The sequence below is a fragment of the Pantoea wallisii genome (assembly GCF_002095485.1).
GTDB classification, from domain to species: domain Bacteria; phylum Pseudomonadota; class Gammaproteobacteria; order Enterobacterales; family Enterobacteriaceae; genus Pantoea; species Pantoea wallisii.
The window spans coordinates 1-48,907 of sequence record NZ_MLFS01000036.1 but is presented as its reverse complement, the minus strand read 5'-3'; the positions used below and the strand labels follow the sequence as shown (position 1 = coordinate 48,907).

At 57.8% G+C, this 48,907-nt stretch carries 38 protein-coding genes and 6 pseudogenes; 24 read left to right on the top strand and 20 right to left on the bottom strand.

All coding sequences use genetic code 11. The features are described from left to right. The 3 genes from HA48_RS13555 to fdhF all read right to left on the bottom strand — a co-directional run. A partial coding sequence (locus HA48_RS13555; protein WP_244182850.1) for a cytochrome ubiquinol oxidase subunit I occupies window positions 1-761 on the bottom strand: 761 nt, incomplete at its 3' end. A 13-nt stretch (window positions 762-774) separates the two neighbouring features. After that, window positions 775-1,260 carry a DUF1641 domain-containing protein gene (locus tag HA48_RS13550; RefSeq protein ID WP_128601783.1) on the bottom strand — a complete coding sequence of 162 codons (486 nt, stop codon included), beginning with the start codon at window positions 1,258-1,260 and terminating at the stop codon, window positions 775-777. Next, window positions 1,260-4,232, bottom strand: coding sequence for a formate dehydrogenase subunit alpha (gene fdhF / locus HA48_RS13545; RefSeq protein ID WP_128601782.1), 2,973 nt, complete (start codon window positions 4,230-4,232; stop codon window positions 1,260-1,262). Before fdhF ends, HA48_RS13550 begins: the two co-directional genes overlap by 1 nt. Before the next feature lie 302 nt (window positions 4,233-4,534). Here fdhF and HA48_RS13540 point away from each other — a divergent pair, with 302 nt between their 5' ends. Together HA48_RS13540 and HA48_RS13535 are read left to right on the top strand one after the other, a co-directional pair. Next, window positions 4,535-5,428, top strand: a complete 894-nt coding sequence (locus HA48_RS13540) for an SDR family oxidoreductase (protein ID WP_128601781.1) — start codon at window positions 4,535-4,537, stop codon at window positions 5,426-5,428. A 74-nt stretch (window positions 5,429-5,502) separates the two neighbouring features. Further along, complete coding sequence (locus HA48_RS13535; RefSeq protein ID WP_128601780.1) at window positions 5,503-7,317, top strand: glycoside hydrolase family 15 protein; 1,815 nt, start codon at window positions 5,503-5,505, stop codon at window positions 7,315-7,317. Window positions 7,318-7,424: 107 nt separating this feature from the next. Here the strand turns inward: HA48_RS13535 and HA48_RS13530 are convergent, their stop codons facing one another. After that, window positions 7,425-8,279, bottom strand: coding sequence for a DMT family transporter (locus HA48_RS13530; protein WP_128601779.1), 855 nt, complete (start codon window positions 8,277-8,279; stop codon window positions 7,425-7,427). Between the two features lie 215 nt (window positions 8,280-8,494). After that, window positions 8,495-9,400, bottom strand: coding sequence for a LysR family transcriptional regulator (locus HA48_RS13525; protein ID WP_128601778.1), 906 nt, complete (start codon window positions 9,398-9,400; stop codon window positions 8,495-8,497). Window positions 9,401-9,534: 134 nt separating this feature from the next. On the opposite strand from HA48_RS13525, the pseudogene HA48_RS13520 reads away from it, so the two are divergent. Next, a pseudogene (locus HA48_RS13520) lies at window positions 9,535-10,283 on the top strand (SDR family oxidoreductase). Window positions 10,284-10,339: 56 nt separating this feature from the next. Here HA48_RS13520 and HA48_RS13515 read toward each other — a convergent pair. Together HA48_RS13515 and HA48_RS13510 are read right to left on the bottom strand one after the other, a co-directional pair. After that, complete coding sequence (locus tag HA48_RS13515; RefSeq protein ID WP_279626741.1) at window positions 10,340-11,776, bottom strand: sugar porter family MFS transporter; 1,437 nt, start codon at window positions 11,774-11,776, stop codon at window positions 10,340-10,342. Window positions 11,777-11,878: 102 nt separating this feature from the next. Next, window positions 11,879-13,051, bottom strand: coding sequence for an ROK family protein (locus HA48_RS13510; RefSeq protein ID WP_128601777.1), 1,173 nt, complete (start codon window positions 13,049-13,051; stop codon window positions 11,879-11,881). 150 nt (window positions 13,052-13,201) lie between these two features. On the opposite strand from HA48_RS13510, the gene HA48_RS13505 reads away from it, so the two are divergent. The 4 genes from HA48_RS13505 to HA48_RS13490 are packed head-to-tail and all read left to right on the top strand — an operon-like array spanning window position 13,202 to window position 18,016. Next, complete coding sequence (locus HA48_RS13505) at window positions 13,202-14,521, top strand: MFS transporter (protein ID WP_128601776.1); 1,320 nt, start codon at window positions 13,202-13,204, stop codon at window positions 14,519-14,521. 10 nt (window positions 14,522-14,531) lie between these two features. After that, the gene (locus tag HA48_RS13500; protein ID WP_128601775.1) at window positions 14,532-16,154 is read left to right on the top strand and encodes a GMC family oxidoreductase; all 1,623 of its coding nucleotides are present in this window, start codon (window positions 14,532-14,534) and stop codon (window positions 16,152-16,154) included. Beyond that, window positions 16,147-17,226, top strand: a complete 1,080-nt coding sequence (locus tag HA48_RS13495; protein ID WP_128601774.1) for a M24 family metallopeptidase — start codon at window positions 16,147-16,149, stop codon at window positions 17,224-17,226. Before HA48_RS13500 ends, HA48_RS13495 begins: the two co-directional genes overlap by 8 nt. Before the next feature lie 10 nt (window positions 17,227-17,236). Next, entirely contained in the window at window positions 17,237-18,016 is a 780-nt protein-coding gene (locus tag HA48_RS13490) for an SDR family oxidoreductase (protein ID WP_128601773.1), read from the top strand. 37 nt (window positions 18,017-18,053) lie between these two features. Here the strand turns inward: HA48_RS13490 and HA48_RS13485 are convergent, their stop codons facing one another. Then, window positions 18,054-18,758, bottom strand: a complete 705-nt coding sequence (locus HA48_RS13485; RefSeq protein WP_128601772.1) for an OBAP family protein — start codon at window positions 18,756-18,758, stop codon at window positions 18,054-18,056. A 128-nt stretch (window positions 18,759-18,886) separates the two neighbouring features. Between HA48_RS13485 and gcvA the strand changes: the two genes are divergently transcribed. The 3 genes and pseudogenes from gcvA to HA48_RS13470 all read left to right on the top strand — a co-directional run bounded on the left by gcvA (window position 18,887) and on the right by HA48_RS13470 (window position 21,593). After that, entirely contained in the window at window positions 18,887-19,795 is a 909-nt protein-coding gene (gene gcvA / locus HA48_RS13480; protein WP_128601771.1) for a transcriptional regulator GcvA, read from the top strand. 68 nt (window positions 19,796-19,863) lie between these two features. Then, a pseudogene (locus HA48_RS13475) lies at window positions 19,864-20,690 on the top strand (EamA family transporter). 12 nt (window positions 20,691-20,702) lie between these two features. After that, complete coding sequence (locus HA48_RS13470; protein WP_128601770.1) at window positions 20,703-21,593, top strand: oxidoreductase; 891 nt, start codon at window positions 20,703-20,705, stop codon at window positions 21,591-21,593. A 36-nt stretch (window positions 21,594-21,629) separates the two neighbouring features. On the opposite strand, the gene HA48_RS13465 is transcribed toward HA48_RS13470, so the two are convergent. Next, a complete protein-coding gene (locus tag HA48_RS13465; RefSeq protein ID WP_128601769.1) occupies window positions 21,630-22,022 on the bottom strand; it encodes a VOC family protein in 393 nt (130 codons plus the stop codon). Between the two features lie 394 nt (window positions 22,023-22,416). On the opposite strand from HA48_RS13465, the gene proP reads away from it, so the two are divergent. Both proP and HA48_RS13455 read left to right on the top strand, forming a co-directional pair. Next, window positions 22,417-23,856: a glycine betaine/L-proline transporter ProP gene (gene proP, locus HA48_RS13460; RefSeq protein ID WP_128601768.1), complete on the top strand. Its 1,440-nt coding sequence runs from the start codon at window positions 22,417-22,419 to the stop codon at window positions 23,854-23,856. 178 nt (window positions 23,857-24,034) lie between these two features. After that, a pseudogene (locus HA48_RS13455) lies at window positions 24,035-25,314 on the top strand (MFS transporter). Window positions 25,315-25,587: 273 nt separating this feature from the next. Here HA48_RS13455 and HA48_RS13450 read toward each other — a convergent pair. After that, window positions 25,588-25,797, bottom strand: coding sequence for a CsbD family protein (locus HA48_RS13450; protein WP_128601767.1), 210 nt, complete (start codon window positions 25,795-25,797; stop codon window positions 25,588-25,590). A gap of 326 nt (window positions 25,798-26,123) precedes the next feature. Between HA48_RS13450 and treZ the strand changes: the two are divergent. The 3 genes and pseudogenes from treZ to glgX all read left to right on the top strand — a co-directional run bounded on the left by treZ (window position 26,124) and on the right by glgX (window position 32,535). Next, window positions 26,124-27,907, top strand: a pseudogene (gene treZ, locus HA48_RS13445) (malto-oligosyltrehalose trehalohydrolase). After that, window positions 27,904-30,399 (top strand): malto-oligosyltrehalose synthase, encoded by a 2,496-nt coding sequence (gene treY / locus HA48_RS13440; RefSeq protein ID WP_128601766.1) that lies wholly within the window; start codon window positions 27,904-27,906, stop codon window positions 30,397-30,399. Before treZ ends, treY begins: the two are co-directional and overlap by 4 nt. A gap of 61 nt (window positions 30,400-30,460) precedes the next feature. Then, window positions 30,461-32,535 (top strand): annotated as a pseudogene (gene glgX, locus HA48_RS13435) (glycogen debranching protein GlgX). A 107-nt stretch (window positions 32,536-32,642) separates the two neighbouring features. Here the strand turns inward: glgX and HA48_RS22810 are convergent. Together HA48_RS22810 and clcA are read right to left on the bottom strand one after the other, a co-directional pair. Continuing rightward, window positions 32,643-33,035 (bottom strand): heme-degrading domain-containing protein, encoded by a 393-nt coding sequence (locus HA48_RS22810; RefSeq protein ID WP_279626740.1) that lies wholly within the window; start codon window positions 33,033-33,035, stop codon window positions 32,643-32,645. 52 nt (window positions 33,036-33,087) lie between these two features. Beyond that, on the bottom strand, window positions 33,088-34,512 hold the full coding sequence (gene clcA, locus HA48_RS13425) for a H(+)/Cl(-) exchange transporter ClcA (protein ID WP_128601765.1): 1,425 nt from the start codon (window positions 34,510-34,512) through the stop codon (window positions 33,088-33,090). 277 nt (window positions 34,513-34,789) lie between these two features. Between clcA and glsB the strand changes: the two genes are divergently transcribed. The 3 genes from glsB (at window position 34,790) to HA48_RS13410 (ending at window position 38,195) form a co-directional block, all read left to right on the top strand. After that, window positions 34,790-35,713 (top strand): glutaminase B, encoded by a 924-nt coding sequence (gene glsB / locus HA48_RS13420; protein WP_128601764.1) that lies wholly within the window; start codon window positions 34,790-34,792, stop codon window positions 35,711-35,713. Between the two features lie 257 nt (window positions 35,714-35,970). Next, a complete protein-coding gene (locus HA48_RS13415) occupies window positions 35,971-36,375 on the top strand; it encodes a DUF2946 domain-containing protein (RefSeq protein ID WP_128601763.1) in 405 nt (134 codons plus the stop codon). Between the two features lie 80 nt (window positions 36,376-36,455). Next, a complete protein-coding gene (locus HA48_RS13410) occupies window positions 36,456-38,195 on the top strand; it encodes a DUF2534 family protein (protein WP_128601762.1) in 1,740 nt (579 codons plus the stop codon). Between the two features lie 42 nt (window positions 38,196-38,237). On the opposite strand, the gene ahr is transcribed toward HA48_RS13410, so the two are convergent. Together ahr and HA48_RS13400 are read right to left on the bottom strand one after the other, a co-directional pair. After that, window positions 38,238-39,254 (bottom strand): NADPH-dependent aldehyde reductase Ahr, encoded by a 1,017-nt coding sequence (gene ahr, locus HA48_RS13405; RefSeq protein ID WP_128601761.1) that lies wholly within the window; start codon window positions 39,252-39,254, stop codon window positions 38,238-38,240. A gap of 123 nt (window positions 39,255-39,377) precedes the next feature. Next, complete coding sequence (locus HA48_RS13400) at window positions 39,378-39,647, bottom strand: hypothetical protein (protein ID WP_128601760.1); 270 nt, start codon at window positions 39,645-39,647, stop codon at window positions 39,378-39,380. A gap of 290 nt (window positions 39,648-39,937) precedes the next feature. Here HA48_RS13400 and HA48_RS13395 point away from each other — a divergent pair, with 290 nt between their 5' ends. Continuing rightward, window positions 39,938-40,861, top strand: a complete 924-nt coding sequence (locus HA48_RS13395; protein ID WP_128601759.1) for an extracellular solute-binding protein — start codon at window positions 39,938-39,940, stop codon at window positions 40,859-40,861. After that, window positions 40,861-41,639 (top strand): annotated as a pseudogene (locus HA48_RS13390) (molybdate ABC transporter permease subunit). The gene HA48_RS13395 and the pseudogene HA48_RS13390 overlap by 1 nt, the downstream one beginning before the upstream one ends. A 20-nt stretch (window positions 41,640-41,659) precedes the next feature. On the opposite strand, the gene HA48_RS13385 reads toward HA48_RS13390, so the two are convergent. Then, entirely contained in the window at window positions 41,660-42,052 is a 393-nt protein-coding gene (locus HA48_RS13385; RefSeq protein WP_128601758.1) for a response regulator transcription factor, read from the bottom strand. 316 nt (window positions 42,053-42,368) lie between these two features. Further along, entirely contained in the window at window positions 42,369-43,265 is an 897-nt protein-coding gene (locus HA48_RS13380; RefSeq protein WP_128601757.1) for a LysR substrate-binding domain-containing protein, read from the bottom strand. Window positions 43,266-43,370: 105 nt separating this feature from the next. On the opposite strand from HA48_RS13380, the gene HA48_RS13375 reads away from it, so the two are divergent. Both HA48_RS13375 and HA48_RS22805 read left to right on the top strand, forming a co-directional pair. Then, window positions 43,371-44,075 carry an SDR family oxidoreductase gene (locus HA48_RS13375; RefSeq protein ID WP_128601756.1) on the top strand — a complete coding sequence of 235 codons (705 nt, stop codon included), beginning with the start codon at window positions 43,371-43,373 and terminating at the stop codon, window positions 44,073-44,075. Window positions 44,076-44,284: 209 nt separating this feature from the next. Beyond that, window positions 44,285-44,416, top strand: a complete 132-nt coding sequence (locus tag HA48_RS22805) for a hypothetical protein (RefSeq protein WP_279626739.1) — start codon at window positions 44,285-44,287, stop codon at window positions 44,414-44,416. Between the two features lie 245 nt (window positions 44,417-44,661). On the opposite strand, the gene corA is transcribed toward HA48_RS22805, so the two are convergent. The 3 genes from corA to HA48_RS13360 all read right to left on the bottom strand — a co-directional run bounded on the left by corA (window position 44,662) and on the right by HA48_RS13360 (window position 46,676). Beyond that, window positions 44,662-45,630: a magnesium/cobalt transporter CorA gene (gene corA / locus HA48_RS13370; protein WP_128601785.1), complete on the bottom strand. Its 969-nt coding sequence runs from the start codon at window positions 45,628-45,630 to the stop codon at window positions 44,662-44,664. 61 nt (window positions 45,631-45,691) lie between these two features. After that, window positions 45,692-46,012, bottom strand: a complete 321-nt coding sequence (locus HA48_RS13365) for an AzlD domain-containing protein (protein WP_128601755.1) — start codon at window positions 46,010-46,012, stop codon at window positions 45,692-45,694. Further along, on the bottom strand, window positions 46,002-46,676 hold the full coding sequence (locus HA48_RS13360) for an AzlC family ABC transporter permease (protein WP_128601784.1): 675 nt from the start codon (window positions 46,674-46,676) through the stop codon (window positions 46,002-46,004). The genes HA48_RS13365 and HA48_RS13360 overlap by 11 nt, the downstream gene beginning before the upstream one ends. 102 nt (window positions 46,677-46,778) lie before the next feature. On the opposite strand from HA48_RS13360, the gene HA48_RS13355 reads away from it, so the two are divergent. Both HA48_RS13355 and HA48_RS13350 read left to right on the top strand, forming a co-directional pair. Then, a complete protein-coding gene (locus HA48_RS13355) occupies window positions 46,779-47,327 on the top strand; it encodes a helix-turn-helix domain-containing protein (protein WP_128601754.1) in 549 nt (182 codons plus the stop codon). Between the two features lie 123 nt (window positions 47,328-47,450). Then, complete coding sequence (locus HA48_RS13350) at window positions 47,451-47,972, top strand: GNAT family N-acetyltransferase (protein ID WP_128601753.1); 522 nt, start codon at window positions 47,451-47,453, stop codon at window positions 47,970-47,972. Here HA48_RS13350 and HA48_RS13345 read toward each other — a convergent pair. Beyond that, a partial coding sequence (locus HA48_RS13345) for an ATP-binding cassette domain-containing protein (RefSeq protein ID WP_139807986.1) occupies window positions 47,969-48,907 on the bottom strand: 939 nt, incomplete at its 5' end. The genes HA48_RS13350 and HA48_RS13345 overlap by 4 nt on opposite strands.

The window sequence follows — 48,907 nt, the reverse complement described above, 5'->3', positions numbered from 1 at the left end:
CTGCCCTCAATCGCCGCCAGCTTGGCGGGCTGCCAGGCCAGGGTATTTTCCCCCTGCAGATCGCCCACCACCAGCTGCAGCGGCACAGCAATCAGCGATACCGTCAGCGCACAGCGCAGCATCAACCGGCTGGCGCCCTCTGCCGGATGCCGGCGCAGACGCCAGGCCGCAACGCCGCTCAGCAGGAAAGCCACGCTAATCCAGGATGCCAGCAACATGTGCGCCAGCCGCCAGCCAAAGGAGGGTGCCGCAAGCAGGCTGGCGCCACTGTCCGGAATAAACTGCCCCGCCTCGTTGATACTGAACCCGGCCGGCGTCTGCATCCATGAGTTGGCGGCCAGAATCCAGAAAGCACTCAGCACCGCGCCACACGCCACCAGGCAGGTCACGGCAAAGTGCACGCCCGGGCGTACCCGGTCAAAACCAAACAGCATCACGCCGGTCAGCGCGGACTCCAGAAAAAACGCCACCAGCACTTCATACAGCATCAGCGGACCGATAATACCGCCGGCCTTACTGGCGAAAACCGACCAGTGCGTGCCGAACTGAAACTCCATCACCACGCCGGAAACGGTGCCGATGGCAACGGTCAGGGCAAAGATCTTTATCCAGAAATGCAGCGCCTGGCGCGCCTCCGGAAGTTTGCCCCATAGCCAGCGCGCTTCAAACCAGACCAGAAAGGGTGCGAGGCCCAGCGTCAGGGCCGCCAGAGTAATGTGCATGCCCATAGTCAGGGCAAATTGCGCCCTGGCGATCAGCAATACCCACTCCGGGCTAGTCACGGCTCGGCTTACCGCTATAGCGGGTTATCGGCTTCTCTTCCTCGCTTTGCATCTCACGGGAGAAGGTCTCCAGCGCCGCCAGCAGCGGGCGAATGCCCTGCCACAGGGACTCATCATTAAGCAGTTTAAGGATGCCGCTAACGCCTGGCGCCGCTTTCTCCTGCTGTGCAGCATCGCTCGCAGGTTTCATCGCCAGCAGCGCATCGCGGAGCGCCAGCAGCAGATGATTGAAACGCTCCGGCGGAATGGTACTCAGCGTCATAAACAGCAGCGACAGATTTTGCGCCGCATTCTGCGTACCTGGCCGGTTAAGGCCTGCCGCCAGGATTTTACCGATGTCATTGTTGGCTTTGACAACATCATTCGCCAGGCGCAAAAAACCGTGCTGATGCAAGTTCTCCAGCAGCTCGTTCAGCGCTTCCTGCGCGGTCGGTTCGGTGCGTGCCGGGGTCGGCTGATAGTCAAGGGGTTCGGCCATTAGCTCTTCTCCGGGTGGTTTACGTGTTCAGGCGGCTCGCGGTAATCAGGCTGCTGCCACTTCTGTTCAACCGGCAGATGATCCAGCGGGGTGCGCTGCCCGTGACGGAAATTATGCAGCGGGATCGGATGCGGCTGCGGTGCGCGCGCCAGTTTCTGCATACTGACGGCAATCTCTTTATAGGCTGGCGTATTCACATCAGGATCGTGGTGATCGCCCGTCAGGCCATTCACGCCCGGTTTACCGTGGTGAATCGGAATAAACAGGACGTTACCGGCCACGCGTTCGGTAATCACCACCGGGACCTGAAGCTCACCGCGCCGCGAGCGCAGCATCACCCAATCGCCCTCTGCCAGCTGCCGCTGCTGTGCCAGCTGCGACGAAATCTCGACAAACCAGTTGGGCGAAAGTGAAGTGATGCGCCCGCCCTGCCCGGTCTGATTGGTCGACTGGAAGTGCTCCAGCATGCGGCCATTGTTCAGCAGCAGATCGTACTCCGCGTCCGGCGCCTCCATCGGCGGTTGCCACTCCAGCGGATAGAGCCGTGCTTTGCCGTCCGGGAACGGGAAGGTATCGGTGTAGAGTAGCGGTGTGCTGCTGCCATCGGCTTTTACCGGCCAAAGCTGTGACTGCCAGCCCACCAGATATTCATAGCTGACGCCGGCAAACAGCGTCGCGATACTGGCAGCTTCTGCCATGATCGCGCCAGGATTGGGGTAGTTCCATACATGGCCCAGCCGTGCGGCTAGTTCTGTCAGAATTTGCCAGTCCGGTCGGCTCTCGCCCAGCGGCGGCAGCGCGGCGGAGAAGTGCTGAATGCGCCGCTCGGTGTTAACGAACGTGCCCTCTTTTTCCAGGCTCGGGCATCCTGGCAGCACCACGTCAGCAAACTGCGCGGTGTGGCTCATAAAGATGTCCTGCACCACCATGAAATCGAGTTTACTGAACGCTTCATGCACCTTGCTGGCATCGGCATCAGAGAAGGCGGTGTCTTCACCGATAATGTACATGGCGCGCAGCTGCTGTTCGTGGGCCTCCTGCACCATCATAAAGTTATCCAGACCGGGCTCAGCCGACAGCGCATCCGGCGCGACACCCCAGGCGCGCGCCCACTTTTGTCGGGCGTCTTCATCACTGACTTTCTCATAGCCGGGATAGACGTTGCTCAGGCAGCCAAAGTCGCTGGCCCCCTGCACATTGTTGTGACCGCGCATCGGATACGCGCCGGTGCCCGGGCGGCCATAGTTGCCGGTCACCAGCAGCAGATTAGAGAGCGCAGTGCTGGCATCCGCACCGTGGCTATGCTGCGTAATCCCCATCGCCCACAGCAGGCATACGCTTTCGGCGCGGCCAATCATCTCTGCTGCTTCGGTGAGCTGCTCAATGCTCAGGCCAGTGACCTCACTCGCCATCTCCAGGGTAAAGGGCGCCAGTGACGCGCGATAGGCATCAACCTGATTAACCCGGGCCGCCAGAAAAGCCTCATCGGCATAACCGTGATCGAACATATATTTCGCCATCGCCGATGCCCACACCATATCCGTACCCGGGCGGATGCGCAGGAAGCAGTCGGCGCGTTCAGCCATTTCGTGGCGACGCGGATCCACCACCAGCAGCTTTTGGCCGTGGTGTTTATGGCTCTGTTTTATATGTGATGCGAAGACCGGATGGTTTTCCGCGAGATTACTGCCCACGGTAATGATCAATGCCGTCTGTTGCAGATCGCGCAGCGTGCCGGCATCTCCACCGTACCCCACGGTGCGGAACAGCCCTTCGGTGGCCGGGTTCTGACAATAACGCGACGAGTTATCCACGTTATTAGTGCCAAAAATCAGACGGGCGATTTTCTGAGTGAGATACGCTTCCTCGTTGCTGGCTTTACTTGAACCAATAAAGCCGATGGCGTTACCACCGTGATCGCGCGCTACGGCACGTAACCCTTCAGCGACCCGCGCCAGCGCTTCATCCCAGCTTGCCGGGCGGAAGCGGCCATTCTCGCGAATCAGCGGCGTGGTGATGCGGTTCGGGCTATTAATAAAGTCCCAGCCGAACTTACCTTTCACGCAGGTCGAGATACCGTTAACCGGCGCATCAACGACCGGCTGCACCTTGAGAATGTGACGATCGCGCGTCCAGACTTCAAAACTGCACCCAACGCCGCAATAGGTACAGACGGTTTTGGTCTTTTTGATCTCCGCCTTGCGCAGCGCATTATCGATCAGTGAAATGCCGGTGATTGGCTCCATGCCGATGCTGTTCTCCAGCGTTTTCACAAAATCAATCAGTGGCCGTTTCAGATCTTCATCCATATTGGTGAACGGGCCGGCATTGGGCTGCATGGTCTTCTCCAGCAGCGCATTGCACGGGCAGACCGTGACGCAGTGACCGCAGCTGACACAGCTTGATCCGGCAATCTGCGTACCGCCGTCCCACAGTACGCGCGGGTGTGCTGCGCTGTAATCAATAGACAGCGTTTCGTTCACCTCAACGTTTTGACAGGCTTCAACGCAGCGCCCGCACAGGATGCACTGGTCAGGATCGTAGGTGTAAAACGGGTTGCTGTGATCTTTGCTATCGGGTTTTGGCTGATAAGGGTAATACTGAATCGGAATATGCATATCGGCGACGGTGTCATGCAAGGTGCAGTCGCCGGTATTGTGTTCGCATACCGTGCAATAAAGTTCATGACGATTCAAAAGTCGATCCATGCCCTCCTGCTGCGCCGCCTGAAGCACCGCGCTCTCGCTTACCACCTTCAGGCCCTCCCGGGTGCGCAGTGTACAGCCACGCACCCGCTCGCCATCCACCTCGACCCAGCAGACATCGCAGCTTTGCAACGGCGGCAGAGCCGGGTGGTAACAGACGTGAGGCAATTTTTTCCCCTGCTGTTGCAGGAAATCAATCAGAGGCTGATTGGCTTCCCCGCTCAGGCGCTCACCATTAAAGAGAATGGTGCAGTGTGCTTCGCTCATTTTTTGCCTCATACACGACAATGCTTATTTTAATTAACCCGGTAATATCCGGATATTTTGTAAAGTTATGCAATCAGCTTAGATTCATTTCCCGACACTGCAATTCTACCGATGCGCTTATAGGGTTATCGCTTGGTGTGTAAGGTTAGATAATCATTATCTTAGTGATTTTGTAACTAAAAATAATCTCAGGGCAGATTGTCATTCGCTTAAATAAAAATCAGTCAGTCACTTTTTTACGTGACAAATATCACATCTCTGCCAGGCTTAATTCACACGTTCCACTGTACAAGGAGATAAGTATGACTTCATTTACTAATAAAACGCTGATTACCCAGGAGTATCCAAAGCCGCCGTTTAACAAACAGCGTCAGCCGATTCCCGGATTAGCCAGTAAGATGGAACCTCGTCCTGACCACGGTGAAACCAGCTATCGCGGCACTGGCCGCCTGACCGGGCGCAAAGCGCTCATCACCGGCGGTGATTCCGGGATCGGTCGTGCGGTAGCCATTGCCTATGCGCGTGAAGGCGCAGATGTCGCGATCAATTATCTACCGGAAGAGGAAGAGGATGCGGCAGAAGTCGTAAAATTAATCGAAGCTGAAGGACGTAAAGCCGTGGCTATTCCCGGCGATATTCGCTCCGAATCTTTTTGCCAGCAGTTGGTTAAAGAGGCGGCTCAAAAATTAGATGGCCTTGATATTCTGGTTAATAATGCCGGACGTCAGCAGTTTAATGAATCTATTCGTACGCTCTCTACGGAAGATTTTGATGCCACGTTTAAAACCAACGTTTATGCCATGTTCTGGATAACCAAAGCGGCGCTGGAATATCTGCCGGCCGGTTCATCCATTATTAACACCAGTTCCGTTCAGGCTTATGAGCCGAGCGCTATTCTGCTGGATTATGCGCAAACCAAAGCGTCAATTGCGGCCTTTACCAAAGCGCTGGCAAAACAGCTGGGCGAGCAGCAGATTCGCGTTAATGCCGTCGCGCCTGGCCCATACTGGACCCCGCTGCAGGTGTGTGGTGGTCAGCCGCAGGAGAAAGTCGAACAGTTTGGCGCGACTGCACCGCTGGGCCGTCCGGGCCAGCCTGCTGAGATTGCACCGCTATATGTGACGTTCGCTGAAACCACGAACAGCTTTACCTCTGGTCAGGTATGGTGCTCTGACGGTGGTACCGGCACCCTCTGATCCTGCGATGTTTGAGGAATTGCGTGGCTGCCTGCGGGCAGCCACGCTGCTGTTTCTGCTAACAGGGAAGAACCATGAACAATCAGATTCTGCATTCGCCAATGCGTGAAGAGGGATTTGCACGGCTGGGCGACTATGCGGCGATTGGTGAGGGCCGCTCAGTTGCGCTCATTGCTCCCGATGGCGCTATCGACTGGTGGTGCGCCCCCAATCTCGACTCTCCTCCGCTGTTTGACCGCCTGCTTGACCCGGAGATCGGCGGTTTTTTTCAGATTGAACCTGACGAGCCTTATCACACCGAGCGCGCCTACCGTGCTGACAGTAACGTGCTGGAGACACGCTTTGTGACGCAGCACGGAAGCGTACTGCTGACTGAATCCCTGAACAGCACGCTGGCCGGCCGCCTGCCATGGAGTGAGCTCGCGCGGCGCATTGAAGGGGTTGATGGCGAAGTGAAACTGCGTCTGACGCTGCGCTTCGGGACGGTCGCGGAGACCCGTTCGCCCTGGCAGGACAGCACGGAGCAAGGCGATGTTTACCATATTGCCGATTTGATGGCGATGCTGCGCACCAGCGATGACTGGCACATTGAGAAGCGTGATGATGAGCGCATCTCCGCGACGTTGCGTACCTCCCCTGGCAGCCGTTCGCTGGTGGCGCTGCTGGTAACCGAGCGGGAACCGCTGGCAGTACCCGATCTGGAGGCTATCGATACCCGTATCGAGACCAGCCATACCGCCTGGTGCGACTGGACGCGCAGCCTGAGCTACGACGGCCGCTTTGCCGGACACGTGCGCCGCTCCGCGCTCTCCCTGAAATTTTTATGGTATTCACCGACCGGTGCGCTGGCTGCTGCGGCAACCACCTCGCTGCCTGAGGGTATTGGCGGTGAGAAGAACTACGATTACCGCTATGCATGGGTACGCGACGCCTGTTTGATCATCAAATCTTTTGTTTTTCTTGGCGCGCTGGAGGATTGTAAAGCCGCGTTCTCGTGGCTCTCCAAAACCATCATTCGCCACGGTACTGCCCTGCGCGCCTGTTATACGCTGGAAGGCGACATCGTGCCGGCGGAGCACTATCCCCCACTGCGCGGATATCACCATTCTCAGCCGGTACGCATCGGTAATAATGCACGCGATCAGGTCCAGCTCAGTATGTATGGCGATATGCTCGCGACCGCCGAACTGTTTATCCGTGCCGGACATATTCTCGATCTTGCCACGTCTCGCATGCTGGGAGACCTGGCCAACCACTGCGCCGATCTGTGGCGGCAGAAAGATAGCGGCATCTGGGAGTTACCGGAGCAGCAGCACTACACGCACTCTAAAATGGCGTGCTGGCTGGCGCTGGATCGCGCTGTGGCCATGGCAGAAGCGCGCCATATCGAACCCACGTGGCTGAAGCGCTGGCAGCGTGAACGCGATCGGATAAGCGAGTGGATTGAGGCGCACTGCTGGTCAGAACAAAAGCAGGCTTACCTGTTTTATCCGGAGAGCGAAGATCAACTGGATGCCGCGCTGGCGCTGGTGCATCACTACGGTAATAGTGTAAATCCGGAACGTATGCGCGCCACCTACCGTGCCATTCAGCAGGATTTAGGCAACGGCAGCGCCATGCTCTACCGCTACAGTGGCGTGGATAAAGAGGAGAGTACTTTTATCGCCTGTTCATTCTGGCTGGTGGAAGCCTGGGCCGCCATGGGCGAGTGCGATCGTGCCGAGAAGGCGATGCGGGAGATCCTGGATAAGCTCTGCCAGCGCGGCAACGTCGAGACGTTTAATGAGATGTTCGATGTGCGCACCGACGAGTGGCGCGGCAACATGCCGCAGGGCCTGAGCCATCTGGCGCTGATCTGTGCCGCACAGGCATTGACCGATCACGGGTAGATGCGTTCTGGTTGGCCGTGTCGTGGCGGCCCATTCAGCCAGCCACGACACGGCCAGGTCATCGTACTATGGCCGCTGAATGGCGGGATGCGATGCGATGACGTCGGTCATGGTATACGAAACACCAGCATAATCCCTGCCAGAATGGCCCCCATCCCCACCAGTCCGGACACCGGCAAGGCGTTGCCCAGCAGCAGATAATCCAGCAGAGCCGTAATGACCGGTACCAGATAGAACAGGCTGGTGACATTAACAATGCTGCCACGGCTTAACAGCCGGTAGAGCAGCAGCTGTGCAACCACCGAAATCATCAGGCCAAGAAACAGCACGGCAATCCAGAAATTGAGCGTAAAACTGATGTGAAACGTCTTAACGGGCAGCAGCGCCACGCACAACAGCAGACTGATTGCATACTGGAGCGGCAGCACCTGAGCCGGATGTTGAGAAATGTTTTTTTGCATGATCGCGCCAAACGTCATGCACAATAGGGCCGCCAGGGCAAACAGAATCCCGCTAATCGGCAGGTGCGACGCCGCCAGGCTACGCCACACCAGCAGCATCAGGCCGCTCAGTGCAATGAGCAGGCCAGCCAGCCTCATCCCCTGCATCCGCCTTTCAATCAGACAAAGCGTCAGAATCGGCTGAATCCCCATAATGGTAGCGATAAGGCCAGGCGTAACACCTTCAGCCATTGCCTGGAAATAGCATACTGAATAAGCGCCTATCAGGATTAATCCGGTAATCAGCACGGTTTGGCGTGTTCCCGCCTCCGGCAGCCAGCGCCGGCGGAAAGCGCCGATCAACAGCAGCGCCAACAGCGCCACGCTAAAACGCACAATCAATAACGCCAGAGGTGAAGCGTTATTGAGACCCAGCCGGGAGAAAATTGCGGCACTGCCCCACAGCAGCACGAAACCCGACGTCGCAGCCTGCGACGCCAGTAATGAAGAGGTAAAACGCATGGTTAATGCTCCTGCAACAAACGTTGGAAATGACGGTATGACCGATTTCGGTTCCTAATGAACCACAACGATTGCCGCAGGCGGTGGCGGAGAGCAGAAAGCAGACAGGCGCAGAAGTTCTGGCAAATCGTGTGCAGCAAAGATCGTCATTGCGCGGGCCTGTATTCATGAAGAGGAAAGAGAGATTAAAAAACTAACAGATTGATTACCGCCTGTCATCCGTTGAGTCGCGGCGGAAACACCTCGCGGAGCCACTCAATAAATACCCGGAGCCGCTGCGTCAGGTGGCGATTCTGCGGATAGACCACATGAAACGGATAGTCCGCCGGTCGCCAGTCAGCAAGGATTTCAACCAGCCGCCCGGCAAGAAGATCTGCCGCCGCCGCGTAACGAAAGGTCTGGATAATTCCCAATCCGGCTACCGCAGCCGCAAGGTGGGCGTTGCTCTCATTTACGCCTATCCGGTGATCAGTTTTGAGTTCAATCTTCTCTGCGTCGCGCGCGAAGCGGAAGGGAAACGCCCTGCCGTTTTGCGGTGACAGATAACTCACCAGTCGGTGGCCATTCTTCAGCTCCAGCGGATAAGCCGGCAGGCCATAAGTTTTCAGATAGCCCGGCGTCGCGCAGGTGATCATCTGCGCATTGCCCAGATGGCGTGCCACCAGCGAGGAGTCGCTTAAGGGGCCGCCGCGTACCACGCAGTCAACATTATCGCTGATAAGATCAACCGCGCGGTCCGCGACGCCAAGGTCGATGTGAATTTCCGGATAGCGCGCCACAAAATCCGGTAGCGCCGGAATAAGCACGTCGCGCGCCGTTGAACCGCCAATGTCGATGCGCAGGTGGCCGCGTGGCTTTCCGTTCACCGCGTTGAACGCGCTGTCGATATCCTCCAGGTTGCGCACAATGCGCAGCGCTTTGACATAATAGTCATGCCCTTCTGGCGTCACCGTCACCCGCCGCGTAGTGCGCTGCAGGAGCCGTACGCCCAGATGCGCCTCCAGCTCCTGCACCAGTTTACTCAGCGTGGCGTTCGGCATATCCAGCGAATCCGCCGCCCGGGTAAAGTTGCCTGCTTCCACGACGCGGGCAAAGGCCCGAATTGCCATCAGTTGATCCATCGCCAGCGATTATCCACACAGAGAAATAGTCCTTTCGATTTTACACCATTTATCACTAAAAGCCTCAACGCTACATTGCTCTCCATGCACTGCAACGCAGGCATCACAATCACAAACACACTGGAGAGAACATCATGAGCGCATCACTGAAAGATAAAATTGCTTTAGTTACCGGCGGTACCAGCGGCATCGGCCTGGCCTCAGCGCAAGAGCTGGCCGCACAGGGCGCACGCGTTTTCATTACGGGCCGTCGTCAGGCGGAGCTGGATGCAGCAGTCGCCAGCATTGGCGCCGCTGCCACCGGCATTCGGGCGGATGCCTCGCAGTTAAGCGATCTGGATACTGTGTATGCCCAAATCGCTAAACAGGCTGGCCGGCTGGATATTCTGTTTGCCAACGCCGGCGGTGGCGACATGCTGCCGCTTGGCGCCATCACTGAAGAGCACTTTGACCGAATTTTTGGTACCAATGTGCGCGGCGTCCTGTTTACGGTGCAGAAAGCGCTGCCGCTGCTGAGCGATAAAGCGTCGGTGATTCTGACATCCTCTACCACATCCGTGCAGGGCACCGCCGGCTTCAGCGTCTACAGTGCCAGTAAAGCGGCGGTGCGTAACTTTGCCCGCTCATGGGCGCTGGACGTTAAAGAGCGCGGCATCCGCATCAACGTGGTCAGCCCGGGCCCTGTGCGCACACCGGGTTTAGGCGATTTGGTGCCGGAAGATCAGCGTCAGGGACTGTTTGATGCCCTGGCCGCGCAGGTGCCGCTGGGTCGTCTGGGCGAGCGGGAGAGATTGGTAAGGTCGTGGCGTTTCTCGCATCCGATGCATCCAGTTTCATCAACGCGACAGAGCTGTTTGTCGACGGCGGGATGGCGCAGGTTTGACCCCCTGACGTTAGATGTAAAGTGGTCGCCTCACAGGGCGACCACATAACACTTCATTACTGCGGTTGCCGCGCCTGCTCGCCACGAGCCGCAGCGGGTGTGGTGAGCTGCTGCTCCAGCTGCTCCAGCGAGATCCCTTTGGTTTCCGGCACGCGACGCAGCACGAAGACAAAACCCGCCGCGCAAATCACGCCATACAGCATGAAACTGCCCGCGGCGCCCAGCGAAGCGTTGAGCAACGGAAACGTGTAGGTCAGAACAAAACAGGCAATCCACAGCGCCAGGGTCGCTACCGACATCGCCAGGCCACGAATGCGGTTCGGGAAGATCTCCGCCAGCAGCACCCAGGTCACGGGGGCCAGCGTCAGGGCATAAACCGCAATGGCCGCCAGCACCAGAATCAATACCGGCCAGCCGGTAATGCCCAGCGTATATGCACCAGCGATCAGCGCGTAGCAGAGCGTTAACCCGCCGGCACCCAGCAGCATCAGTTTGCGGCGCCCTAAACGATCCACCAGCGGCAGCGCGACTATCGTCGCCACAAGGTTGATCAGGCCCGTGGCAACTATCGATTTTAGCGTGCCGTTGATATCAAAACCGGCCGAAGCGAATATCTCCTGCGCATAGTTAAAGATCACGTTGATGCCGCACCACTGCTGGAAAATCGCCAGCACCATGCCGGTTAATACGATTGGCCGCATGCGTGGCTCCAGCAGAGAGGCAAAGCTGGCGCGCGTCTGTTGTCGATCGCGCTGCACCGCGTGAGCAATCTCCTGCAAAGTCTGCTGCGCATAGTCCGGTGAGCCAATTTTATTGAGCGTTTTGAGCGCACGCTCGCGCTTGCCGGCCAGCATCAGCCAGCGCGGCGACTCCGGTACCCACATCATCAGGCCGAGGAACAGCAGCGAGGGCACCGCTGCTGAAGCAAACATCCAGCGCCAGCCATACTGGCCGTTCCAGCTCTCCCGCAGGGCAGCCTGCGTGGCCTCGCCTGCTACCGGGTCGGCAATCATCAGATTGATCAACTGCGCTGCCAGCACGCCAATCACAATAGTCAGCTGATTCACTGCCACAAATTTACCGCGCCGATCGGCCGGGCTGATCTCCGCGATGTACATCGGACTGAGCGCAGAGGCGATACCAATGCCGATGCCGCCGACAATGCGCCATCCGATAAAGAGGGCGAAGCTGCTGGCGAGCGCCGTACCCAGTGCTGAGACCACAAACAGCAGCGCGGCGACGATCAGCGGCATGCGGCGACCGAGCTTATCGGCAGACCAGCCGGAGAGCAGCGCGCCAAACACACAGCCGACCAGCGCCGAACTCATCGCCCAGCCGGAAGCCGCCGGATCGGTGACGCTAAACCACGCTTCATAAAACGGCTTAGCCCCGCCGATGACCACCCAGTCATAGCCAAACAGCAAACCGCCGCAGGCGGCTACCAGGCAGATGCTCCATACGTAACGCATATTAAGTTGTGAGTTATTAGCCACGTGCTCTCTCCGCACCAGGGTCAAAGTGCGGCTATCTCACCACTGTTACCGGCAGGTGACAGTTCAGAGCTTCACAGATTTTAGTAACAGGAGTTTAGTGAACTAGCCCGCGCCAGGATCGGTCTCCACGTAGAGATAGCCAATGCCCAATACCTGCCGTGCGCGATCAAGCTGACCAAAATGCACATTGGTCGCTCTGCTTTTGAGCGCATCACGCGGATCGAACGGGTTAATATCGATCTGTCGCACAAGGGTCTGTAACCAGCTATCGCCAAAGGTGCAGCTGCGACCATAGAGCCATATCTGATTGATATTCAGCGTATTAAGAAAGTTATACAGGCTCATACCGATCGCTTCTGCCGCGCGCTGTGCCCATGCCACAATCCACGGCTCACCTGCCTGCCATGCCGCCAGGAGCTGGCGGCTGGTGAGCGGTGGCGCATCGGGCGTACGCTGCTGCGCCAGCTGTTTCAGCGTGCTCAGGGATGCGACCGTTTCAAGGCACCCCTGACGCCCACAGTTACAGCGCTGGCCCTGCGGATCGATAATGGTGTGTCCGATCTGGCCACTGCCATACAGGTTTCCGCGAAAAATTTCGCCGTTGATGACAAAAGAGGAGCCAATGCCGTAGTCGACATTGATCACACAAAATTCACTGAGCGCATTACGGTTAAGCCACTTCTCCGCCAGCGCCAGCATCACGCAATCATTATCGACGCGCACCTCAACCCCCAGCTTCTCCTCCAGCAGGAACTTCAGCTGCAGCGGGCTCCGCCACGCCGCCTGCGGCATATGCTGCGACACGCCGGTAACCGGATCAACCTGACCATGCACCGCCAGCGCAAGGTTGATACGGCGCTTCGGCCACTGCTTGCCCGTGTGCCGCCACACCTGTTCAATCTCCGCCAGCAGCTGCTCCGGGGTTAAGGCATTGATCGTTATCTGTTGGTACTCGCCCTGCGCCACCAGCCGTGCATCAGCCAGCTGCAGTTCGATGCTGGTGGGTTTAATGCACAGACAGAGCGTCCATGCGCCCGCCGCGGGCAGCTCGAAACTGCCATTGCTGTTGCCGCGCGTACTGAGCGTGGCGCTGGAGTGCTGCACTCTCTCCTCTTCCAAAAGCGCCTGCAAAATTTTACTGGCTGCCGGAATGGTCAGCCCACTGAGCTGCGCCAGCTGCGATTTGCTCAGGCGCTTATGGCGCCACATCAGATGCATAAACAGCGCCTTGTTATGTTTGCGCACCTGAGAATTGTTCAGTCCTGCCTGCTTCATACTCTCTCCTTGCCACTCTGCAGCCCGATATTACTAAACCCTGTTTACTGACTTCTGTGATGGTTGCGCCATCCTCTTCACCTCCATTGTTTTAGAGTCCGTCCTCACTGACCTGACTGTGCTAACACCAACACTGACCGGAAAACAATAATGACAACATCATCTGCAAACCATCCGTGGCTGGTCCGCCTTGGCATACCGCCGGCGCTGGCGTGGGGCTATGTCGCCGTTCTGCTGTTTATGATCGGCGATGGCGTGGAGTCCAACTATCTGGCTCCTTACCTGCATGAAAACGGGTTCTCTCTCAATATTGCCGCCATGGTGATCGCCTTTTATGGCGTCACCGTCACGCTGGGCTCATGGCTGGCCGGTTCACTCTCAACCCTGATTGGTCCGCGCAAAGTGATGCTGATCGGCGGGGTTATCTGGGTCGTGTTTGAGGTGCTGTTTCTTGCCGTAGCGCTGCCCGCGCACAGTGTGCTACTGCTGACGCTCACCTACGGATTGCGCGGCGTGGCCTATCCGATGTTTGCCTACGCCTTTTTGGTGTGGATTCAGGCCGCCGCGCCCGCTGATATGCGCGGCTCGGCAACTGGCTGGTTCTGGCTGGCCTTTACCGGCGGGCTGCCAACGCTCGGTTCACTGGTGGCGATATTCTCGATACAGCTGATTGGCGAATACGCCACTTTCTGGCTCTCGCTGGTGTTGGTAGCGCTGGGTTTACTGGTGATGCTGCTGGCGCTGAAAGAGCGCAGTGGCTATCACGCGTTGCTGGATGCTGAACACAGGCAGCAGGGAACCTGGCGTACGCTGATGGGCGGCATCGATATTCTGTGGCGCGAGCCGCGTATCGCCGCCGCTGCCGTGGTGCGCATTATCAATACCACCCCCTACTTCGGCTTCTTTATTTTCCTGCCGGGCTTCTTCACCGAACAGATTGGCTTTTCACAAACTGAGTACCTCAGCCTGATCACCATCATGGGGCTGGTGGGCATGAGCTTTAACCCGATTGTCGGCAAGATCAGCGACCGCCTGGGCTGGCGTAAAGTGTTAACGATCTTCGGCGGTCTTGGCTCCGGGATCGCCATGCTGCTGATGTACTTTGTGCCGCAGTGGAGCCACGGCAGCTTTTTCCTGAGCGTCGCCTGCGCCTGTTTATATGGCATCACGCTGTGTGGCTATGTCCCTGCCGCCGCGCTGTTCTCTTCGCTGTGTCAGCCAAAAGATAAAGGCAATGCGATGGCGATCTACTGCTTTGCCGCCGGGTTATCCACCTTCTTTGGCCCGGCGTTATACGGATCGATCAATGCGCTGTTCGGCACGCTGGGGGTGATTTGGGGCTACGCCTTTTTGTATCTGGTCAGCGCCTTCGTCTCCTGGCGTTTTCTGCTCAGCCCGCTTGATCCCGGTGAGCAGCACAACCCCCGGGCGCAGCGCCTGCGCCGTTTAGATTCTGTGGCTTCAGAGTAAAGAGAGATTCATGAAAGAGTTTGATTATATTGTGGCTGGCGGTGGCAGCGCGGGCTGTATTGTGGCTGCCCGCCTGGTGAAAGAGGGCAACGCACGCGTGCTGTTACTGGAGGCCGGACGCGATGAGTACCATCCGGTCCTGAAGATGCCGGCGGGCTACATGAAGTTTCTCGCCAGCGATAAGTATCTCACCCTGCACCAGACGGAAGCCCAGCCTCAGCTCAACGGGCGCGGCGTGATTGTCCCGCAGGCCCGCGTGCTGGGCGGTGGCTCGACGGTCAACGCGATGGTCTATATGCGCGGTCACCGCCAGGATTATGCGGAGTGGAACCAGGCGCTGGGGCATCAGGGCATTGACTGGTCCTGGGACGCGCTGCTGCCGCACTTTACCGCTATCGAAGATAACGATCACCTCGGCGCGCCCCTGCACGGCGTGGGCGGGCCGATGAAGGTTTCGCACCTGGGCCACTTCAGTCCGCTGAGTCGCGCTTACGTGAAAACCATGCAGCAGCTGGGCCTTCCGTATACGCCGGATTTTAATACCGGCAACCCGTTCGGCGTCGGCTTTATGCAGCACACTATTGATGGCCAGACGCGCAAGCGCTGCAGCGTGGTTGATGCGTTTATCAATCCGCTGCGCGACGATCCGCGCCTGACCATTGTGACGGGCGCGCAGGTCACAGAGATCCTGTTTGAGGGTGACAGCGCCAGCGGCGTTCGCTACCACCAGGCAGGGGTTTCCTATATGGCGCGGGCCCGCCAGGAGGTGATTCTCGCAGCGGGCGCTTATCAGACGCCGAAACTGCTGATGCTCTCCGGCATCGGGCCGCAGGCGCAGCTGCGTCAGCACGGTATCGCGCTGCGTCATGACCTGCCCGGCGTGGGCAAAAACCTGCAGGATCACTATGAAGTGCCGGTGGTCGCCACGACTAACGGGCCATTTGGCTATTATGGTCAGGATCGCGGCTGGCCGATGCTGAAAGCCGGCCTGCAATATATGCTGTTCAAATCCGGACCGGTGACCACCACCGGCGTCGAGACCTGCGCCTTCTTTGATCCGCTCGATTTCAATGCAACGCCCACGATCCAGATGTTCTGCGTGCCAACGGTCTATCTTGATCGCGATGTGATGGGGGCCGATCCCGGACACGGCGTGACCGTTAACGCCCTGCTGCTGCGCCCCAAAGCCACTGGCGAGGTGACGCTGCGGGACGCCAGCGCCCACTCGCTGCCGGTTATCGATACACAAATTTTTGGCCATCCGCAGGACCTGGCTCGCACGCTTGCGGGCTTCCGTTTTGCCCGCCGCGTCATCGCCAGCAGGCCGATAGCGGAGATGGTCAACCACGAGATCTTCCCTGGTGCAGATATTACCTCCGATGAGGCGATCGCCGGACACTGCAAGCGCATGGTGAAAACCGGGTACCATCCGGTCGGAACCTGCCGGATGGGGCGTGACGATGATCCGCTGGCCGTGCTGACCGACGACCTGCGCGTGCGCGGCGTGCGTCGGCTGCGCGTAGTGGATCCCTCTATGATGCCCAATATCATCAGCGGCAACACCAATGCGATTGTTATGGCGGTAGCACATCGCGCCGCCACACTGCTGTTAGAGGGGCTTAGCCATGAGTGAAAAACTGCGGCGTCTGCAACAGGCGCTGGCGCTGTGGCAGCTGGATGCGGTGCTGCTTACGCGCCGCGATAACATCGCCTGGCTGACGGAGGGCGCCAGTTACTCTGTCGTTGAGCGCGCCGAGACCGGTGTCGCCAGCCTGTTGATTACGCAGAACAACGTGCTGTTATTGGCCCCTGACAATGAACTGCCCCGTATTCTGGCCGAGGAACCGCTGCCCTTCGCCTGCGCAACACAGCACTATCCGTGGTATCAGTCGCTGAGCAGCGTGTTACCGGCTGGCACCCTCGGTAGCGACATGCCGCTCGCCAGTGCCACTGATATTCAGGCGCGCATGATTAGCCTGCGCCAGGGGCTGAACACGAATGAGCAGCAGCGCTTTCATGCGCTGGGCGTCGCCACCGCACTGATTGTTGAGAACGTGGCGCGCCACGTAACGGCCGGGATAACCGAGCGCCAGGTTGAAGCGGCTATCATTGCCGCCTGCCTGCCGCAGGGTATTCGTCCGATGTGCACGCTGGTGGCCGCTGATGAGCGTATCGCTGCGTTCAAACATCCGGTGCCGACCGGGAAGAGCGTGCAGCGCCAGTTGATGATTACCCTGGGTGCTGAGCGGGCAGGTCTGCACGTGAGCCTGTCGCGCCTGGTGCATATCGGTGAACCGGATGCCGCACTGCGGCAGCGCATCCTGACCCTTGCTAACATTCATGCCGATATGCTGGCTGCCACGCTGCCGCTGCGCCGCTGGTCTGATGTTTTTACGGCGATTACCCACGCTTACCAGCAGCATGGACACCGCGATGCCTGGCGCGCGCATCACCAGGGCGGCCCGGCCGGTTACGGCTGTCGTGACTGGATCATCACGCCAGACACGCCGGGCAACGTGCAGAGTAATACTGCGGTGGCGTGGAACCCGACCCTGAGCGGCGTGAAGAGCGAAGAGACCTTTCTGATTACCGACCACGGCCTGCAGGCGATGACACGCACCGACAGCTGGCCACTGATCACACTCCAGCGCGGCGCTCAGACGATTCAGCTCGCTGACTGGCTGGTTCTGCCGACATCCTCATAAGGAAGCGACTATGTCTGAACGATTACAGAATAAAACGGCCATGATTACCGGTGCGGGCAGCGGCATTGGCAGCGCCATTGCCCGACTGTTTACCCGTGAAGGCGCCAGCCTGGCGCTGCTGGATCTGCACACGGAGGCAACCGCGGCGCTGGCGGCGCAGATGCAGCAACAGTACGGTCAGCGCTGCATCGCCTGCGCCGCGGATGTAACACAGCCGCAATCGGTGCAGCGTGCCGTCCAGCAGACGCTGGCGGCGCTCGGCCACATCGATATTTTGATCAACTGTGCGGGCGTTAATGTCTTCCGCGATCCGCTGGCGCTGGAAGAGGAGGAGTGGCAACGCTGTATGGAGACCAATCTGAAGGGGCCCTATAACCTGATCCGCAGCGTTTTGCCCGGCATGCTGGCGCGCCGCTACGGCAATATCGTCAACGTTGCATCAGTGCACGGCCATAAAATCATCCCCGGCGCCTTTCCCTATCCGGTTGCTAAGCATGGCCTGATTGGTCTGACGCGCTCGCTTGGCGTGGAGTATGCGGCGCAGGGCATTCGCGTTAACAGTATCTCCCCTGGCCTGATCATGACGCCCGCCGCCGAAGCCTGGCTGGCGAGCTGCCCCGATCCGCACGCTGAGCGCGCGCGTCAGGCTGACCTGCTCCCCTGCAAGCGTATCGGTGAGCCGGACGAAGTGGCTTACACCGCGCTGTTTCTCGCTACGGATGAAGCGCGCTTTATTAACGCCAGCGATATTGTTATCGATGGCGGGCGCAGCCAGGTGTATCACGAATAACAGAGCGTCCGCCGGCACACCTTATCGCGGCAGCGCGCTACTCATGATGCACGCGCTGGCAGTTGTCCGCACCTGAAGCCACCGGGTGCGCCGCGATATCCTCACGCGACTTTTGAATCTTTTGCGTATCGATATCAAAGCGGCGATCGCGATCGGCCAGCAGCGCCGGGTTGAGCTGGCCGTCGGCGGTGAAGCCCATCATCAGGGCAGGTTCGCCCAGCGGCAGGGTTTTATCGCGATCGGTATGCCAGGTGTGCCAGGTTTTGCCGTAGGTGTTGGCGATTTTGCTCATCAGCGCGTGCTCCGCAGCGGGCGGAATACCCGGTGCAACCAGCGAACCGGATTTCACCTCATAACGGTGGCTATGCCAGTACTGCTTCTCGCTGGCCGGCAGCTGCTTAAACAGGCGCTCGCTGATGATGTATTCAACGCCCATCAATTTGGCGTCCTTTTTATTGCCGTCATAAATCACCGCCTGCATGACATCCTCGTTAAGGATCGTCACGTAGTGATGCGCCTCCATCTGCCCGCTCTTATTGCCGCAATAGTAGTGAAATCCATCCAGATAGGTATTAATTGCGTCGATAGGCGGTCGCGATTGCAGTGCTGCTGCGCCACTCTCCAGAAGTGCCGTTTTACCCGCGACCGGGGCGCCTGGTGCGGTTACCGGCGAGGCGCTGTTATTCGCGCCGCAGCCGGCCAGTAAGGCGACCGCGCAGGCGGTTAATAGATGTTTAAACATGTTTCACTCCCTGTTGATTGAATGATAACCATAGTTAATCAACCGCAGGATGCGAGCGTAACGCTACCGTTTCCTCGCTCAGCCGCGTAAAGTGCCATGAGCAATAGCGCATTCACAGGAGCGCCATCATGCGCCATCTTCCGCCGACCGCCACGCTGCGCACGTTTGAAGTGGCTACACGCCACGCCACTTTTACCTCAGCAGCTGAAGAGCTCTGTATTACGCAGAGCGCAGTCAGTCACCAGCTTAAAAATCTTGAGGAGATCTGGGGCGTGCAGCTGTTCCAGCGTGGTAAAACGCTGAGCCTCACGCCCGCCGGTGCAGCGCTGGCTCCCATTGTGAGGGCGTTCTTTAGCAATCTGGAAACCACGCTCGCTGATGTGCGCGAGCAGAAGGGGCGGATGCGGCTTCGCGTGAATACGACTTACTCCTTCGCGCTGAAGTGGCTGCTGCCCCGACTGCCCGAGCTGGCCCGTTTGCATCCGGAAATTTTGGTCAGCATTGAGAGTAGCGATGAAGCGATCAACTTCGCCCGCGACAATGCCAGCGTGGCAATCCGCTTTGGTTACGGCCACTACCCGGCGCTATTCAGTGAATTCATGTTCCGCGAGCAGCTCTTTCCGGTAGCAAGCCCGGCGCTGCTGCAGCGCTTTGGTCTACCTGACGCGCCGGCACAGCTGCTGCACTATCCGTTACTGACGCGCGACGGCGCCGATCTGGTGCCCAAGTGGGCAAGCTGGTTTAAGCAGGTTGGTATAAGTATGGAGGGATTGCAGGAGAGCGTGCGCTTTGCCGACACCAATATGACGATAGAGGCCGCGCTGCTGGGCCAGGGTGTGGCGCTGGCACGCAGCGGACACGTTGAGAAAGAGCTGGAGGATGGCACGCTGATACGCCTGTTCGCTGTGCCTTTCCCGTCGCCGGCGGCCTACTATTTTGTCTGCCCGCAGGGGCTTGAAACACAGCCGCACATTGTTGATTTCCGTCACTGGCTGCAGGCGGCTTCGCAGCAGGCACAGCATAACTATCAGGTATGAGCATTTACTCATGCGCCAATGATGAATCTTCGCTTAACTTGTCGCCGGTACAGCCTTAGCATCGGCGTATGCCAACCCATATCATTTTACTGACCCTTTTTGCCGCGCTGCTGCACGCGGGCTGGAACACGCTGCTGCGGGGCGGCAACGATCGCTTGTGGTCGATGACCATCATGTGTGTGGCCATTGCCCTTACCTGCATTATTGGTGCGCTTTTTCTGCCGCCGCCGGATAGCGCCAGCTGGAAGTATGCGCTGCTCTCGGCGCTGCTGCATGTGGGCTATAACCTGTGCCTGGTGCGCAGTTACCAAAGCGGCGATCTGGGACAAACTTACCCGATTGCGCGCGGCTCTTCGCCCCTGCTGGTGACCTGCGCTGCAGCGCTGTTCGCCGGCGAACAGATTGCGCTGAGTACGCTTAGCGGTATTGCGCTCATCTCCGGCGGCATTCTGCTGCTGGCCGTGCGCCGCGGCAAAATCGCCTCGACGGGCTTAGGCTATTCGCTGGCGACCGGTGCGTTTATTGCGGCCTACAGCGTGGTGGATGGCATGGGGGTACGCGTGTCCGGCAATGCGCTGGCTTATACCGCCTGGATGAGCGCGCTCTGGGGCGTAATGATGCCGGCACTCTATATTACGCTGCGTGACAGCAGAAGTTTGCTGCGCTGGCAGCCCGGTGTGCTCAGCGCCGCAACCGGCGGTTTAATCTCGCTACTCGCTTACGGCATCATTATCTGTGCCATGGCCGCAGCGCCGATGGGCGCCGTTTCAGCCTGCGTGAAACCAGCGTGCTCTTCGCCGCGCTTCTGGGCTATCTGTTTCTGGGTGAGAGGTTAACGCTGCGCAAAATGGCGGCGTGTACGGTTATCGCTCTCGGCACAATCATTATCGGTTGAGGAGGATGCAGAATGTCTGAACGTCACAAAATTGCGCTTTTAGGTCCGGGTGCCATCGGCACCACCATTGCGGCTGCGCTGCATGAGGTCAACAGAACGCCGCTGCTGTGCGGTCGCACGGCACATGCGCAGCTTATTCTGCGGCACGATGAGGGTGAAGTGACGGTGCCAGGCCCGGTACTCAATCAGCCTGCAGACGTTACGCAACCGGTTGATCTGCTGTTTGTGGCGGTCAAAACCACCCAGGTTGAAGAGTGCGCGCCCTGGCTGGCTTCGCTGTGTGACGAACGCACCGTGGTATGTGCGCTGCAGAACGGCGTTGAACAGCAGACGCAGCTGGCCCCGTATGTGCAAGGAGCCACCGTGCTGCCCTCTGTAGTGTGGTTTCCGGCGCAGCGTGAAGCGGATGCCTCCGTGTGGCTGCGGGCGCAGCCTCGTCTGACATTGCCGGACGTGCTGCAAGCGCAACCGATCGTCGCCGCGCTGAGCGGTACGCGCTGTGCGGTGGATCTGGCGGCAGATTTTCTTTCGGTTGCCTGGCGCAAGCTGCTGCAAAATGCTGCGGCTGGCTTGATGGTGCTGGCGAACCGGCGCGCAGGCATGTTCAGGCGTGACGATATCGCCGGACTGACGCTGGCCCTGTTGCACGAGTGTCTGGCCGTGGCGCGTGCCGAAGGTGCAGTACTTGAGGATGGCGTGCCAGAGGAGATACTGGCTGGCTTCCGGCGCGCACCGGAGGATTTGGGTACCTCAATTCTGGCCGATCGCCAGGCTAACCGTCCGCTGGAGTGGGACATTCGCAACGGCGTCATCCAGCGCTATGGCCAGCTGCACGGCATCGCTACGCCTGTCAGTGACGTTATTGTGCCGTTACTGGCGGCGGGCAGTACCGGGCCGGGTTGATGCCCGGTCACGATCGCTGGCTAAAAAGCGTGTACCTCAGTCATTACAAAATACCGCCAGCTTATTGCCGGCGGGATCGCGCAGGTAAGCGACGTAGAAGTGTTCGTTGTAACGCTCGCGCGTGCCCGGCTCACCCTCATCGCTGCCGCCTGCGCTTATCCCCGCCGCGTGGATCTCATCCACCAGCATGCGGGTTGCAGCACGAAAACCCGGCATGAACCCATTACCTGACGCTGCCGGCTGGCCATTGAACGGCGGCGCAATATAGACGGTACCAGGCCCGTTATCACGATCCGCGACATCTGGCAGTGAGAACAGCAGCTGCCTGCCATCAGACTCGTATTGATAGCCCAGCGGCCCCAGCACCGCCTGATAGAACCAGCCAGACGCAGCCATATCATTCGCTCCGATAAACAGATAACTCAACATAGCGCCTCCTGTTTGGTTACATCGTTAACCTTAACAGCTGAAGCACAAACAGCCAGCTGCCGGCGCGGCCGGATCGCTTTTGCAGGCAGGTTACGTCTTTCATTGCGATGCAGCATATTCCCCTGGATATTACTGCCCTGCCCCGTCATCTCAGGCTAAATACCGGGTTAATTCCCTCTGCGCAACATAATGCATTCATTCGTCTCTTACGCATTTTGACAGTCGCTTACTTCAACGCTACGCTTATTTACAGCGATATATGTCACAAACTTGCGTAAAGAAAAAATATTTTTTAAGGTGTCCGCCTTTCAGCCTCTTATAGCTTTCATTTCCATGAATGAAATATCGGCTGCGAAAGCTATAAGATCGCTCCATTATCACTCATGGGGAATTTATGAGCACAGGAACGATTTCGAATAAGCCCGATCTCACCGTTGATGATATTACCGTCATCGACAACAAATTACTGAAGCGCGCCGTTAGTGCTGCTGCGCTGGGTAATACCATGGAGTGGTTTGATTTCGGGGTATACAGTTATCTGGCCGTCATTATCGGACAGGTCTTCTTTCCCGATGCCAGTACCACCGCGCAATTAATCGCCTCCTTCGGTACCTTTGCCGCAGCATTTTTAGTGCGTCCAATTGGTGGCATGGTATTTGGTCCGCTGGGCGATCGTTTCGGCCGACAAAAAGTACTGGCTTTCACCATGATTATGATGTCGATCGGTACCTTCTGTATCGGTTTAATTCCCAGCTATGCCAGCATTGGTATTGCTGCGCCAATTCTGTTGCTGGTGGCACGTCTGGTACAGGGATTCTCAACCGGTGGCGAATATGGCGGGGCCGCCACATTTATCGCTGAGTACTCCACCGATAAGCGCCGTGGTTTTATGGGTAGCTTCCTGGAGTTCGGCACGCTGGCGGGCTACCTGCTGGGCGCCAGTCTGGTAACCGGTATGATTGCGGTATTACCACACGAAGCCATGATGGACTGGGGCTGGCGTATTCCCTTCTTCCTTGCCGCACCGCTGGGCCTGTTTGGCCTCTATATTCGCCTGAAACTGGAAGAGACGCCGGCGTTTAAAGACCATATGGATAAACGCGAAGAGCTTGAGCACAATAAGCCACCGCTCAGCGTCTGGCAGATGTTGCGTACGCAGAGTAAACCGCTGCTGAAATGTATTGGTCTGGTACTGCTGTTTAACGTCTCCAATTATATGCTGACGGCTTACATGCCCAGTTATTTAACCGGCGTACTGGGGCTGAGTGAATTATCCGGCCTGCTGCTGGTCATGGTGGTGATGTTTATCATGATGCCTTTAACCCTCATGTGGGGCCATTTTACGGATCGCATTGGTCGTAAACCGGTGATTGGATTCGGTGCACTGGGATTAATTATTCTGGCGATCCCGGCCTTCATGTTAATTGGCTCCGGCAATATGATGTGGGTATTTACCGGTCTGGCCGTGTTAGGCCTGCTGCATACCTGCTTTAGCGGCACCATGCCGGCAACCCTACCGGCACTGTTTGTCACGGATATTCGTTACAGCGCGTTAGCGATCGGTTTCAACTTATCGGTGTCACTGTTTGGTGGTACCACGCCATTAATCACCGCATGGCTGGTGGATACCACGCACAATGCCATGATGCCGGCTTACTACATGATGGGTGCCGGGATTATCGGATTGATTACTGTCCTGACGCTAAGCGAAACCGCGCGTAAACCGCTGAAGGGCTCATCACCGGCGGTAGCGACGGAAGCAGAAGCGCATAAGCTGATTGATAAGCTGCGTAAACAGCGTCATCGCAAAGTGCAGCAGCGAAAACCTGCCTGATAGCGCAATCATCGATCTACTGGCGGCCGTCGTGCCGCCACTTCCCTGACGCTTTCCCCCGCCGTTAAGCCAAACCTTGCGCTCACAGTGGTTTTCAGCAACCAAATTCAACTAATCATTGTTTCACTTTGCTCCTAATCGCAGGATGGTCAGCGCCTCTGTCAATAAGGAACCTGAAATGACTGCTGCCGTTGCCATGTCTGCGACCCAAAAGCGCGTATTGATTGCCGGATCGGTCGGCAATTTTATCGAGTGGTATGAGTTTGCCGTTTACGGCTTTATGGCCACGCTGATTGCCAAAAACTTTTTCCAGCTGGCAGGCGAAAGCGCCCTGACCAGTCTGATCCTTACCTATGCGGCGTTTGCCGTCGCCTTCTTCTTTCGCCCCTTAGGGGCAATTGTTTTCGGCCGGCTGGGCGATCGCTACGGACGAAAACCGGTGCTGATTGGCGTACTGATCTGTATGACGCTGGCCACCGTGGCGATTGGACTGGTGCCGGTCTATGCCACTATTGGCGTGGCGGCACCGCTACTGATTACCCTGCTGCGCATTTTGCAGGGGCTGTTCGCCGGGGGCGAATACGGCGGCGCGGTGGCGCTGATGACTGAGTTTGCCCCACCGGGGAAGCGGGGATTTTACGGTGCATGGCAGTCGCTCACCGTCGCCTTCGGGCTGTTAGCCGGTGCGGCGGTCGTGGCACTCCTGCCGCTGATGCTGGGCGAGGCGGCAATGCTCGACTGGGGCTGGCGCATCCCCTTCCTGCTGGCGCTGCCGCTGGGCCTGCTGGCGCTATGGCTGCGCACCGGTCTGGACGAGTCGCCGCAGTTTACAAAAACAAAAGGCGCGGAGGCCGAACACGCCTCCCCGGTTGCGACCGCACGCGCATCGCGCTGGGTATCGGCCGTTTAATGGTGTGGTCTGCTGCCGGTTATACCTATCTGGTCATCATGCCAACCTACCTGCAGGCGGCGCTGCATACCGGTTTCAATCAGGCGCTCCTGATTGCGGTCATCTCCAATTTGGGTTTTGCGGCCACCATTCTGCCGGCGGGGATCCTCAGCGATCGCTACGGTCGCCGGACCGTCATGCTGCTGGCGACCTTTATGTTGCTGGTGCTGGCGTTTCCGCTGCTGAAGGTGCTGCAGAGTCCGGACAATGGCATGCTCATTAAAGCGGCGGTGGTGTTTATTGCGGGCGCGCTGGTCGGTATGTTGGCCGGACCGGGACCGGCAATGCTGGCCGAAATGTTTCCGACGCGTGTGCGCTATACCGGGCTGGGACTGGCCTATTCGTTATCCAATGCGCTCTTTTCAGGCTGTGCCGGCTTAATTATCACCGGCCTGATGAAACAGACCGGAAACGCTGATATTCCCGCCTGGTATGTCATGGCCACTGCACTGGTCAGTTTTGTGGCGCTGCTCACGCTCAACAGGGACGATCATCGTCGGCCGCTGTAAAGTATTGCGGGCGTGTCAATGCAGGGTACCGGGCCGCCCAATAATTGATGCGGCGATATCACACTGTGCGAGGAGTAACCTGAAGATTGGCATGACTATATTTGACGCTTCAGCGAACGTAAATTACAGGCTCTCAGAGCGGGAATAATTCGCGAAGAAAAATGACGTCCGTGAAGGATAAGAAATAGAGAGAATAGAGAGATAAGCTGATATTGAGGTATGACGAACGCACCATTAATACCGGCACGCTTCGCGTGCCGGGGCAGGCTGAACTTACCAGTGGTACTTATTACTGTCTTCCCAATCTTTCAGTTCTTTTTCTGCCTGATCTTTGCCGTAGCCATAACGTTCCTGAATACGACCCACTAATTGATCGCGTTTTCCTTCCGCTACGTCTAAATCATCATCAGTGAGCTGGCCCCACTTCTCTTTTACTTTCCCTTTGAATTGCTTCCAGTTGCCGCTGATTCGATCTTCGTTCATCAGTAATCTCCTCATTATTTTTGCTGTGCCGTCTGGCTTTATTCGCGCATCGTTTAAATGCGTAAACATAACCGTAGCCTATGACAGCGAAAAAATGCGGCTTAAGCGAACAATTCGGAAAATTTTCTTTTCCCCACTGTTTAAAGCGCAGCGGGAATTAAATTTGAAAATATAGACTATGATTTTTCAGTGTACTCAGCGGTTTATCAGGGTATTCGCTTACTTACCAGGGCGATTAGTCTTTTGTATTCAGAGAGTAATGTTTTCAGGAACGCGAATCGCTTGATGTCGTCCATTGCCCGCTCAGGGCTTAACGAGGCAAAAGAATGGAATCCACAACATTGGAAAAATCCTGGGGTGCTGAAATCCTTGCTGACGGCACCGTGCGTTTTCGCCTGTGGGCACCGGGCCAGCAGCAGATCACGTTACGCGTTGACGGGCAGGAGCACGCTATGTCGTCGCAGGCCGATGGCTGGTTTAGCCTGACGCTTAACAACGTGCAGCATGGCTCCGAATATAACTATGTGCTGGCTGATGGCACAACTGTTCCCGATCCCGCCGCGCGGGCGCAGAGCGGCGACGTCAACGGCCCTTCCCTTGTCATCGATCCTGAACGCTATCGCTGGCAGCATACTGACTGGCAAGGGCGGCCATGGCAGGAGAGCGTGGTTTATGAGCTGCACATCGGCACGTTTACTGCAGAAGGCACGTTCCAGGCCGCTATCCCCCGCTTAGCGCAGCTGGCGGAGCTGGGTATCACAATGATCGAAGTGCTGCCGGTCTCACAGTTTGGGGGAAATCGCGGCTGGGGCTATGACGGCGTGCTGCTTTATGCCCCGCACTCTGCATACGGCTCCCCGGATGATTTCAAAGCTTTTGTTGATGCCGCACACGCGCTGGGTATTTCGGTGGTGCTGGATATCGTGCTTAATCACTTTGGTCCGGAGGGCAACTATCTGCCGCTGCTGGCCCCGCAATTCTTCCATGAAGAGCGCATGACACCCTGGGGTGCCGGAATCGCCTATGATGTCGATGCCGTCCGGCGCTACATCGTTGAAGCGCCCCTCTACTGGCTAAAAGAGTTCAATCTTGATGGCCTGCGGTTTGATGCTATCGATCAGATTGAGGATACCGCCAGCAAGCACATCCTGATTGAGATCGCCGAGCGCATCCGCCAGACAATCACGGAGCGTCCTGTCCATCTCACCACGGAAGATAGCCGTAACGTTATTTTCCTGCATCCACGCGATAAAGACGGCAATACGCCACTGTTTAGCGGCGAGTGGAACGATGATTTCCACAACGCCATTCACGTGTTTGCGACGGGCGAAACGCACGCCTATTACCAGGATTTTGCTGACGTGCCGGAAAAGCTGATTGCGCGCATCCTTACAGAAGGTTTCGCTTATCAGGCGAACTCTCACCGCAAAGTGGCGAGCGCCGCGGCGTGCCAAGCGTTAGCCAGCCACCGGTGGCGTTTGTTGATTTCATCCAGAATCATGACCAGGTCGGTAACCGCGCACACGGTGAACGGTTGATTACCCTTGCAGGCGCTGACCGCACCAAAGTGCTGCTGGCCACCCTGCTACTGTCACCGCATATTCCGCTGCTGTTTATGGGCGAAGAGTATGGCGAAACCAACCCGTTCCTGTTCTTTACCGATTTCCACGGCGATTTAGCCAAAGCGGTGCGCGAAGGCCGCGCGCGTGAATTTACCGGTCATGCCGGCCACGACGACAATGTGCCCGATCCCAACGCAGAAGAGACCTTTATCCGATCCCGGCTGGACTGGGACAAGCAGCAGAGCGCGGAAGGCAAAGCCTGGCTCTCTCTGACGCGCCAGCTGCTGCAGCTGCGTCAGCACCATATTGTGCCGCTGCTGGCCGACGCGCAAGGCAACAGCGGTACCGTGCTGCATACCGCGCCAGGCATGGTTGCAGTGAGCTGGCAGTTCCCGCAGGGGCAGCTGTCGCTGGCGCTGAATATTGAGAGGCAGACGCAGGCGCTGCCGGAGATGCCGGGTGAAACAATTTTTGCCTGGCCGCAGGAGAGCGGCGATCTGCCGCAGCATTCCATTATCGTGCGTCTTGCCCAGGGAGCTGCACAATGAGTATACCAACCGCGACGTATCGTATTCAGTTTCGTAACGGCATGACGTTTGACCGCGCGGCGGCGCTGGTGCCCTATTTACAGCAGCTCGGCATCAGTCATCTGTACGCTTCGCCCATCTTTACCGCCACCCGTGATTCCACACACGGCTACGATGTCACCGATGCCAACGAGATCGATCCGGCCATCGGCGGTCGCGCCGGTTTTGATCGCCTCTCTGCGGCGCTGAAGCAGGCAGAAATCGGCCTGATTCTGGATATCGTGCCAAATCACATGGCCGCGTCACTGGAGAACGCCTGGTGGCACGATGTGATTGAGCATGGTGAAGCCAGCGCTTATGCACGCTATTTTGATATCGACTGGTCACGCAAGCTGACGCTGCCGTTCCTCGGAGACGATTTTGACCGCGTGCTGGCGAACGGTGACCTGAGCATTAAGGCGGGTAGTACAAGTGGTAAACCGGTGCTGGCCTACTTCGACAGCGAGTATCCGCTTACGCCTGCCAGCTGGCAGGGACGCGAGAGCGATGTACTGGCAATGCGCGATCCGGCCGCCATTACGGCCCTGCATGCGCAGCAGCCATGGCAGCTGACCAGCTGGCGCACGGCACGCAGCCAGCTCTCTTACCGTCGCTTTTTTGAGATCACCGGTCTGGTGGGCGTGCGCGTAGAGGATGAAGCGGTATTTGCGGATACCCACCGGCTCATCCTTGAACTGGTGCATGCCGGTGTCGTGGATGGCCTGCGCGTTGATCACGTTGACGGTCTGGCCGATCCGTTGGGCTATCTGCAGCAGCTGCGCCAGGCTGTGGGCGACGCGTGTTACATCACGGTGGAGAAAATTCTTGCTGAGGGTGAACAGCTGCCCGACGAATGGCCGATCTCCGGCACAACCGGGTACGAGTTCATCGCAGCGCTCTCGCATGCGCTGATTGATGATAGCCAGATTGACATGCTGCACCTGACCTATGAAGCGGTAACCGGCCAGCGTAACGACGTGAGGGCTGGCCTGCGGGCGGCGCGTGAGCTGATGGTCGACCGCAACTTTGCCGGTGAGTTTGCCCGTCTGCTGGCGATCGCCGGTAACGTCACGCAGCAGGAGCATCGTAACTTTGGCGAAGCGGAGCTGCATGTGGCGCTGCGCGAGCTGCTGATCGCTTTCCCGGTATACCGCACTTATGGACAGGCAGCGGGTATGCCGCTGGCCGGTGAAGAGCTGCTGCTGCAGGTGCTGGAAGAGGTGAAACACAGCGCTTCACCTGCTGCGCTCAGCTTTATTCAGGCGCTGCTGCTGGGTGCCGTAACGGAACAGGGCGAGCACGACGCGGCCGAGTTCCGCGCCCGTTTCCAGCAGCTGACCGGTCCGCTGATGGCGAAGTCAGTAGAGGATACGCTGTTCTTCCGTAATAACGTGGCGCTGGCGATTAATGAAGTGGGTGCCGAACCGCTGCCGCACGCCTTCTCGGTGGCGCACTTCCATGAAGAGATGCAGACGCGCCTTGCGCACCAGCCGGATGCGATCTCCACGACTTCTACCCACGATACTAAGCGCGGTGAAGATGCCCGCGCGCGGCTCTATACCCTGAGCGAAGCACCCGCGCTATGGGCAGAAAATGTCACGCGCTGGCGCCAGCTTAATCAGTCGCACATTGTCACCCTGGATGACGGTGATGCCCCGGAACCGGCGGTAGAGTGGATGCTCTATCAGGCGCTGGCAGGTGTGTGGCCCGCCACAATGCACGCTACAGACAGCGCCGCGCTTGAGGCGCTGTGCGAACGCTTTATACCCTTTGTGGAAAAAGCGCTGCGGGAAGCCAAATTGCGCACCGACTGGGCGGATAATAATGAAGCCTATGAAGAAGCCGTACTGAGCTATGCGCGCCAGCTGCTGTCACCGCAGAACACCGCGTTTCTCGAAGACTTCGGCCATGCGCTGCAGCCGTTTATCCGTGCCGGTCTGGTTAATAGCCTGACGCAGACGGTGATCAAGCTGGCCGCACCGGGCGTGCCGGATATCTATCAGGGTTGCGAGGCGCTGGATTTCAGCCTTGTCGATCCCGATAACCGCCGTGAGCCGGACTTTGCCCGGTTGGCAGAACAGCTGGATATCCACAGCGCGCCGGATTTCAGCCAGCAGCAGGATTGGCTGAGCGGACGCCTGAAGCAGCAAATCGTTGCCCGCCTGCTGCATTTGCGGCGCGATCGCCCCGCGCTGTTCCGTTTTGGTGACTACCAGCCGCTGAGTGTCGCCGGGGAACACGCTGACAAAGTGATCGCCTTTGCCCGTCAGGATAGCGAAAGCGCACTGCTGATCATCGTGCCGCGCCTGATATTTACCGATGCGCAATGGACACACACCACTGTGGCGCTCAATGAATCACTGGCTCATCGCCAGTATCGCAATGTGTTAAATGGGGAAACTTACGCCATCGCCGAAAGCATCGCGCTGGATAACGTTAGCTACAGTGCGCCGCTGGTGTTATTCAGCAGCTAACTCTGTCCGATTAACCTGTTGTTTTTGCATGAATATCTATTCACTGGATGGAGAGGATTGAATGTCAAACGGTAAACCTTCCGCAATTACGGCTGGTTCGGGCCACGCTCTGGGTGCCAATTACGATGGCCATGGCGTTAACTTTGCCTGTTCTCCGCGCACGCAGAGCGCGTAGAGCTGTGCCTGTATGACCCAAGCGGTCAGCATGAGATTGCCCGTTTCGATCTACCTGAATATACCCATGAGATCTGGCACGGGTATGTGCCGGGCCTGCAGCCTGGCGCGCTGTACGGGTATCGCGTGCACGGGCCTTTTGACCCGGAGAACGGTCATCGCTTTAACCCGAATAAGCTGCTGATTGATCCCTATGCGCGCGAACTGCACGGCGACATCAACTGGAACGAAGCGCACTTCGCCTATGAGCTGTTGCACGAGGATAAAGACTTAACATTCGATACCCGGGACAGCGCGCCCTTTACGCCTAAGTGCCGCGTCATCGATCCCAATGAGTTTGACTGGCAGGATAACAACCGGCCTGACATTCCCTGGCCGCAAACCCTTATCTATGAGACCCACGTTAAGGGCTTTACCCAGCTCAATCCGCTGGTGCCGGCAGAGATGCGCGGCACTTACGACGGCATGGGCCATAAAGCCACGGTGGATTACATCAAAAGTCTGGGGGTGACCTCCGTTGAGCTGTTACCGGTGCACTGGTTCCCGGACGACCAGCACCTGCTGGATCGCGATCTGAAAAACTTCTGGGGTTATAACTCACTGGCCTTCTTTGCGCCGGCCAGCCGCTACTTCGGGCCGCGGGGGATCCAGGGCTTCCGTGATATGGTGCGCGCCTATCACGATGCCGGCATCGAGGTGATCCTCGACGTGGTGTATAACCACACGGCGGAGGGCAATGAGCTGGGTCCGACACTCTCCTTTAAGGGCATCGATAACTTCTCCTATTACCGCACCCTGCCCGATCAGCACCGCTATTACATCAACGATACCGGCACCGGCAATACCGTGAACACCTCCCATCCGCGCGTGTTACAGCTGGTGATGGATTCACTGCGTTACTGGGCGGAATCGATGCATATTGACGGTTTTCGTTTCGATCTCGGCACCATTCTCGGTCGCGAGCCGGAGGGCTTTGACCAGCGCGGCGGTTTCTTTGATGCGGTAACGCAGGACCCGGTACTGTCAAAACTGAAACTGATCGGCGAACCCTGGGACATCGGCCCGGGAGGCTATCAGGTTGGCGGCTTCCCGCCAGGCTGGGCGGAGTGGAATGATAAATACCGGGATACGGTGCGCGAATACTGGAAAGGCGACAACGTCTCTACTGATTTTGCTGCGCGCCTGTTGGGCTCCGGCGATCTCTACGATCAGCGCGGCCGTCGTCCGTGGGCCAGTGTTAACTTCCTGACGGCCCATGACGGTTTTACGCTGAACGATTTGGTCTCCTACAACGAGAAGCACAACGAGGCTAACGGCGAGGATAACAACGACGGCCACAACGATAACCGCTCTTACAACTACGGCGCGGAAGGCCCGACCGAAGATGAAGGCATAAATGCCGTGCGCGAACGGCAGAAGCGCAACTTCCTTGCAACGCTGCTCTTCTCTCACGGTACGCCGATGCTGCTGGCGGGGGATGAGTTTGGTCGCAGCCAGCTGGGTAACAATAACGGTTACTGTCAGGATAGCGAGATCTCCTGGCTGCATTGGGAGAACCTGCCCGCCTCAGCCGATGCGCTGCGTGAATTCACCCGTCACCTGATTGCGCTGCGTGCCAGCCAGCCGCTGCTGCGCCGTGAGAGCTGGCGCGATGGCATGGAGATTAAGTGGTTCAATGCCGGCGGTGGGTTCCAGCAGGAGGAGCAGTGGGAGGAGGGTTCCACGCTGGGCGTTTACATTGGACGCGAGGATCTGCAGACCGAAGACGGTATCTGGCATGACGTGCTGATGCTGTTCAATCCGTTTGAAGGCAACGTGCCCTTCCGTATCCCGCAGTTTGGCGAAGGCGGTTGGGTGCTGGAGCTGACCACCTCCGATACCGCGAAGCAGGGCCTTGTGATCACTAAAGAGAAGGATTTTGAGCTGGAAGGACGCAGTCTGGCCCTGTTCAGACGCCCTTAATTTTATGGCGGCTCGCAAGGGCCGCCATTCTGCCACTCAGCGCATCAGTTGGGCGATGCCCCACAGCGCTAAGGCGTGATCCTCTTCGGACGGTAAACCGCTAATGCTCACGGCGCCGACAATGGTGCCTGCGGGCTGAGCAGCGGGAATGATCCGCCGTGATCGGTATACTCATCCTGACGAATATTGCGCTGCTGCGCCATACGCTCACCTTTCTGCTCATTCACTAACCCGACATACATGGACGAATGGCCGGTCAACAGTACGGTGTTCCGCTTACGTCGCATCCACTCAAGATTTTCCGGCACCGAGCCGGGTAACGCAGCCATAAACACGACCTGTCCAAACGCATACACTTCAATGGCAATCGGGGCGTTCATCGCTCGTCCGCGCTGCTGCAGGCTCTGACCCAGCTGCCATGCCGTGTCGAAATCGAACTGCGGTAAGCGGTGCTCAGCTTCTTGTTGCAGCAAGGTTTGCAGTGACGGTAAGGCCGGCATGATAAGATCCTCTCACAATGAAATTAATATTCCATTATTTATAGCATGAAATTTATTTTTCTTGCATGCCATCAACCTGTTTTGCCGGCGTGCTGCGTTCACGCAGCTGATCCCTGGCTAACGTGCGTGCCAGGATGGCTGAATAGAGCGGCTTGCCACCGAGGAACTGCGCGGCAAGCGTTGCGCCGAGACAGGTAATAATCATCGGCAGAATCAGCTGGTAGTTGTTGGTCATCTCCAGCACCAGCACGATACCGGTTAGCGGCGCCCGCACCGACGCTGCAAACAGTGCGCCCATCCCTGCCACCGCAAAGGTCGCTGCCTCTAACTGATAATCCGGAAACCAGTGAATGCAGAGCTGACCGAAGCAGGTGCCCAACAGCGTGCCCAGCGTCAGCATGGGCGCAAAGATGCCGCCCGGCGCGCCTGAAGAGAAACAGCAAAGGGTTACCAGCGTGCGTAGCGCGAACAGGCCAAACAGCGCGAGTGCGCTGTAGTGCCCAAGGGCAAAGCCCGGAATAAGGGTGATGCCGCCGGTAACGGCCTGCGGCATCAGCAGGCCCAGCACGCCGCACAGACCGGCCAGAAGGCTGCCCCACCACACCCATGCGCCGGTGCGTCCTTTATGTAAGCGCTGGAACCAATCCTGAGCGGTAAAGATCAGACGGTTAAACGCAACGCCGCAGCCGCCGAATAACATCCCCAGCAGCAGGTAGAGCCACAGAGTGTTGGTTGGGGCATCGCGCAGCTGTCCGATGTTGATTATCGCTTCGTTACCGTTACAGAGGCGAAACACAATGCTGGCGGCAATCACGCCGACGAATACCGCTTTCACGGAGATCAGGCTGTAGCGAAACTGCGGTCGCATCTCTTCGAGGATGAAAAGGATGCCTGCCAGCGGTGCGTTAAACGCCGCAGACAATCCCGCTGCCGCACCGGTGGCCAGCAGCGTGTGCCGCGATTCTGAATCGCGCACGCGAAACAGATCAAGACACATGCCGCCAATATTGCCGCCGATTTGCACCGTCGGGCCTTCACGGCCCAGCGCCATACCGGAACCCAGCGCGCCCATGCCGCCGATGAATTTTACCGGCAATACGCGCCACCAGCGCACCGGCCGCAACGCCTCCAGCGCCCCTTCGATCTCCGGAATTCCTGAACCGCCCGCTTCCGGCGCAAACCGGCGCACGAGAAAATAGCCGCAGCCGCCTGCCACGGCAGAGGCGAGAAAAGCCGCACAGATCATCAGGAGCGGAGAATGTTGCAGGCTCGCGATCCCGTCCAGGCGCATGTGCAGGATAAAATTGACTGCGCGATCAAAAGCAACGCCGACCAAACCGGTCAATATGCCCACCAGCGCGGCCAGCAGCAGTAACGCCAGCGGCGTTTTATCGCGGCGCAGCAGCTTTTGCAGCAGCATAAATCGCCCTGCCCGCATCGGCATACGGGTCTCCTGTGGGTTGTCTGTTACCGGCATTGCTATCCTCTGGCAGGGTACGGCGCTATTCGGCCTCTGAACATGGGGCTGACAGCATAGCGAAAAGCGGCGCAAGGGTAACTCAATCATTCGCAACAGAATTTTACGTTTGCCGCCAAACAGGGCGAAGCGTGGCGGCTCCGGGCCCCCCTGCACGGCAGCGGAGAAGCGCCTTATTCAACAGCCATGACACAAAATTGCTTGCTGCCAATTGACGCGCCGGGTGCAAATCACCATTATCCTGGCGTAAAACAATGACTCACACCGGAGCAAAAAGGTGTCGGAACTGAGTAATGCATTGCTGCAGGAAATTGTTGATGAAGTGCGCCCGTTAACGGCTCAGGGGAAGGTGGCGGATTACATCCCGGCGCTGGCGGATGTAGAGGCCGATCAGCTGGGCATCGCTATCTATACGCCCGATGGCGAGTGTTACCAGGCCGGTGACGCCGACACGCGCTTCTCAATTCAGTCCATCTCAAAAGTGCTGTCGCTCACCGTGGCGCTAACGCTGTATGAAGATGCTGAAATCTGGCAGCGCGTAGGCAAAGAGCCCTCCGGCCAGGCTTTTAACTCACTGGTGCAGCTGGAGCTGGAGCAGGGCAAACCGCGCAATCCGTTTATCAATGCCGGCGCGCTGGTAATGTGTGACCTGCTGGAGAGCCGCCTCACCGCGCCGCGCCAGCGTATGCTGGAGTTTGTGCGCCGTCTTTCCCGGCAGCCGGATATTCAGTATGACCGTGTGGTCGCCCGCTCGGAGTATGAGCACTCGGCGCGCAACGCTGCGATCGCCTGGCTAATGAAGTCGTTCGGCAACTTCCATAATGACGTCAGTAAAGTGATGGAGACCTACTTCCACTACTGCTCTCTGGCGATGAGCTGCACCGAGCTGGCGCGCACCTTCCTCTATCTGGCTAATCACGGCTGTAGCCAGAACGAAGAGTGGGCCGTGATCTCACCGCGTCAGGCGCGTCAGATCAATGCGCTTATGATGACCAGCGGTATGTATGATGGCGCAGGCGAGTTTGCCTGGCGCGTGGGTATGCCGGCTAAATCGGGCGTGGGCGGCGGCATTGTTGCTGTGATTCCCGGCCAGATGAGTATCGCGGTGTGGTCACCGGCACTGGATCACTCGGGTAACTCATTAGCCGGTACGGCGCTACTGGAGAAGCTCACCGAACGGCTGGGACGCTCTATTTTTTAAGCGGAATGAAGCCATCCGCTGCAACGAGTATGGCAACTCAGTTAACCCCCTGGTTTATTCCGTCCATGCAGGAGCCTGAAAAGAAAATGTTTTTACATTGTTCTTTTCAGGTTGCTCTCAAGTTAAAAAAGCCTGCACGAAGAGTGACGTTTTTCAAAAGGTGCGCATTTTTTCCCAATCCGGCTCAGTTTTTTTAACCCTGATGCGGCAATCGCGTTACACTTCGGCCTCATTTATTGAATGACTCAGTACCAGCCATGACGTTTTCACACCACCTTCGCCAGCGCCTCACTGCCTGCGTCGCCATTTTGGCGGTGCTGCTGCTGTTTGTCGCACCGATTGTGTCGAAGACGCTGATGGAGCGTCAGAACGCGTTGCAGGCCGCACCGCAACACGCAGGCATGATGATGCATCACCATGAGATGATGGATATGTCGATGCCTGGCATGGACCACCACATGATGGACAACGGGGAGTTCGCCTGCGGCTATTGTGATCTGCTGGTGCATGTGCCGCTAATGATGTGGGTGTTTGTCCCGTTCATCTGGCTGATGATGGTGATCTCCCGCGCCCCGCCGCTGCCGCCGCGGGTTGCACCGGTGATACGCCGCTACAGCGGCACCCATCGCCCGCGTGCACCCCCAATCGTTTTTTCCTGCTGAATGACTCTACTCCGGTGCAGTCAGCGTGCGTTTGACGCTGCGCTGCGCCACAACATTCTCTCATCGGAAGGAAGACGGCTTTGTCTGCTGCTCACTCTGCAGCACCGCGCGGCGCGGTGCTAAACCTGCTACGTCGCTTACATTTCTATATTGGTCTGTTCGTTGCCCCGTTTATCTTTGTGGCGGCGCTCAGCGGAACACTCTATGTCCTCACTCCGCAGCTGGAAAATCTGGTCTATGCGGATGCGCTCACCGTGCAGCCGCATGGCACCGCGCAGCCGTTATCGGCACAAATTACGGCCGCACGCGCTTATGCCGGCGATAAGCAACACATCTATGCGGTGCGACCGGCCCCGGGCGCGACCGATACTACGCGTGTGCAGTTTAGCGATGGCGCGCTCGGTGCGTCGCAGTCGCGCGCAGTATTTATCGATCCCTACAGTCTGGCCGTCAAAGGTGACATGACGGTCTACGGTACCAGCGGCGTGCTGCCACTGCGTACCACGCTTGATCTGCTGCACAGCAGCCTGTTACTGGGCGATCCCGGCCGTAACTACAGCGAACTGGCAGCCAGCTGGCTCTGGGTCGCGGCGCTTGGCGGCGTATTACTGTGGCTTGGCACGCGACCAAAGCGCCAGCGCAAACCGGTGCGTAGCGGCTTTGCCTTTAGCCGTCACTGGCACATCACGCTCGGGCTGGTCCTGCTGACCGGCTTGCTGTTCTTCTCCGTCACCGGGCTGACCTGGTCGCAGTGGGCCGGCGCGAATATCGATAAGATGCGTACCGAGCTGAACTGGCTGACGCCGCAGGTCAATACGTCACTCGACGGCGATGCACCCGCCGCGCCCGCCGATCCGCACGCCGACCACCACAGCATGCCCGGGATGGATATGTCCGGCATGTCGATGTCAGCCATGACCCAACCCGCAGCGCAGGCGCCCAAAGCGGTAACAGCTAACGCCGCCGATGGTGACTGGGATCGCGTGCTTAATGTCGCGCGCGAGAACGGCATTGATGCCACCAAACTGGAGCTTCGCCAGCCAAAGCGCGACGGACAAGCCTGGACGGTAACGGAGATCGATCGCAGCTGGCCCACCCAGGTCGATGCGGTATCCATCAATCCGCAGAGCTTCGCTGTTGTTGATCACGTCTGGTTTGACCGCTTCCCGCTGGTGGCAAAATTGACGCGCTGGGGCGTAGATGCGCACATGGGCGTGCTGTTTGGCGTTGCGAATCAGCTGCTGCTGGCGCTGTTTGGCCTCGGCTTATGCGGCATGATTGTGCTGGGTTATCGCATGTGGTGGATCCGTCGTCCGAAAGGCGTGGAAGCGAGCCCGGCGCAGACCCTTACCGCTGGCTGGCTGGCGCTGCCGCTTTACGCTAAGGGCGTGTGCCTGGCGCTGGCGGTGGCGCTGGGTTATGCGCTGCCGGTGATGGGCATCAGCCTGCTGGCCTTTGTGCTGGTGGATATCCTGCGCTGGCGTAGACAGCAGCGCGCGCCGATGAGTGAAGCAGAGATCCTCGCCGCGCAGCAGTCGCCGCTTGGTATTATTCGCGCACGCTTTACGGTAAAGCGTAAAGAGATGCGCTATTTCCTGCGCGGATTGTTTGTACTGGCGCTGGTGGTGGGCACCGTCATGAGCAATGCGATTATTGGCGGGGTGATTGATCAGTATGGTATTCCGTTTAGCCACTGGTCGCTGACCATGTATCTGACTCAGGGCTTCATGATCGCGCTTTATACCATGGTGTTTACCGGTCTGATGTCGATCCCGCTGTGGTACTTCTTCCTCGGCGAGAAGGATGATTCGCGTGGCTAAAGCACGTAATGCAGGCGGCCCGGACGGGCCGCCTTCTGGCGATTAGAAATCCGCTTTCAGTACGACACGGTAATTAGCTTTACCGGCGCGTACATGCTCCAGCGCATCGTTGATTTTAGACATGGGGAACTCTTCCACCTGCGGGGCGATATCCGCACGTGAAGCCAGCTTCATCAATGTGCGCAGCTGACCCGGCGAACCGGTTGATGAACCGGTGACCGCGCGGTCGCCCATAATCAGGCTAAAGGCCGGCACCTCAAAGGGCTTCATGACCGCACCCACGGTGTGGAATTTGCCGTGCGGCGCCAGCGCCTGGAAGTACGGCTGCCAGTCGAGATCCACCGCCACGGTGCTGATGATCAGATCAAACTGTCCGGCCAGCGCGGTTAGCGCCTGCGGATCGCGGCTGTTAACCACGCGGTCTGCACCCATTGCTTTGATCGATTCGGTTTTGCCGGCGCTGGAGCTAAAAGCAGTGACCTCCGCGCCCATCGCACGCAGCAGTTTAATTGCCATATGGCCCAAACCGCCGATCCCAATCACGCCTACGCGGCTGGTGGCGGTAACGTGATGCATCAGCAGCGGCTTGAACACGGTAATGCCGCCGCACAGCAGCGGACCGGCAGAGGTGATATCCATCGCTTCCGGCAGCGGAATCACCCATTGCCAGTCAGCACGCAGATGGCTGGCAAAACCGCCTTTGTTCATGATGGTCGGCACTGAGCCGTTTTCGCAGTTAACCTGCTCACCGTTGATACAGGCGTTACAGTGCTGACAACTTTTCGCCGTCCAGCCAATCCCGACGCGCTGACCGACTTTCAAACCCTTATCCTGCGCCGCGTCACCCAGCGCGCTGATGCGACCAATGACTTCATGGCCGGCAATCACCGGGAAGGAGGAGATGCCCCACTCATTATCAATCATGGAGAGATCGGAGTGGCACACACCGCAGTAATCGACCTCAACCAGCACCTCTTCAGCGGCCAGCGGACCGGTTTCATACTCGTACGGTACCAGGGCTTCACCCGCATTCATGGCGGCATAACTTTTGATTTTCATTACTGTCCTCTGTATCAGCGTTTTTAACATGGGAAGTCTAGCAGAGCGTATTGTCAGATTATGACGAAAAATCAGGCGATTAGTTTTTAAATCGACGTGGTGGCAGCGGAAAAGCATGCAACGTTAAAGCGGATCGTGACTTAACGGACTACGAAAAGCGTGGCGGGCAGCATCAATCAGCTGGCCGGCGGTTACCGTAGGGGGTAAGCGCATCAGTATTTTGCTGGCCTGCCAGTAGCACAGCACCATCTCCTCATTGGTCTCGTTTTCAGCCATCTCCTTTAGCCGCCTGCGCAGGCTTAATACGTCCAGCGTTTGCTGTTCATCGACCATCTCAGCGATGGTTTGATTGATAACCTGATGGATGATTTTCCAGGAAAGATCGGCAAACACGGTCAACCTCATGGCTTAATCGTTGGCTCCGGGTAAACGCATCAAAGGTACGCATCAGGCGCATCAATATGAGCGAAACAGGATAACTATAGCCGCTTATTTTCTGAGCAAAGGCCGGATTCCCTGACTTTGTTGTAGCCTGCGGATCTGTAAAAAGTTTTTTCTCTCTCCGAATTTATACGCCGATTGTGCCCGGCGCGGGGCTGCAGGATTTCGCAACAGATTTCTGCTTGCACCCTCACTGATAATTTCGATAATCGCTATCTACTTAAATATATAGCGAGAAAGGAATGCACAATAAATATTTCACGGCACTGCTGCTGACTGCCGCAGCTGGCGCGTGCCTGAATGTTCAGGCTGCTACCGATATTCGGGTGACGTATGCGGGTTCCATGGGCAAAGTGATGGATCGGGCGTTAGGTCCGGCCTTTGCACAAAAAACCGGGGGAAACTATGAGGGCCAGGGCCAGGGCGCCTACGGTATGGCGCGCTTACTGGCAAGCAAAAAGGTCACGGCAGATGTCTTTGTCTCAATCACGCCAGGCCCCATGCAGATTCTGAAGGATGCCGGGCTGATCGACAGTGCGCGGCCGGTCGCCAGCACCAGCATGGTGATTGCCTACAGTCCGAAAGGGAAATTTGCTCAACAATTCGCGCAGGTCCACGGCAGTGACGCCAGCTGGTTAAAGGTGCTGGCAACGCCGGGAGTGATGTTTGGACGTACCGATCCGGTCAATGATCCCAAAGGTCAAAACATTATCTTCACGCTGCTGCTGGCTGAAAAATATTATCACCAGCCCGGCATCGCCGATAAAATCCTTGGCGGCTATCAGAACCCGACGCAAACCCATCTGGAAGGCGGATTGCTGGCGCGACTGGAGAGCGGTCAGGTGGATGCTGCGGCTGGTTACGAAAGCGAAGTTATCTCTGCCCATCTGCCGTATGTGACACTGCCTGATGCCATCAATCTGAGCAATCCGGCCATGGCACAGCAGTGGTACAACACCGTGAGCTTTAGCGTTAAGGACAGCGCGGGCAAAGATAAAGTGCTGCATACCCAGCCGCTGGTCTACTATGCGGCAGTGCTGAAAAATGCACCGCACGGGGCAGCGGCAGGTGAAGCCTTTGTCGACTTTATGCTCAGCCAGCCGGGCCAGGCGCTGCTGAAGCAAAATGGTTACGCCGCACCGAAAGGCGATGCCCTTTACCCGTGATGAACAATCGTCATGCCACAGCATTGTGGCTATCACTCCCTGCCCTGCTGCTGCTGGCCGTGCCGTTTATCACGCTGATTGGCGTCACGCACTGGCAGCATCTGCGGCTGGCCTGGGGCGATGGCAGCGCGATCGTCACCTCCCTCAGCCTGGGCGCTATCGCGCTGCTGCTGATTTTTATTAGCGGTTTACCGGTCGCCTGGTGGCTATCGCAGGCGCGGGGCCGCCTGCGCCTGCTGGTCGAACTGCTGGTGTTAATTCCGTTATTAACGCCGCCGCTGGCTATGGGGATTTTACTGGTCAGCGCTTATGGGCCCTATAGTGTGCCGGGTGAGCTGCTGGGGAGATTTGGCTGGACGCTGGTCAACAATCCTGCCGCGTTTGTACTGGCACAGTGGTATGGCGCACTGCCCTATTTATTACCAGCGCGCGCTCCGCGTTCGCGGCGGTACCAAAGGAGATTCTGGAAGCCGGACGCACGCTGGGCGCCGCACCGTGGCAGCGTTTCTGGCACCTGTCGATGCCGCTGGCGGCGCCCGGGCTGGCTTCCGCAACGGCGCTGGCCTGGGTACGGGCAATGGGTGAGTTTGGTATTGTGATGATTTTTGCCTATTTTCCGCAGGGCATGCCGGTGCAGCTCTACAATAATCTGCAAAATGATGGTGTTGATGCTGTCTATGTCCTGCTGTGGCTTCTGCTGCTGTTTACGCTGCCGGTGCCGCTCTTGTGTTTTGCGGCGTCACAACGCGCGCACAACAACCGGTTATCAATCACCTGACGCGCCACAGTTAGCGCCTGTCAGGCACGCCGGGCGCGCAGCTCGCTTTCGTTCATCGCCTGAAAGACAGCTTGCAGCAGCGGCTCGATATCCAGCGGCTTGATGAAAAATGCAAAGGCGCTGTGGCTAAAGGCGTGCCGACAGGCTTCAATACTGGCGTGATCGGTCATGATAATCACCGGCAGCAGCGGATGGCGTCTGGTCTCGTCGTTCAGCCAGCTTAGCCCGCCGATAGCCGGTGTGCGGACATCCAGCAGCAGGCAGCCACGCAGCGGGGCCTGCTGGTCTGAGGCGGCATCTAACGCTGCCACATCAGCGAAGTCGGCCACGTCGTAATCCACCGTTTTCAGCAAAAAACCCAGCGACTCCCGTACAGACAAATCATCATCCACCAGCCAAACTTTTGCGTTCATTCCATTACTCCGCGAGTTGGAAAATTAAAGAGAACCTGACCCGCTAAAACCTCTTCATCCATGGTCGGCCTGTCTGGCGCACCGTTTTCCATCTCTGAGGCAGTGCAAAAATCGCGCTCATGGTAAGGCGATCGCTATGTCAATGACTTAAGTCAAACAGGTCGCGTGGCAACGTTGTAACCCGCACCCAACGGGCTTTCAATGTTTTTTGCTTATTTGTCAGTGAATTCAGACACGTACCAGGGAAGCAACCAGATAAAACCGCTGGCATCAGGACCAATTATAAGTGTAAAAATCTACCCAAGCGGTGCAGTTGCTATATATCCTGATTTACCTGATCGATCAGCCACTGACGCACTGCTGCAACCGGTGCCTGCCTGCGCGGATGCTGTGGCGCAACCAGATACCAGCCCGCATCAACTGTCATCACACGGGAAAATGCTGGCACTAACCGGCCGCTGGCGAGATCGTTTTGGACAAAATGCGGGCTGGTCAGCGCGATACCCTGACCGCTGATTGCCGCCTCCAGCGCCAGGGCCGTTTGGTTAAAACGCAGATGGTGCTGATGCTGCAACGACTTTTGTGGGAACATAAACGCCAGAAAAGCTGGCCACAAATGGTGTCCGTCATGCAGTAACGGGTAGCGCTGACAATGTTCGTCCTGTTGCGGATCGCCCAGCTGTGCCAGTAAAGCGGGGCTCGCCACTGCCAGCACCTGCTGGCTAAACAGTAGCGTTACCTCCACGCCGCTGCCAAACGGCGGACGGCCATAGCGTACGGCCAGATCGACACCTTCATGATGAAAGCGGACCAGCCGCTCGGAGGCCAGCACCCGCAGATCGATATCCGGCCAGGCGGCAGTAAAAGCGGGCAGGCGCGGCAACATCCAGCGGCTGGCAAAGGTTGGCGTCACGCTCAGGGTTAAATGGTTTGGCTCCGGCTTTAGCGTACGGGTTGCCTCATCAATGAGCTCAAACGCCTGACGAATGCTTACCGCATAACCTGCACCGGCGCTGGTCAACGTCAGCGTACGCGGCAAACGCTCAAACAGCTTCATCCCCAGGCTGGCCTCCAGCCCGCGAATGTGCTGTGCCACCGCGCCCTGCGTTACCCCCAGCTCTTCGGCGGCGAGACGGAAGTTCAGGTGCCGCGTAACAACCTCAAACACCCGCAGGGCATTGAGCGAAGGAAGCTCGTTAAATCCTGGCTGCATCCTGTAGTTTTCCTATTGTCAATTGGCAGAGTTACTGACTCTCAGCAGAACAGAGTAGCCATTATACTGGGTAGTCTTACTAATGCTTATCCGGAGGCAGGCAAAATGACAGTAGAAAAAGTGGCAATTATTGTAGCGGGCGGCAGTGGCATGGGCGCAGCGGCGGCTGAAAAGCTGGCCAGTGAGGGTATCAGGGTGGCGATCCTCTCCTCGTCCGGTAAAGGCGAAGCGCTTGCTCAGCGCCTGGGCGGATTAGGCGTAACCGGTTCAAACCAGTCAACAGCCGATCTGCAAAAGCTGGTTGATGCTACCCTGGCACGCTGGGGCCGGATCGATATTCTGGTCAACAGCGCCGGGCATGGACCGCGCGCGCCGATTCTGGAGATCAGTGATGAAGAGTGGCAACGTGGCATGGAGACCTATTTCCTGAATGTGGTGCGCGCCACACGTTTGGTTACGCCGGTTATGCAAAAACAGGGCGGCGGCAGCATCATCAATATCTCTTCGGCCTGGACGTTTGAGCCGACAGATATGTTCCCTACGTCGGCCGTATTCCGTGCCGGTCTGGCATCCTTTACCAAAATCTTTGCTGATACCTATGCGGCCGATAATATTCGCATCAATAATGTGCTGCCGGGCTGGATTGATAGCCTGCCGGAAGCCAATGAACGCCGTGAGAGCGTGCCGCTGAAGCGCTACGGCACAGCAGAAGAGGTGGCTGCGACCGTTGCCTTCCTGGCGTCTCCCGGTGCGGCTTACATTACCGCGCAGAATATTCGCGTGGATGGCGGCGTCACGCGCAGCGTGTGAGCTGCGACTTTTCCTGCCAGCATGCCGCGTCTGGAAGGTGTACCAGACGTGGCATTAACACGTAACAGCATCCATTCACTCTCTGTGATTTCAAGACCAGTCTTGTCGTGAACCCGCTCGCTCACCATTCAGAATATTCTCACCCGGCGCTACTCTGGCCGGTTGTTCGCTTATTACTTTCGCTGTCTGTTTTCTGAATTGAGGTCGCTATGCATTCGATTTTACGTGTACGTCTGGAGGCGCTGATTAACCTGGAGCGCCATCTTATCTGGCGCAGAGTGCTGACGGGTTGTACGCTTTTCTGGATCGTCGTGGTGGTTGGCGTGATGGGCATTCGCTAATAATTTTCCGGAGCCAACATGGTCGCGCTGTTATCCTTTTCCCGCCAGCTTCTTTATCGCATGGCACTGGCCGGTGCAGTACTGTTCTGGATAGCCGTTGTCATCGCGGTTATCGCAGCGCCATAATCCATCGTCTGCGCGTGGCGAAAGAGTTATGAATCTGAGCGGCTTCAGCCTGACGCCCGGCGGCTTCCGGCAGTGAAATCCCTGGCGATTTCAGGCTGAAATAACCCACTTCTGTTGCGTTAAAGCCACCTGGCTTTTTTCAGGCGCCACCACATCACGCAGCAGATGATTAGCGTTGTTGCTACCACCGCCGGGTAGCCAAAATGGGTGTGCAGCTCCGGCATATCCGGGAAGTTCATGCCGTACATGCTGAAGATAATGGTCGGCACGATCAGGATAGCGCCCCAGCCCGCCAGCTTTTTATTCACTTCGCTCTGCTGCACCGACACCAGCGCCAGGTTTACCTGCATAGCACTGGCAAGCGTTTCACGCATATCTTCGGCATCAATCATCACATGGTGCGCGTGGTCCTGCACATCTCGCAGATAGGCGCGCAGATTTTTAGGGATGATATCCTCGTGGAAGCGCACCAGCTGCGGACAGATCTCCGTTACCGGCATCGCCGCATTGCGCAGTGACAATAGCTCGCGCCGTAAGTGATAGACCTTCTCCAGCGTATTATTGTCAAAACGCGTGGAGAACATGCCATCCTCCAGATCGCCGATCCGTTCGCTGAGTGAGGCGGTGATCTTGCTGTAGTTATCCACGATAAAATCGAGAATGGAGTAAAGCGCGTAGCCCGGCCCCTGGCACAGCATGGCGTGATTTTTTTCCGCTTTGGCGCGAATCTCTTTATACCCTTCCGTTGAACCGTGGCGGACGGTAATCAGGAAGTTTTTACCCAGGAAGAAGTGCGTCTCACCAAAGCTGATACGCTGGTTATCCTCAAGATGCGCGCTTTTAACCACGATAAATACGGAATCACCGTACTGTTCGATCTTGGGCCGCTGGTGCGCGACCAGCGCATCTTCGATCGCCAGCTCATGGAGTCCGAACTCCTCCTGCAGCGTCTGCATGAAAGCCGGATCGGGCTGATATAAACCGAGCCAGACAAAGGCACTCTCCTCTTTCAGGACGTCAGAGATCTCGGCTACATTGACATGCTCTTCACGCTCACCGTGACGATACACCACGCAGTTAATCACCATTTTCGCGTGCTCCTTGTTGTTATCGCTTTCCATAATCATAGCCTTAATGTCTGGCGCCTCATCAGGGTACGCCGAAATAGCGCAGTAGCGCCGTCATGATTGCCGCGCCGATGATAACAAAAATCAACGGGGCGCGTCGCCATGCCAGGAAGACGGCAAACAGTACGCCGGCCACGCGCGCTACGCCGGCAAAATGCGTGCCCTCAAACAGCGCGGTGGTGACCGCAACCGCCAGCAGCAAAACCGTTGCCGCATCGGAAAGCATATTACGCGCACGCTCGGACATAGGCATACGGCTGCCGAGGCGATAGCCGGCAAAGCGGATGGCATAAGTGCCCACGGCCAGCAGCGCAATGCCGGCGATCACTAAACTATTTTGCATTTTTGCGCTCCCGCCAGCTCAGTAAACCGAGTAAAGAGAACAGTACCGGCATACCCGCCGGGACAAACGGCGTAGCGATAACCGACAGCACTGCGCCGCAGGCGGCGGGAATGCGCGTCCGGCGCTGGCGCAGCGCGGGAAAGATCAGGGCAATCAGGATGGCCGGGAAAACCGCGTCCAGCCCGATAGCCGCGACATCCGGAATAAAGCGGCCAATCAGCGCCCCGCCAATCACGGTGAGCGGCCAGATGGCGAATATGCCCAACCCGCAGATCCAGTAAGCCGCGCGTCGCTGCGCCAGCTTCGGCTGCGAGATGCCAAAAACTACGCTCTCATCATTCATAATGTGGCAGCCAAGCAGACTACGACTGCCCTGCCCGACCAGATCTTTAACCGCAATGCCAAACGGCAGATGGCGCGCATTAACCAGCAAACCGGCAGCAGCAGCGGTGAGCGGGCTGCCGCCGCCCGCGACGATACCAATAAAGAGAAATTCTGACGCGCCGGCCAGCACTAACGTGGAGAGCGCAATCGGCACCCACAGCGGGAAGCCATCGGCAGCCGCCAGCGAGCCGTAAGAGAGGCCGACGATACCGTCCGCCAGACAGACGAGGAAAATCGCTTTCAATACGCCGCGATCAAGCGGTATTGCACCCAGACGCATCACAATTTAATCTCATACCGAACAATTTAGACGGTATAATGAACGCACTACACACGTTTTTCAAGATGAACAAAATGTTCGATATAAAGAACAGGAGCTGCTTTGACGCCGCCGATTGACATTATTGCCGCTGGCCTGGTACGCGAACGCCAGCGCGCGGGGCTCTCTTTAACCGAAGTCGCGCGCCGCGCGGGCATCGCTAAATCAACGCTCTCGCAACTGGAGGCCGGGAACGGTAATCCCAGCCTGGAGACGTTATGGTCACTCTGTGTTGCGCTGAATATCCCTTTTGCGCGCCTGATGGAGCCGGAAGTGAAACGCCTGCAGGTGATCCGCCGGGGTGAAGGCATGGTGATCGCCGCAGAACTGGCCGATTACCAGGCTGCACTGTTAGCCAGCTGTCCGCCGGGCGGGCGACGCGATCTCTATCTGATCACCAGCCAGCCGGGGGCGCCGCGTGCATCTAAGCCGCATCCGCCGGGATCGGTCGAGCACATCATTATTGCCCGTGGCCGCGCCCGCGTGGGGCCCACCGATGCGCCGGTAGAACTGTACCCTGGCGACTACATTTGCTACCCGGCGGATGAACCGCACGTGTTTGAAGCGCTGGAAGCCGATACCATGGCGGTACAGCTCTCCGAGCAGAACTGACAGCGTCTGCCCTGCGCGCTGTCTCATGCCGCTATCATCACAATTTCCTATGTTTAAAGCCGGTGCCGGCCAGCCGGCGCGGTGGCATGCTGGTAATCTTTTAAGGCCAACTATCAGAAACCTATGGACATCACTCCTGCCCGGCCGCATCACGCGGCGGCGATTCAGACCATCTATGCCTGGCATGTGCTGCATGGCACGGCAACCTTTGAAACCGATCCTCCGGCTGAGGATGAGATGCGCCGGCGTATTGCGGATGTGCAGCAGCGCGGCGGTTTCTGGCTGGTGGCGCAGGAGGATCAGCAGGTGCTGGGCTACTGTTACCTGGCGCCTTATCGCCCCCGTTATGCCTACCGTTTTACCCTGGAGGATTCGATCTATCTCGATCCTGAGCAAACCGGCCGCGGCATAGGCAAGGCGCTGTTGCAAAAAGCCATTGCGCTGGCAGAAGCGGCAGGATTCCGGCAGATCATTGCGATTGTGGGTGACAGCGCGAATCAGGGATCGCTGGGATTACACCGGGCACTCGGATTTGAGCACACCGGCGTAATGAAGTCAGTGGGATTCAAACATGGGCGCTGGCTCGATACCGTCGTTATGCAGCGATCGCTTGGTGTTGGTGATAGCCAGCCGCCCGCACGTTAAGCCGCATCCATCGCAATCACCCGGTGCGCGCTTTTCTCCAGCAGATCGCGATCGTGGCTCACCAGCAAAACACCGCACTGCTGCTCGCGTGCCAGCGCGGTAATCAGCTGCAGCGTTTGCTGCTGCACCAGCGGATCAAGACGCGAAGTGGGCTCATCGGCGAACAGAAATACCGGTTGCAGCAGCATCACGCGTAACAGCGAGAAGCGCTGCAGCTCACCGCCGGAGAGCGCATCCGGCCGGCGCGTCAGCAACGATGGGCTGAGCGCCAGCTGTTCCATCAGGCTGTCGCGCCGCTGTACGGCTACATGATGACGGCGCAGCACATCATTAATACTCTGCTCCAGCGTGCGCAGTGGCGGAAACAGCGCGGAGGGATCCTGATAGATTTTCTGATACTTCAGCGCGTCGGCCGCCCGGTGTCGCGTTACACTGCCTTGCTGCGGCTCAAGTAAGCCCAGCAGCACATCGCCAAAACTGCTCTTGCCGCTGCCGCTTGCGCCATGCAACCCGACGATCTCGCCAGCGTGCAGGGTAAACTGCGCCGGCACGCCGAGCGGTTTCCCGCCACGCACTAACTTAATCCCCTGCGCACTGATCACCGGATGCGACTGCAGGGTTGTTGCCTGACGTGCCGGCCACGCTGAGGGATCGGCTGCCAGCAGCTCCCGCGTGTAGCTGCGCTGAGGGTGCTGCAGTACCTGCTGCGCCCCGCCCTGCTCAATCACCCTGCCTTTGTGCATTACCACCACATCCCCGCCCAACTGGCGTGCCAGCGCAATGTCGTGGGTAATGGTCAGTAACATGCCGCCTTCTGCCACTTCGCGTTGCAGGAGCTGGCTGACCTCATCGCGGCGCGCGACATCAAGCCCCTTCGTGGGCTCGTCGGCGATCAGAATTTCCGCGCCGCCGGCACGCGCAGCGGTAAACGCGGC

Bases quoted from the DNA above. Each gene is read 5' to 3' on its own strand.
- HA48_RS13360 (WP_128601784.1), bottom strand. From the start codon at position 46,676: ATGCGTCTGGGTGCAATACCGCTTGATCGCGGCGTATTGAAAGCGATT.
- HA48_RS13395 (WP_128601759.1), top strand. From the start codon at position 39,938: ATGCACAATAAATATTTCACGGCACTGCTGCTGACTGCCGCAGCTGGC.
- HA48_RS13365 (WP_128601755.1), bottom strand. From the start codon at position 46,012: ATGCAAAATAGTTTAGTGATCGCCGGCATTGCGCTGCTGGCCGTGGGC.
- clcA (WP_128601765.1), bottom strand. From the start codon at position 34,512: ATGCCGGTAACAGACAACCCACAGGAGACCCGTATGCCGATGCGGGCA.
- HA48_RS13525 (WP_128601778.1), bottom strand. From the start codon at position 9,400: ATGGATCAACTGATGGCAATTCGGGCCTTTGCCCGCGTCGTGGAAGCA.
- HA48_RS13465 (WP_128601769.1), bottom strand. From the start codon at position 22,022: ATGTTGAGTTATCTGTTTATCGGAGCGAATGATATGGCTGCGTCTGGC.
- HA48_RS22810 (WP_279626740.1), bottom strand. From the start codon at position 33,035: ATGCCGGCCTTACCGTCACTGCAAACCTTGCTGCAACAAGAAGCTGAG.
- HA48_RS13450 (WP_128601767.1), bottom strand. From the start codon at position 25,797: ATGAACGAAGATCGAATCAGCGGCAACTGGAAGCAATTCAAAGGGAAA.
- treY (WP_128601766.1), top strand. From the start codon at position 27,904: ATGAGTATACCAACCGCGACGTATCGTATTCAGTTTCGTAACGGCATG.
- gcvA (WP_128601771.1), top strand. From the start codon at position 18,887: ATGCGCCATCTTCCGCCGACCGCCACGCTGCGCACGTTTGAAGTGGCT.
- HA48_RS22805 (WP_279626739.1), top strand. From the start codon at position 44,285: ATGCATTCGATTTTACGTGTACGTCTGGAGGCGCTGATTAACCTGGAG.
- fdhF (WP_128601782.1), bottom strand. From the start codon at position 4,232: ATGAGCGAAGCACACTGCACCATTCTCTTTAATGGTGAGCGCCTGAGC.
- corA (WP_128601785.1), bottom strand. From the start codon at position 45,630: ATGGTGATTAACTGCGTGGTGTATCGTCACGGTGAGCGTGAAGAGCAT.
- HA48_RS13470 (WP_128601770.1), top strand. From the start codon at position 20,703: ATGTCTGAACGTCACAAAATTGCGCTTTTAGGTCCGGGTGCCATCGGC.
- HA48_RS13550 (WP_128601783.1), bottom strand. From the start codon at position 1,260: ATGGCCGAACCCCTTGACTATCAGCCGACCCCGGCACGCACCGAACCG.
- ahr (WP_128601761.1), bottom strand. From the start codon at position 39,254: ATGAAAATCAAAAGTTATGCCGCCATGAATGCGGGTGAAGCCCTGGTA.
- HA48_RS13505 (WP_128601776.1), top strand. From the start codon at position 13,202: ATGACAACATCATCTGCAAACCATCCGTGGCTGGTCCGCCTTGGCATA.
- proP (WP_128601768.1), top strand. From the start codon at position 22,417: ATGAGCACAGGAACGATTTCGAATAAGCCCGATCTCACCGTTGATGAT.
- HA48_RS13490 (WP_128601773.1), top strand. From the start codon at position 17,237: ATGTCTGAACGATTACAGAATAAAACGGCCATGATTACCGGTGCGGGC.
- HA48_RS13510 (WP_128601777.1), bottom strand. From the start codon at position 13,051: ATGAAGCAGGCAGGACTGAACAATTCTCAGGTGCGCAAACATAACAAG.
- HA48_RS13350 (WP_128601753.1), top strand. From the start codon at position 47,451: ATGGACATCACTCCTGCCCGGCCGCATCACGCGGCGGCGATTCAGACC.
- HA48_RS13500 (WP_128601775.1), top strand. From the start codon at position 14,532: ATGAAAGAGTTTGATTATATTGTGGCTGGCGGTGGCAGCGCGGGCTGT.
- HA48_RS13375 (WP_128601756.1), top strand. From the start codon at position 43,371: ATGACAGTAGAAAAAGTGGCAATTATTGTAGCGGGCGGCAGTGGCATG.
- HA48_RS13495 (WP_128601774.1), top strand. From the start codon at position 16,147: ATGAGTGAAAAACTGCGGCGTCTGCAACAGGCGCTGGCGCTGTGGCAG.
- HA48_RS13485 (WP_128601772.1), bottom strand. From the start codon at position 18,758: ATGTTTAAACATCTATTAACCGCCTGCGCGGTCGCCTTACTGGCCGGC.
- HA48_RS13385 (WP_128601758.1), bottom strand. From the start codon at position 42,052: ATGAACGCAAAAGTTTGGCTGGTGGATGATGATTTGTCTGTACGGGAG.
- HA48_RS13535 (WP_128601780.1), top strand. From the start codon at position 5,503: ATGAACAATCAGATTCTGCATTCGCCAATGCGTGAAGAGGGATTTGCA.
- HA48_RS13530 (WP_128601779.1), bottom strand. From the start codon at position 8,279: ATGCGTTTTACCTCTTCATTACTGGCGTCGCAGGCTGCGACGTCGGGT.
- HA48_RS13380 (WP_128601757.1), bottom strand. From the start codon at position 43,265: ATGCAGCCAGGATTTAACGAGCTTCCTTCGCTCAATGCCCTGCGGGTG.
- HA48_RS13415 (WP_128601763.1), top strand. From the start codon at position 35,971: ATGACGTTTTCACACCACCTTCGCCAGCGCCTCACTGCCTGCGTCGCC.
- HA48_RS13540 (WP_128601781.1), top strand. From the start codon at position 4,535: ATGACTTCATTTACTAATAAAACGCTGATTACCCAGGAGTATCCAAAG.